General features: G+C 40.2%; 57 protein-coding genes (1 of these 57 running past the window's edge). 10 read left to right on the top strand and 47 right to left on the bottom strand.

Annotation, left to right across the window (positions count from 1 at the left end; all coding sequences use genetic code 11):
- From VIHSUH07_RS00285 to VIHSUH07_RS00225, 13 genes are all read right to left on the bottom strand, one after another.
- Positions 1 to 91 carry the 5' end (the start) of a hypothetical protein gene (locus tag VIHSUH07_RS00285; RefSeq protein WP_105083480.1) on the bottom strand. 461 nt of this gene lie to the left of the window's left edge, so the window shows 91 of its 552 coding nt (coding positions 1-91); it begins with the start codon at positions 89 to 91; the stop codon falls past the left edge of the window.
- Positions 92 to 607: 516 nt separating this feature from the next.
- Positions 608 to 1,960, bottom strand: a complete 1,353-nt coding sequence (gene glmM, locus VIHSUH07_RS00280) for a phosphoglucosamine mutase (RefSeq protein WP_105083479.1) — start codon at positions 1,958 to 1,960, stop codon at positions 608 to 610.
- 135 nt (positions 1,961 to 2,095) lie between these two features.
- Positions 2,096 to 3,697 (bottom strand): NAD(P)/FAD-dependent oxidoreductase, encoded by a 1,602-nt coding sequence (locus VIHSUH07_RS00275; RefSeq protein ID WP_105083478.1) that lies wholly within the window; start codon positions 3,695 to 3,697, stop codon positions 2,096 to 2,098.
- A 2-nt stretch (positions 3,698 to 3,699) separates the two neighbouring features.
- On the bottom strand, positions 3,700 to 4,617 hold the full coding sequence (locus tag VIHSUH07_RS00270; protein ID WP_105083477.1) for a CdaR family protein: 918 nt from the start codon (positions 4,615 to 4,617) through the stop codon (positions 3,700 to 3,702).
- Positions 4,614 to 5,426 (bottom strand): diadenylate cyclase CdaA, encoded by an 813-nt coding sequence (cdaA, locus tag VIHSUH07_RS00265; protein ID WP_005375475.1) that lies wholly within the window; start codon positions 5,424 to 5,426, stop codon positions 4,614 to 4,616. The genes VIHSUH07_RS00270 and cdaA overlap by 4 nt, the downstream gene beginning before the upstream one ends.
- Positions 5,427 to 5,525: 99 nt before the next feature.
- A complete protein-coding gene (locus VIHSUH07_RS00260) occupies positions 5,526 to 5,840 on the bottom strand; it encodes an XdhC family protein (RefSeq protein WP_016476022.1) in 315 nt (104 codons plus the stop codon).
- Complete coding sequence (locus VIHSUH07_RS00255) at positions 5,830 to 6,561, bottom strand: XdhC family protein (RefSeq protein WP_105083476.1); 732 nt, start codon at positions 6,559 to 6,561, stop codon at positions 5,830 to 5,832. Before VIHSUH07_RS00255 ends, VIHSUH07_RS00260 begins: the two co-directional genes overlap by 11 nt.
- Positions 6,545 to 7,357 carry a selenium-dependent molybdenum cofactor biosynthesis protein YqeB gene (gene yqeB / locus VIHSUH07_RS00250; RefSeq protein ID WP_105083475.1) on the bottom strand — a complete coding sequence of 271 codons (813 nt, stop codon included), beginning with the start codon at positions 7,355 to 7,357 and terminating at the stop codon, positions 6,545 to 6,547. Before yqeB ends, VIHSUH07_RS00255 begins: the two co-directional genes overlap by 17 nt.
- Complete coding sequence (locus tag VIHSUH07_RS00245) at positions 7,354 to 8,070, bottom strand: nucleotidyltransferase family protein (RefSeq protein WP_105083494.1); 717 nt, start codon at positions 8,068 to 8,070, stop codon at positions 7,354 to 7,356. Before VIHSUH07_RS00245 ends, yqeB begins: the two co-directional genes overlap by 4 nt.
- 8 nt (positions 8,071 to 8,078) lie before the next feature.
- Positions 8,079 to 8,837: a selenium cofactor biosynthesis protein YqeC gene (gene yqeC, locus VIHSUH07_RS00240; RefSeq protein WP_105083474.1), complete on the bottom strand. Its 759-nt coding sequence runs from the start codon at positions 8,835 to 8,837 to the stop codon at positions 8,079 to 8,081.
- Positions 8,838 to 8,870: 33 nt separating this feature from the next.
- Positions 8,871 to 11,162 (bottom strand): xanthine dehydrogenase family protein molybdopterin-binding subunit, encoded by a 2,292-nt coding sequence (locus tag VIHSUH07_RS00235; RefSeq protein ID WP_105083473.1) that lies wholly within the window; start codon positions 11,160 to 11,162, stop codon positions 8,871 to 8,873.
- Entirely contained in the window at positions 11,162 to 11,614 is a 453-nt protein-coding gene (locus VIHSUH07_RS00230) for a (2Fe-2S)-binding protein (protein ID WP_105083472.1), read from the bottom strand. The genes VIHSUH07_RS00235 and VIHSUH07_RS00230 overlap by 1 nt, the downstream gene beginning before the upstream one ends.
- The gene (locus tag VIHSUH07_RS00225; RefSeq protein WP_105083471.1) at positions 11,614 to 12,396 is read right to left on the bottom strand and encodes an FAD binding domain-containing protein; all 783 of its coding nucleotides are present in this window, start codon (positions 12,394 to 12,396) and stop codon (positions 11,614 to 11,616) included. The genes VIHSUH07_RS00230 and VIHSUH07_RS00225 overlap by 1 nt, the downstream gene beginning before the upstream one ends.
- A 127-nt stretch (positions 12,397 to 12,523) precedes the next feature.
- Here VIHSUH07_RS00225 and VIHSUH07_RS00220 point away from each other — a divergent pair, with 127 nt between their 5' ends.
- Positions 12,524 to 13,402, top strand: coding sequence for an epoxyqueuosine reductase (locus VIHSUH07_RS00220; protein WP_105083470.1), 879 nt, complete (start codon positions 12,524 to 12,526; stop codon positions 13,400 to 13,402).
- 9 nt (positions 13,403 to 13,411) lie between these two features.
- Here VIHSUH07_RS00220 and yfbR read toward each other — a convergent pair whose 3' ends face one another.
- The 3 genes from yfbR to VIHSUH07_RS00205 all read right to left on the bottom strand — a co-directional run bounded on the left by yfbR (position 13,412) and on the right by VIHSUH07_RS00205 (position 15,887).
- A complete protein-coding gene (yfbR, locus tag VIHSUH07_RS00215) occupies positions 13,412 to 13,999 on the bottom strand; it encodes a 5'-deoxynucleotidase (RefSeq protein WP_105083469.1) in 588 nt (195 codons plus the stop codon).
- A gap of 76 nt (positions 14,000 to 14,075) precedes the next feature.
- Complete coding sequence (locus tag VIHSUH07_RS00210) at positions 14,076 to 14,930, bottom strand: D-alanyl-D-alanine carboxypeptidase family protein (protein WP_105083468.1); 855 nt, start codon at positions 14,928 to 14,930, stop codon at positions 14,076 to 14,078.
- A 45-nt stretch (positions 14,931 to 14,975) separates the two neighbouring features.
- Positions 14,976 to 15,887: a mechanosensitive ion channel family protein gene (locus VIHSUH07_RS00205; protein ID WP_105083467.1), complete on the bottom strand. Its 912-nt coding sequence runs from the start codon at positions 15,885 to 15,887 to the stop codon at positions 14,976 to 14,978.
- Between the two features lie 172 nt (positions 15,888 to 16,059).
- Between VIHSUH07_RS00205 and VIHSUH07_RS00200 the strand changes: the two genes are divergently transcribed.
- Positions 16,060 to 16,836 carry an adenosylcobinamide amidohydrolase gene (locus VIHSUH07_RS00200; protein ID WP_105083466.1) on the top strand — a complete coding sequence of 259 codons (777 nt, stop codon included), beginning with the start codon at positions 16,060 to 16,062 and terminating at the stop codon, positions 16,834 to 16,836.
- Between the two features lie 84 nt (positions 16,837 to 16,920).
- On the opposite strand, the gene VIHSUH07_RS00195 is transcribed toward VIHSUH07_RS00200, so the two are convergent.
- The 3 genes from VIHSUH07_RS00195 to VIHSUH07_RS00185 are packed head-to-tail and all read right to left on the bottom strand — an operon-like array spanning position 16,921 to position 20,147.
- Positions 16,921 to 17,898, bottom strand: a complete 978-nt coding sequence (locus VIHSUH07_RS00195) for an asparaginase (RefSeq protein WP_105083465.1) — start codon at positions 17,896 to 17,898, stop codon at positions 16,921 to 16,923.
- Between the two features lie 18 nt (positions 17,899 to 17,916).
- Positions 17,917 to 18,687 carry an NAD(+) synthase gene (gene nadE, locus VIHSUH07_RS00190; protein WP_105083464.1) on the bottom strand — a complete coding sequence of 257 codons (771 nt, stop codon included), beginning with the start codon at positions 18,685 to 18,687 and terminating at the stop codon, positions 17,917 to 17,919.
- 8 nt (positions 18,688 to 18,695) lie between these two features.
- Positions 18,696 to 20,147, bottom strand: a complete 1,452-nt coding sequence (locus VIHSUH07_RS00185) for a nicotinate phosphoribosyltransferase (RefSeq protein ID WP_105083463.1) — start codon at positions 20,145 to 20,147, stop codon at positions 18,696 to 18,698.
- A 219-nt stretch (positions 20,148 to 20,366) separates the two neighbouring features.
- Between VIHSUH07_RS00185 and VIHSUH07_RS00180 the strand changes: the two genes are divergently transcribed.
- The 4 genes from VIHSUH07_RS00180 (at position 20,367) to VIHSUH07_RS00165 (ending at position 25,354) form a co-directional block, all read left to right on the top strand.
- The gene (locus tag VIHSUH07_RS00180; RefSeq protein ID WP_105083462.1) at positions 20,367 to 21,815 is read left to right on the top strand and encodes an aminoacyl-histidine dipeptidase; all 1,449 of its coding nucleotides are present in this window, start codon (positions 20,367 to 20,369) and stop codon (positions 21,813 to 21,815) included.
- Positions 21,816 to 22,079: 264 nt separating this feature from the next.
- Positions 22,080 to 23,045, top strand: a complete 966-nt coding sequence (locus VIHSUH07_RS00175; protein ID WP_105083461.1) for a CobW family GTP-binding protein — start codon at positions 22,080 to 22,082, stop codon at positions 23,043 to 23,045.
- Entirely contained in the window at positions 23,042 to 24,568 is a 1,527-nt protein-coding gene (locus VIHSUH07_RS00170; protein WP_105083460.1) for a permease, read from the top strand. Before VIHSUH07_RS00175 ends, VIHSUH07_RS00170 begins: the two co-directional genes overlap by 4 nt.
- 12 nt (positions 24,569 to 24,580) lie before the next feature.
- Positions 24,581 to 25,354 (top strand): TIGR03943 family putative permease subunit, encoded by a 774-nt coding sequence (locus VIHSUH07_RS00165; protein ID WP_105083459.1) that lies wholly within the window; start codon positions 24,581 to 24,583, stop codon positions 25,352 to 25,354.
- Between the two features lie 55 nt (positions 25,355 to 25,409).
- Here VIHSUH07_RS00165 and VIHSUH07_RS00160 read toward each other — a convergent pair whose 3' ends face one another.
- Positions 25,410 to 25,967, bottom strand: a complete 558-nt coding sequence (locus VIHSUH07_RS00160; protein ID WP_005375383.1) for a biotin transporter BioY — start codon at positions 25,965 to 25,967, stop codon at positions 25,410 to 25,412.
- Between the two features lie 317 nt (positions 25,968 to 26,284).
- On the opposite strand from VIHSUH07_RS00160, the gene VIHSUH07_RS00155 reads away from it, so the two are divergent.
- Positions 26,285 to 26,878: a PepSY domain-containing protein gene (locus VIHSUH07_RS00155; protein ID WP_005375308.1), complete on the top strand. Its 594-nt coding sequence runs from the start codon at positions 26,285 to 26,287 to the stop codon at positions 26,876 to 26,878.
- A 309-nt stretch (positions 26,879 to 27,187) separates the two neighbouring features.
- On the opposite strand, the gene VIHSUH07_RS00150 is transcribed toward VIHSUH07_RS00155, so the two are convergent.
- The 15 genes from VIHSUH07_RS00150 to relB all read right to left on the bottom strand — a co-directional run bounded on the left by VIHSUH07_RS00150 (position 27,188) and on the right by relB (position 42,843).
- Entirely contained in the window at positions 27,188 to 28,459 is a 1,272-nt protein-coding gene (locus VIHSUH07_RS00150) for an O-acetylhomoserine aminocarboxypropyltransferase/cysteine synthase family protein (RefSeq protein WP_038148077.1), read from the bottom strand.
- Between the two features lie 275 nt (positions 28,460 to 28,734).
- Positions 28,735 to 29,694: a homoserine O-acetyltransferase MetA gene (gene metA, locus VIHSUH07_RS00145; RefSeq protein WP_105083458.1), complete on the bottom strand. Its 960-nt coding sequence runs from the start codon at positions 29,692 to 29,694 to the stop codon at positions 28,735 to 28,737.
- Positions 29,695 to 29,705: 11 nt separating this feature from the next.
- Entirely contained in the window at positions 29,706 to 30,890 is a 1,185-nt protein-coding gene (locus VIHSUH07_RS00140) for a MalY/PatB family protein (protein WP_105083457.1), read from the bottom strand.
- 12 nt (positions 30,891 to 30,902) lie between these two features.
- A complete protein-coding gene (locus VIHSUH07_RS00135) occupies positions 30,903 to 32,036 on the bottom strand; it encodes a trans-sulfuration enzyme family protein (protein WP_005382050.1) in 1,134 nt (377 codons plus the stop codon).
- Positions 32,037 to 32,355: 319 nt separating this feature from the next.
- The gene (locus VIHSUH07_RS00130; RefSeq protein WP_105083456.1) at positions 32,356 to 32,982 is read right to left on the bottom strand and encodes a DUF805 domain-containing protein; all 627 of its coding nucleotides are present in this window, start codon (positions 32,980 to 32,982) and stop codon (positions 32,356 to 32,358) included.
- Between the two features lie 177 nt (positions 32,983 to 33,159).
- Positions 33,160 to 33,735 (bottom strand): DUF805 domain-containing protein, encoded by a 576-nt coding sequence (locus tag VIHSUH07_RS00125; protein WP_105083455.1) that lies wholly within the window; start codon positions 33,733 to 33,735, stop codon positions 33,160 to 33,162.
- Positions 33,736 to 33,744: 9 nt separating this feature from the next.
- The gene (locus VIHSUH07_RS00120; RefSeq protein ID WP_105083454.1) at positions 33,745 to 34,728 is read right to left on the bottom strand and encodes a DUF805 domain-containing protein; all 984 of its coding nucleotides are present in this window, start codon (positions 34,726 to 34,728) and stop codon (positions 33,745 to 33,747) included.
- Positions 34,729 to 34,935: 207 nt separating this feature from the next.
- Positions 34,936 to 35,727, bottom strand: coding sequence for a tryptophan synthase subunit alpha (gene trpA, locus VIHSUH07_RS00115; RefSeq protein WP_005382019.1), 792 nt, complete (start codon positions 35,725 to 35,727; stop codon positions 34,936 to 34,938).
- Positions 35,720 to 36,913 carry a tryptophan synthase subunit beta gene (trpB, locus tag VIHSUH07_RS00110; protein ID WP_005382017.1) on the bottom strand — a complete coding sequence of 398 codons (1,194 nt, stop codon included), beginning with the start codon at positions 36,911 to 36,913 and terminating at the stop codon, positions 35,720 to 35,722. The genes trpA and trpB overlap by 8 nt, the downstream gene beginning before the upstream one ends.
- A 5-nt stretch (positions 36,914 to 36,918) precedes the next feature.
- Positions 36,919 to 38,370: a bifunctional indole-3-glycerol-phosphate synthase TrpC/phosphoribosylanthranilate isomerase TrpF gene (gene trpCF / locus VIHSUH07_RS00105; protein WP_105083453.1), complete on the bottom strand. Its 1,452-nt coding sequence runs from the start codon at positions 38,368 to 38,370 to the stop codon at positions 36,919 to 36,921.
- 3 nt (positions 38,371 to 38,373) lie between these two features.
- Entirely contained in the window at positions 38,374 to 39,384 is a 1,011-nt protein-coding gene (trpD, locus tag VIHSUH07_RS00100) for an anthranilate phosphoribosyltransferase (RefSeq protein ID WP_105083452.1), read from the bottom strand.
- Between the two features lie 507 nt (positions 39,385 to 39,891).
- A complete protein-coding gene (locus VIHSUH07_RS00095) occupies positions 39,892 to 40,458 on the bottom strand; it encodes an anthranilate synthase component II (RefSeq protein WP_105083451.1) in 567 nt (188 codons plus the stop codon).
- Positions 40,458 to 41,927 carry an anthranilate synthase component I family protein gene (locus VIHSUH07_RS00090; protein ID WP_105083450.1) on the bottom strand — a complete coding sequence of 490 codons (1,470 nt, stop codon included), beginning with the start codon at positions 41,925 to 41,927 and terminating at the stop codon, positions 40,458 to 40,460. Before VIHSUH07_RS00090 ends, VIHSUH07_RS00095 begins: the two co-directional genes overlap by 1 nt.
- A gap of 424 nt (positions 41,928 to 42,351) precedes the next feature.
- The gene (locus VIHSUH07_RS00085) at positions 42,352 to 42,615 is read right to left on the bottom strand and encodes a type II toxin-antitoxin system RelE family toxin (RefSeq protein ID WP_005375480.1); all 264 of its coding nucleotides are present in this window, start codon (positions 42,613 to 42,615) and stop codon (positions 42,352 to 42,354) included.
- Positions 42,616 to 42,618: 3 nt separating this feature from the next.
- The gene (relB, locus tag VIHSUH07_RS00080) at positions 42,619 to 42,843 is read right to left on the bottom strand and encodes a type II toxin-antitoxin system RelB family antitoxin (protein WP_005375493.1); all 225 of its coding nucleotides are present in this window, start codon (positions 42,841 to 42,843) and stop codon (positions 42,619 to 42,621) included.
- A gap of 182 nt (positions 42,844 to 43,025) precedes the next feature.
- Between relB and VIHSUH07_RS00075 the strand changes: the two genes are divergently transcribed.
- On the top strand, positions 43,026 to 44,204 hold the full coding sequence (locus tag VIHSUH07_RS00075) for an MFS transporter (RefSeq protein ID WP_105083449.1): 1,179 nt from the start codon (positions 43,026 to 43,028) through the stop codon (positions 44,202 to 44,204).
- Between the two features lie 78 nt (positions 44,205 to 44,282).
- Here VIHSUH07_RS00075 and VIHSUH07_RS00070 read toward each other — a convergent pair whose 3' ends face one another.
- Complete coding sequence (locus VIHSUH07_RS00070; RefSeq protein ID WP_105083448.1) at positions 44,283 to 45,527, bottom strand: M20 family metallo-hydrolase; 1,245 nt, start codon at positions 45,525 to 45,527, stop codon at positions 44,283 to 44,285.
- Positions 45,528 to 45,683: 156 nt separating this feature from the next.
- Here VIHSUH07_RS00070 and VIHSUH07_RS00065 point away from each other — a divergent pair, with 156 nt between their 5' ends.
- On the top strand, positions 45,684 to 45,872 hold the full coding sequence (locus tag VIHSUH07_RS00065; protein WP_005375321.1) for a hypothetical protein: 189 nt from the start codon (positions 45,684 to 45,686) through the stop codon (positions 45,870 to 45,872).
- Positions 45,865 to 46,476 (top strand): Fic/DOC family protein, encoded by a 612-nt coding sequence (locus VIHSUH07_RS00060; protein WP_105083447.1) that lies wholly within the window; start codon positions 45,865 to 45,867, stop codon positions 46,474 to 46,476. The genes VIHSUH07_RS00065 and VIHSUH07_RS00060 overlap by 8 nt, the downstream gene beginning before the upstream one ends.
- 72 nt (positions 46,477 to 46,548) lie before the next feature.
- Here VIHSUH07_RS00060 and VIHSUH07_RS00055 read toward each other — a convergent pair whose 3' ends face one another.
- From VIHSUH07_RS00055 to tnpA, 11 genes are all read right to left on the bottom strand, one after another.
- Positions 46,549 to 47,490: a DMT family transporter gene (locus VIHSUH07_RS00055; RefSeq protein ID WP_105083446.1), complete on the bottom strand. Its 942-nt coding sequence runs from the start codon at positions 47,488 to 47,490 to the stop codon at positions 46,549 to 46,551.
- 45 nt (positions 47,491 to 47,535) lie between these two features.
- Positions 47,536 to 48,441, bottom strand: a complete 906-nt coding sequence (locus VIHSUH07_RS00050) for a DMT family transporter (protein ID WP_105083445.1) — start codon at positions 48,439 to 48,441, stop codon at positions 47,536 to 47,538.
- A 1-nt stretch (position 48,442) separates the two neighbouring features.
- Positions 48,443 to 48,919: a YhcH/YjgK/YiaL family protein gene (locus tag VIHSUH07_RS00045; RefSeq protein WP_105083444.1), complete on the bottom strand. Its 477-nt coding sequence runs from the start codon at positions 48,917 to 48,919 to the stop codon at positions 48,443 to 48,445.
- A 291-nt stretch (positions 48,920 to 49,210) separates the two neighbouring features.
- Positions 49,211 to 51,277 carry an elongation factor G gene (fusA, locus tag VIHSUH07_RS00040; RefSeq protein ID WP_005375430.1) on the bottom strand — a complete coding sequence of 689 codons (2,067 nt, stop codon included), beginning with the start codon at positions 51,275 to 51,277 and terminating at the stop codon, positions 49,211 to 49,213.
- Between the two features lie 123 nt (positions 51,278 to 51,400).
- Positions 51,401 to 52,066: a hypothetical protein gene (locus VIHSUH07_RS00035; protein WP_105083443.1), complete on the bottom strand. Its 666-nt coding sequence runs from the start codon at positions 52,064 to 52,066 to the stop codon at positions 51,401 to 51,403.
- 121 nt (positions 52,067 to 52,187) lie between these two features.
- A complete protein-coding gene (gene hydE / locus VIHSUH07_RS00030; RefSeq protein ID WP_233187782.1) occupies positions 52,188 to 53,324 on the bottom strand; it encodes a [FeFe] hydrogenase H-cluster radical SAM maturase HydE in 1,137 nt (378 codons plus the stop codon).
- Positions 53,311 to 54,036, bottom strand: a complete 726-nt coding sequence (locus VIHSUH07_RS00025) for a YaaA family protein (protein ID WP_105083442.1) — start codon at positions 54,034 to 54,036, stop codon at positions 53,311 to 53,313. The genes hydE and VIHSUH07_RS00025 overlap by 14 nt, the downstream gene beginning before the upstream one ends.
- Entirely contained in the window at positions 54,014 to 54,625 is a 612-nt protein-coding gene (locus VIHSUH07_RS00020) for a hypothetical protein (protein WP_105083441.1), read from the bottom strand. The genes VIHSUH07_RS00025 and VIHSUH07_RS00020 overlap by 23 nt, the downstream gene beginning before the upstream one ends.
- A 187-nt stretch (positions 54,626 to 54,812) precedes the next feature.
- A complete protein-coding gene (locus VIHSUH07_RS00015) occupies positions 54,813 to 56,072 on the bottom strand; it encodes an Nramp family divalent metal transporter (RefSeq protein WP_105083440.1) in 1,260 nt (419 codons plus the stop codon).
- 18 nt (positions 56,073 to 56,090) lie between these two features.
- Positions 56,091 to 56,825 (bottom strand): hypothetical protein, encoded by a 735-nt coding sequence (locus tag VIHSUH07_RS00010; protein WP_038124634.1) that lies wholly within the window; start codon positions 56,823 to 56,825, stop codon positions 56,091 to 56,093.
- A 238-nt stretch (positions 56,826 to 57,063) separates the two neighbouring features.
- Positions 57,064 to 57,528, bottom strand: a complete 465-nt coding sequence (gene tnpA / locus VIHSUH07_RS00005; RefSeq protein ID WP_005375295.1) for an IS200/IS605 family transposase — start codon at positions 57,526 to 57,528, stop codon at positions 57,064 to 57,066.
- Positions 57,529 to 57,671: the final 143 nt, after the last annotated feature.

Genomic DNA, 57,671 nt, shown 5'->3' with positions numbered 1-57,671 from the left:
CTGTAGCCTCATTAATAACATTTTCCACAGTTTTAAGCGCATCTTGACTTTGAAATTTCATCTTATTTTTATCAGTAATGTATTCACCCATTTTATATGCTCCTCACTTCGACTATACGTTTATATAGCATAATAAATTCTATATCTAAACTAAGTAGTATTTAATAATTGTAGCATTACCACCCTTTTCAATTAGCGTATCAACAAATACTTGTAATTGTTCCTCAGGCATTTTGGCCATAAATTCAAGTTCCGATCCATGAGAGCTCCTTTTACTTTAACAATCTGTTCTCTCTTAACAATTCATGAATAATTCATGATTGCCTCATGAGTAAATTATAATTTACATTAATATCTTAGTCAATGTCCACCTATTTAAACGAGTCAATTCTTCCATATGCTCAAAAATTAGATTCATTCTTATAAGCTCTGTATTGTACATAAAAAATTCCCCTATGTATGCCAATTAACAACTCAGTAAAAGAGCTGTAAAAAGCCATATATAGGGGGACTCCTTTAATATGAAATTATAGAATAGATTTACTGCTCATAAGAACAGTAAGTTCAATCTAGGTAAAGATGGTTTCTCTCTGTGAGTTTTCTACTTTTATTCAGCTAACCCTTGTTCTCTACCGATAATATCAGCAATTTCTTGGCATAAGGCTTGTAGTGCTTCTTGGTCTGGACCTTCTGCCATTACGCGGATGAGTGGTTCTGTACCAGATGCACGTACCAGTACGCGACCTTCATCACCAAGTTCACCTTCAGCTGTTACGATAGCAGCTTTGATGATATCGTTTTCTTCCCAACCAGTCTTTGTAGCAACGCGTACGTTTATAAGAACTTGTGGGTATTTTGTCATGATGCCAGCCAATTCAGAAAGTGGTTGGCCTTTTTCTTTTACAAGAGCCGCCACTTGAACAGCAGTCAACATGCCATCACCAGTTGTGTTATGATCGAGGAAAATGACGTGACCAGATTGTTCACCGCCAATGGAAAGATCGTGTTCACGCATATATTCCAATACATAGCGGTCACCAACAGCAGTAGAAACGGTTTTCATACCAAGTTCTTCAGCTGCTTTGTGGAAGCCGATATTACTCATAACGGTACCAACTACAGTATCGCCTTTTAGTTTACCTTCTTCTTTCAATTTAAGAGCGCATAATAGCATGATTTGGTCGCCATCGAGGACTTGACCTTTTTCGTCTACTAACAAGCAACGGTCTGCATCACCATCATTGGCAATACCAAGGTCTGCATTATGTTGTTGAACAGCTACTTGCAAGCCTTCGATATGGGTAGAACCACAATGATGATTGATATTTAAACCATCTGGATTGACATTGATATTGATAACCTTTGCTCCAAGGCCAGACAAGATTTCTGGACCTACACTAGAAGCGGCACCATTAGCACCATCATAAACGATAGTCATACCTTCAAGAGATGTATCGATTGTATGACGAACAAAGTGAGCATAGTGATGTGCAAGATTTGCATTATACTCTACACGACCAATGCCAGCGCCTGTAGGGCGAGGTAACTCATTATCTGCACTTTGACGTACATATACTTCTAATTGATCTTCTACTTCATCTGGTAATTTAAAACCACTACCATCAAAAAATTTAATACCATTATCTGGGAATGGGTTATGAGATGCAGAAATAACAGCGCCCGCATCAAAACCTTGTTGCTTTACAAGGTATGCTACAGCAGGTGTAGGAATGACTCCCGCCATAACTACATTACCGCCTACAGAACAGATGCCAGATGCCAATGCGCATTCCAACATGGAACCAGAGATACGCGTATCTCTACCAATTAAAAATGTAGGATGTTCTTTTTCTTTACCAAAATGTGTTGCCGCTGCACGCCCCAAATGGTATGCCAATTCAGGTGTTAAAAATTCATTAACAACGCCACGTACACCATCAGTACCAAATAATCGAGCCATATTCTCCTCCGTCTACAAACGAATGTATTTCAATCTATGTTGTGTGTATTATATCACACGAGTTTGTACAATTTATAAAATCCAGGTTGAACTTTCACCATAGCACGTAAATGTATAAATCTATTCGTGAAAGTATCATTCATTAGGTTTTGCATACATGCTCATGCACGCAATCGCCGTTTCTGCACCATCCAAGGCGGCACTCATGATGCCACCCGCATAGCCTGCACCTTCCCCCATCGGGTAAAAGCCACCGACTGTAGTGGATACGCGATTTTCATCACGACCCATACGAAGAGGAGAAGATGTGCGCGTTTCAACGCCGGTCATACAGATTTCAGGGTTATCAAAGCCTTTGATACGGCGTCCCCAATACGGTAAGGCCCGTTCTAAAACAGACGATACATAATCAGGTAAACACTGGTGCAAATCGCAATCTACGATATGAGGTTCATAACTATGTATACTGCTTTCAACAGACGGCGCATCAGCCTGGCCTAAGAAAGAACCTACCGTTTGAGCCGGTGCATTAAAGTTTGAACCACCCAATTTATAAGCCTTGCGTTCCCATTCTCGTTGAAATGCTACGCCATCTAAAGGATGGGTACCAAAATCATCAGGGCCTACGTTTACGACGATAGCACTATTTGCCACGCCACTATCACGAGCATACAAGCTCATACCATTGGTTACAACACCGCCCGGTTCGGACGCAGATGCGACCACTTGCCCACCAGGACACATACAGAAGCTATAGGCCGTACGCCCCGATTCTTTATCATGATATACCAAGGAATACTCAGCAGCACCTAAACCTAGGCTTCTTGGATCCACACCGTACTGAGATTGATCGATGACATCTTGAGGATGCTCAATGCGAACACCGATAGCAAATGGTTTAGCCACCATATCGATACCGCGTTTAAATAACATTTCATAGGTATCTCGTGCACTATGACCTACACCAGATAAAACTAAAGTCGTATCAATACGTTCCGCACCATTCACCTCGATACCGACCACATGGTCCAGATTAACGAATACATCGGTTACCTTAGCTCCAAAGCGGACTTCGCCGCCCCATTCGATAATGCGCTCACGCATGGCTTTTACCATATGACGCAATTTATCTGTTCCTACATGAGGTTTATGCTTGTATAGAATTTCTTCCGGCGCCCCAAATTCTACAAAGTATTTTGAAATTTCATGCAACCGCGGATGTGTGACGCGCGTAGTCAATTTACCATCAGAAAATGTACCGGCCCCACCTTCACCGAATTGAACATTCGATTCAGGTTTAAAGGATCCCGTTTTCCAAAATGTTTCCACATCCTTCGCACGAGTATCTACATCCTGTCCCCGTTCTAACACGATAGGGCGATAGCCTTCACGGGCTAAGTAAAAGGCCGCCATCATACCTGCGGGACCAAAGCCCATCACAACAGGCCTATGTGCTAAAGGTCTATCACCAATTACAATCGGTTCTGGATCCTCAGGTGTAAATAAGGTAACATCCTTTTGCTTACCTAGTTTCTTGATGATTTTTTCTTCATGTTGAGCCTCTACAAAAAGGGTGTACACAAATACAATATTAGGTTTCTTACGAGCATCAACGGCACGTCTCACCACATGAATTTTCTGTATATGCCCCTTTAGTTGAGGGTATTTCTTTTCTACTATTTCCTCAATCGTAGCCTTTACGGTAACGGCTACGCGAAGATTTATTATTCTTATCATATCTATGCTTTTCTTTGTATATCCACTGTTACATGAACCGTAGTCATCTTACTAGTAAGGCCATCAGGAATTACTATATTATAGGTACCATCAATAGGTGCCGTAGCATTACTTATATCAATAGATTCCGTCTTAAGCTCCGAAACAGAATCCACCATTTCTTCACGGCCTGTAATTGTTACTTGTACAGGCTTAATCGTAATACCTTTGACTTCATAACCATCCGCTACTTGACCTACGGTTATTGCCGAAATAGGTACGGCTTTATCTTTTCTAAGTAAATTTAATTCATACTGTGCTTGGCCTTGTGTTGGGCTAATATTTACATCGAGCACATTGCCCGCATTATCCCAAGCTTCCAAATCAGCAACAGCGCTAAAGTTTTTAGTTTGACCAGCCACATTAACCTTCATGACAACCCGTGTGGCAGCCATTACTTGTTGTTTACGACCGGATACAGTGACTTCCTTCGGAATCACAGTAACCGATTTCATGGCCACATTATCCGGAATTTGTCCGATTGGCACAATTTCAACAGGTAATTTCTTTGATGCATATTCATCAACATTAATCGTTACCGTATCAGGTTTAATCTCAACTATGTTCATTCCCGATGGAGGATTGAAATGGATAGTCACATTATTTTGACCCGTTGAAATCCCTGATGCATCTATATAGGCCTTAAGGTTATCAGACTTCAAATTAATAATCGTATCGCGAGGCCCACTAAGCGTAACGCGTACATATTGAGGTGCATCCTCTATGATGTAATTAGCTGCCAAATTTTGCACCTGTACAGGCACCGTATAGGAAACCTCCATCACAGGATTTTGGTCGCGCATAATAAAAAACCACATGACGATGGCTGCCAATAATGAAAGTATTTTTGCAGGCCAGTTGCGTTTCAAATGAATCATCATTTCTTGCCACCCCATTTCCACATGCTCGTAATATTTTGACGAGGTCTTTCCATAAATGTACGAAGGGCCTCTTTAATTTGATCTTCTGGTAAGTGACGATAAATATGTCCGCCATAGGTATAAGAAATGACACCCGTTTCTTCGCTGACAACAACGACAACTGCATCTGTTTGTTCAGACAGACCGATAGCCGCGCGATGGCGTGTACCAAGTTCGGTACTCAATGTACGGTCCTCGGTAAGCGGCAATAAACAACCTGCAGCCTGAATGCGGCCATTACGGATAATCATAGCCCCATCATGAAGAGGTGTACTAGGAACGAAAATATTTTTAATCAATTCCCGACTAAGTACAGCATCAACAATAATGCCTGTATCAATAAAGTCGTTTAAACCTACCTCGCGTTCAAATACGATGAGGGCCCCTGTATGTTCACGAGACATAACGCGTGCAGCAGCCATCACTTCATTGATAGCCATGTCCATTTCTTCTTCGTTTACATTCTGTGCTTTACTAAAAATACGGCCACGCCCAAGTTGCTCTAGGGCACGACGTAATTCCGGTTGGAACACGACAGGTAACGCAAAGAGGATAACGGTCATCCCTTGTTGGAGAATCCAGTTAATAACATACAGATTCATTACATGGCTTAAAACATTCAAAATAGCCAAAAATAATAACCCTTTTAGCAAGGCTACAGCGCGTGTATCCTTTAAGAGTTTATACATATAGTAAATACCGATAGCAACCGTCAAGATATCGATGAGATCAAGGATTCTAAAGGTATGTATGAGGGCTTCAAAATGCATATGTGCAACTCCTTATACAAAATAATAAGGTACAGCCATTACATTAGCTGTACCTTATATTTTATCGCATTTTATGAGCACTGTAAATTTAAAACAGGGTTATACATTTTGCGTTTTAATCCACACATCCATGCATCCACCGCAGACCATGCCTTCTTTTACGGCTACATCATCATTTAATTTTACTTCAATACGTCGATGTTGCTCCTTCTTCTTCATGGAATCAATAGCACTGAGGCGTATTTCATTTTCTGCGCGGCCACCGCCAATAGTGCCAAAAATAGATCCATCAGGGAATACAACCATCGAGGTACCTGCTTTACGAGGCGTAGAACCAGCCGTATGAAGAATTGTTGCCACTGCTAGTGTTTCATCTGTGCGTTGACTCAAATATTCTACAAACTCACGATTCATGACTTACAACTCTCTTTCTGCGTAAAAACTGACCTTGTTTACCTCGTACAACAGCAAGGTACTCACTGACGATAGATAAAGCAATTTCCTCTGGTGTTTGAGCACCTAAATCCAGGCCAATAGGAGCATAGATCATATCGAGTTCCTCTTGCGTCCAACCTTTGGCTTTCAAATTTTCTAATGCATAATGAATGCGTTGTTGACTGCCCATAACACCCATATAAGTAGGCAGTTGATCTCTCAATTGTTCAAGGCATGTGTTATCGAATTCATGGGCTCTCGTAACGATAATAAATCCATTATATTCATCAAGAGGTAACTTGTCTCTAAAAGCATCCAAAGGCAAACATTTTCTTGTTACACGCTCATCAAAGAATTCAGGCACCACATATTCAGGTCGATCATCAACAACCGTAGCACGACATCCGATAAATAATAATAAATCCGTAATGGCACGGCTTACATGGCCAGCCCCAAGGACAAGTACAGATGGATCCTTTTCAACAGGTTCAACAAAACATTCAGTGCTACCAAATACACATAAAGCATTCGGCTTGACTCTATTTAGTGTAAAGCCTTCTATAGCGTCACCATATAATATATCCCCATCCTGATTATAGATAGTTCTATCCCCTTGGCGAGGCCCCGATAGGATGGTCACCAAAAATGTTGGCTCCATCACCTGTAATCGGTCTTTCATAATATCATAAATGCTTTCCATCTTTATTCCTTTCATAGTCCCATGCTGTAACAGCCTCTAAGACACCGCCGCCGACAGCGAGGGATTTGTCAGAAATACTATAACAATGCGATTCCTCACAACGAGCATCCACATCAGCCAATTTAAAATGGTCAGATACGATAAGTCCCGTTTTTAAAATACCTCGTAATGTACCGGTAATCTTAGCCCGCACCGGTTCTTCATCGACATAACCAATCACTTCATTAGCTTGCACCTCATCGCCAATATGGCGTTTGGCTGTAAATAGACCAGCCTTTGGAGAATGAATCACCCGTTCATGCGTATAGCCACCCACATTGCCAGGAATACCCGTATTAGGTTCCGCTTCACCATCATAGATACAGCGTCCCAAATTATGACCACGCATAGTTTCGATGACTACATTCACATCGCGACCTGCACTAAATCCAGGACCTACACCAATAACAAAGGGTGCATCTAGCCTTGTAGTCCCCAAGTTCTTTTTAGCTAAAATGGCATCGACAACAACATCTGGATGCAGTTGTTCTAATAACTCTTCATAGGACGATGTAACAACAGGAATCACACCTTGTGCTAACGTATCCTGAATTTCATCGATACATACATGACGGGCGACTAACCTTTCAAGAATCATTTCACCGCAATGAACCGCATTTCCATAACTAACCTCTCTGCGAATCATAGTAGGTATAGCAATTTCATTAACCACTACAGGGTACCCTGCACGTCTCAATCTATAAATTGCACCGGAAGCGATATCGCCGCCTCCACGCACAAGTATTAAAGGCTTCATACACCCTCACTTTCACGATGTTGTAAATCGTTATAATCCTCTGGCGTATCTATATCAAATCCCCATTCAGGAATAATACTTACATATTCTACAAAATTATGCCCCACACCGCGAATAATCGTGCGTCCACCTTGATCACCCTCGATGTGTTGCAACGCCTCAAACCAATGGGCACCAAACAAAACTGGATTGCCAGGGTGTTGAGTTGTTCCATATTTAGGTACTACGATTGTTCTATTTGTTTCATCCCTATGCTGTTGAAAGCTAGTGATGAGCTGTTCGACAACCATTGGTTTCAGTAACGGTTGATCAGACACAGAGCAAATAATACCATCTAAAGCTCGTGTACCAAATTCATTCATCAAGTATTTCACGCCTAATGCGATGGATGTGCCTTGACCTAAATCAGAACATTCGTTATGAATAATGGAAAATCCATAACTGCTCGCAATATGGTCAATATCATGGTCCCCACCTGTAACGGCAACCATTGGGTAGGTTTTTAAATTCCATAAAGGATTAGTTTGTTCCCATCCAATTTGTAATCCATGACATACAGCATCAAGAATCGTCTTTCCGCGCCACGGAAGTAATTGCTTATTTGTTCCCATTCGTCGAGACTGACCTGCTGCTAACAAAACAAGGCCAATACGAGGTATTTCTCGTGAAAGGGCGCCCCCAAAGGGAGCGCTTTCACCTGTCTTATATTCCATTTTGTTACCTAGCGACATTGAATAATGCGACGAATTTCACAACTAGCCTTATACCCATCAGCCAATACAATAGCCGTGATATCACTATCTACCACATGACTTATGAAATCATCAATGATACGATGTTGTACCGTGTCATAACCCGTGCAGAACAAGATTTTCTTACCCTTACTATATTGGAATAGCCCTTGTTTATGAAGCACGATTTGAGCAAGCATATGAGGTGTTACAATGGAACCTTCTTCGCGATGTACAATGGATTGAACTAATTCCAAATTATGAACATGATCTTCATCAAGGGATGCACCTAGCATTTGAAGGTTCACCACCCCTATAGTCGTCTTTGTTTGACTTGGGATAACAGGTTCCGTATGTTTTGGTGCCTTAAGCCATTTCTCTTTGGCCCCATCCGCTTCAACAACGATTTGCCAGTTTGGATGTAACGCACTAAGGCCATCTATGCTTTCACAATCTACAGCATCAACCTTAGTTCGTGTAATACCATTAAACCAGGCGCCACAATAACCTTGTTGAATACGTTTTGTACAATATTCATCAACATCGTTGATATCTTTTGTGTAAATAGGTTCATATTGAGCCACTTGTGATTCATACAACTGTGTCGTAGTCGTCACTACGATAGGTTGTCCTTGCAACCGACCATACTCGACTAGCTTAGATAAGACCGTTGTTTTGCCGCCAGCCCCAACCAATGCGACAATGCCAGGTTGGATAAGACGATTCCAGTACTGCGTTTGTGATGTCATAGCACGAGGCCCCCTTTAGGAATGTAGAAATGGTTATACTTTATATTTCTCGTCCATCCCCATAAATACCTTCTCTGGTGTCATAGGTAATGTACGAATATCCGCACCAACTGCATTTTTTACAGCATGTTGTATTGCGGGACAAGCTGTATTAATAACAATTTCACCGATGGATTTAACACCATATGCACCACTTTCCTCATATGATTCAACAAAGGCTGTATGTAATTCACCAATATCTTGACGTGTAGGAATCTTATAGGTCATGAAATTATTGGTTTCTAAACGACCATTACTAGAGTATCTAACGTCTTCATACAAAGCCATACCAATGGCTTGTACTGCGCCGCCTTCAACCTGTACGCGCGCTAGTTTAGGATTCACAACGGTACCACAGTCTACACAATTATACATATGTAACGGTATAATTTGCCCCGTTTGTTTATCTACCTTAACTTCAGCGATAGAAGCCATGAATGGTGGTGGAGATGTATGACTACCCCATGTTGCAAAGCCCGTTAGTTGTTCGGATGTAGTTCCGACTAATAGTTTAGGCGCTAATTCTTGAACGGACATTTTCTTTGTACCGTCCTTAGTCGTACCTACTAAGCCATCAAAATCAATATCTTCTGGTTTAACATCCATAAATTGCGCTAATTTATGGATTATCTTTTCTCTCAGTTCTTCAGCCGCCATCTTCGCAGCTGTACCCGTTACATAGGTCGTACTCGATGCGTATGAACCTGGATCAAATGGTACGATATCCGTATCAGATTCGACAACCGTCATAGATTCCATCGGACAACCAAGAGCTTCACAAGCCATTTGTGTAAGAATTGTATTAGCCCCCATCCCCATATCGGAAGAGCCCGTATACAATGTGTAGTTACCATCATCGCCAAGACGAATTTCTACGGATGCTACATCGATATTAGCAACACCGGACCCTTGTAAAGCAAGAGCCATCCCCAAACCGCCGCGATAGCGCTCATCAATATCCCAACTATGAGGACGTTCATCCCAACGAGCCATTTCCTTAACCTTATTTACAGTTTCTTGGAATAGGCCAGAATCCATGATTTCATCAGGATCATACACTAAGCTACGTTCACCGGCAGCAATTAGATTCTTTTGACGAAGTTCCGCTGGGTCGATTCCCATTTCGTCCGCCAAACGGTTTACTGCACATTCTAAAGGCCACAAAGCCTCTGTAGCGCCATAACCACGGAAGGCTCCGCCCGGCGTATGGTTCATGTAAACCCCTTCGGTGCCATAGTGTACTGCTTTTGCCTTGTTATACAATGGAACAGACTTATGTTCCCCTGCTGTGGTTGTCGTAAAGCAGTGTGTTGCATGAGCGCCTGCATCGGTAATGGAGTCCATATCGATAACTTGGATAATGCCATCCTTGGTAGCCCCTACGCGGATATACCATTCACGAGCATGACGTGTAGTAGAACAAGTTTGTGCTTCCGTTCTATCATATAGTAAATAACATGGCTTTTGTAATTTCCATGTTACAAATGCTGTCATCAATTCGGTACAAGCCGTTTGTTTCGAGCCAAAACCACCGCCAATGCGAGGTTTAATAACGCGGATTTTAGATGCAGGAATTCCTAGTGCTCGTGCAATATGACGGCGCACATGGAACACGATTTGCGTGGAGCTGACGATAACAATGCGCCCTAAATGATCGATATAGCCAAAGCTTTGGAATGGTTCCATTGCAGATTGACGCGTAGCTTGGTCGAAATATGTGCCTTCTACTACGTAATCGCATTTAGCGAGTTCCCCTTCAATATCGCCAACGCGCTTATGGTAGGATACACAAATATTGCGTTTATAGTCTTGTCCTACCGGAATATGATTGAGAATATCATCTTCCGGATGGACTACTGTTTCATGGTCCATAGCCGTACGCAAATCGAGTACTGGTTTTTGAACCTCGTATTCAACCTTAATAAGAGGCATAGCCTTTAATGCAGTAGCTTCATCTTTAGCCACTACGAGAGCCACTTCATCGCCTACATAGCGGACTACAGGATCGAGAATCAACGCATCATAAGCAGATGGTTCAGGATAGGTTTGACCAGCTAAGGTAAAACGCGTATTCGGCACATCTTCATAAGTAAAAATAGCCTCTACACCGGGGATTAATTTCGCTTTAGATGTATCAATAGATTTAATTCGCGCTTGCGCATGAGGGCTACGTAACACCTTAATAATAAGGGCGTCTTTTGGTACAAAATCCCCTGTATAGGAAGGTTTACCACTGAGTATGCCCTTGGCATCGACTTTATCATAAGACTTACCAATGTGCTTCATTATAAACCTCCTTGTAGATATTTACGGACGCCGCGAAGCTGTGATTCATAACCAGTACAGCGACAGAGATTACCAATCAAATATTCTCGGATTTCATCATCACTGGCATTTGGATTTCTACGTTTCAATGCGATAGCACTCATCATCATACCGGTGGTACAGAAACCACATTGGTCAGCCCCTTCAGAAGCAAGACAATCTGCTAATAAAGATGCATCCTCTTCAAGACCTTCGAGGGTCGTGATGGAATGGCCTGGCGCACGGAATGTAGGATATGCACAGGATAGTGTGATTTCATCATCTACCCAAACAGTACATAGACCACAGTTTGTCGTATCACAGCCACAGCGTACGCTATAATAACCTAAGTTGCGCAACGTAGTTAATAACATTTCGTCTGCTGGCACATTAACGGTTACGTTCTTATTATTAATCTTCAATACTAATTCCATTATTGTGCCACCTCCTTAACTAACCGGCGAACCATGGCTTTAGCCATTTCTATACGATATTCCTTCGATGCATGAGAATTCTTTTGATATACTAATTCCTCTGATGCAACCCGTGCTGCCTCGTCCAATGCATCCAATCCTTTTTCTGAAAGCAAAGCACTCGCTTTCTCCGCCAGTTGTGGTGAACCTGGACGAGTCCCAATATAAACTTCATAGGCTGTATCATCACGGCGAATAGAACCGGTTAAATACGGAAAGTCACCACGAGAAATGCGCAACGCCTCAACCGCAACAGGCACTTCCCGTTTAGGGATGCGAATTTCAACTAAAATATCGCGTTCCCGATAATTCATATAATCCTTCATGGACATACGACCACCCTTATAGGTTACGATGTCTGCATGAACCGCTAGCAGAGCTGGAATGATATCGGAAAAGCCAAATTTGCTAGCCACGGATCCGCCCATGGTAGCCATATTTCTAAATTGGACGCCTAGAATTTCTTTGACGCCACGTACTACAGCGCCGCCACAAAAGCGTTGTAATGGTTCAAATCGTTCTACATCGCCTTGTGTCGCCATGGCACCTATAACAAATTCGTTATCTTCTTCACGAACATATCGTAAATCTAATCCTGCCATATCGATTACTGCAGGCCATGTACGGCGACCTAAGCGCAGCCAACACCCACCGGCAAGCATCGGTGCCGTCTTATTTTTTACGGCCATTTCATAGGCCTCTTCCACCGTCTTCGGTTGTAATACTTTCAAAAAGGCTAACATAATCTATCCTCACAATGGTATACTAAAAACAATCATTATCTTAAGCCATTTATATTAGCAATGTTGCCATAAAACCTTTTATTTTTGCTTATATATATAATTGTAACAACTATTACATCGTAAATCTATGACAAACAATATAAAATTACAAGAAGTTTGCAAACAATTACATATACCGGTAGTAGGTACCACATCGTGGCCACTTCCTCGAGAAGCGCGCGAAATCTTACGGGAATCCAATCCATGTCCCTTTACAGCCGCTGACCTAGAGGAACGATTGACTGGCACATCTGAGTTTATGCCACGCAGTGCCATCGTCTGTCTATTTCCCTATCATGTAGCACATGAAGGGCCTACAAACCTATCTCGTTACACCTGGGCCACAGATTACCATCTGGTAGTGACAGACTATTTGCAACGCCTCGTAGATGAACTAAAAACGAACACCCCAGATGCATTGTTCTCTATCCATTGCGATACGAGCCCCTTGGCTGATCGTTACATGGCCTATTTAGCAGGCCTTGGGTTCTATGGGAAAAATAAATGCTTTATCAATCCAACTTGGGGTTCTTATATCGTCATCGGTACTGTGCTCACCACATTAGAATTCGAGCCCAATACGCCTATGACCGATACGTGTGTGGGCTGTAATCGGTGCATTACATCCTGTTTAGGGCAATGTCTAGATGGCAATGCATTTAATTACGCCACCTGTAAAAGCTATTTAACGCAAAAAAAAGGTAATCTCACTGATGACGAACAGTCCATCATCAAGAAATCACCCTTAGTATTTGGTTGTGATGTGTGCCAAGAGATTTGCCCTCATAATAAAGACTTGCCTACAACACCTATTATTGAATTTCAATCTGTCGAACCCTATGTGGATATTACCGAATTAGAATCGATGACAAATAAGGAATTTAAAGCCAAATATGGCCATCGAGCCTTCTCATGGCGCGGCAAAAAAATATTGATACGCAATCAGGAATATATCAACAAACCTTAATACCACATACTATATTTTGTAGTAATTTAGTTTATCCAAGGATTCACTCAAGGCCGGTACATATTCTTTGATGAACATATCTACCTCTGGCATATTAAGAGCTTTCAATTTAGCCAAAATCGTATCGTGAGCTTCCTTGAATTCATCATTGCCCGCATGTAATTCATTGACACATTTCATATAAGCGGACAAGGTATCGGCAGCTTTCACAATCGGCCATTCAGGCAATGTTTCAGCATCCACAATATATGGTTTATAAACGGATTGCAATCGTTCCGGCAATGTACTAAGCATTTTTTCTTGCGCTAAGGTTTCCACCTCGCCATACAAGGAACGAAGTTTTGGATCAAAGTATTTAATAGGCGTCGGCATGTCCCCTGTAAAGATTTCACTCACCTCATGGTACATGGCAATGACGGCAACCTTGTTAATATCTAGGTTACCACCAAAATATTCATTTTTAAGAGCCGCTAAATTATGGGCTACCATAGCCACCTCAAGGCTATGCTCTTGAATATTTTCCGTTTCCGTATTGCGCATTAAGCTCCAACGATTAATAAAGCGCATCCGTTTTAAAAAAGCAAAAAATGAACTCATACATATCCCCCTTACAATGAAGGTCCCACCAGAAGGTAGGACCTTTTATAGTTTGTATAACCAAATAGTTATCTTATTAAATGACACCGCGTAATTTAAAACCATAGTCTAAGAACTGAACAGCCTCATTCCAACGGTTGTCATCATTGAGCATCACCACAATCATAGTGTGCCCATTTCGCGTAGCCGATGCGATCAAACATTCACCAGCCGCATTTGTAAAGCCTGTCTTTAAACCATTAGCACCAGGGTATTTATTGCGGATGAAATGATTGGTAGTGCGAATCGTTTCAGGTGCACGATTTTGATATGGCACCTTATAGTAATCATTTGCCACCTTATCGCGGAACATTTGATACTTCATACCATACGCTGCAATCAAAGCCAAATCGCGTGCCGTCGAATGATGTCCCATTTGGGTCAGCCCATGAGGATTGAGGAATACGCTATTTTTAGCCCCTGCCTTAGCTGCTATGCGATTCATATCCTTAGCAAAATTTTCTACAGAACCGCTTACATTCTCTGCCACAACTACGGCCGCATCATTACCAGATGCTACCATCATGCCTTCTAGAACACCTTCCAAGGTGATTTGGTCACCTACTTGCACGCCAAGATTGGACTCTTCCATGCTCGTCGCATACGGACTAATCGTAGCCAACTCATCTAATTGTGTTCCTTTTAACTCAAGCGCTGTTAATAAGGTTACCATTTTCGTAGTACTCGCCGGATGCATCCATTTATCAGGATTCTTAGCAAATAAAATTTCTTTTGTATCTGCATCAATGAGCACCACTGCTTCACCAATGGTAGATGGTGGCGTAGGTGCATCAGCACGAGCGACCGTGCCAATACACATGGCACTGATGAAAGCTAGCGTCAGTACAAAATATTGCCATACTGAACGCTTATTCATTATTAAATCTGTCATAAATCTCTCTTTCTAGTTCTAACAATCAATTATTGTTCGCTTGCACTATATATCCATATTCGTTGCAGTAGCTTTTTTCTTTGTTCCTTTTAGTTCACCCGTAGAAGTATCTACATTTTGTACATATACTACACGTTGCGGATATGGAATATCGATACCATATTTATCAAAGGCATCCTTTACATCAGACATGATACTGTATTGTACAGTTAAATAATCATTGGTCTTAACGCGGGCAAAAGCTGAAATTTTTACAGAGTTATCTCCAAACTCAGAAATACCGATTTCCAAGTTTTTAACATCAAGAATGCGCTTATCATTAGCAAAGACATTCTTTAAGATCTTTATCGCCTCATGATGGTCGTTATTATACCCAATATCAAACACAAAAGGAATGACACGTACCTTTGTATTGGTAATATTCGTAACGTTTTGTGATGTAAGCAATGAGTTTGGTATATAGATTTGTTTTTGATCCTTTGTAATGATGATGGTATACATAAATTGAATTGCCGTAACACTACCTACCACATCACCTACTTGGATAACGTGGCCTGCGCGGAATGGCTTAAATATTAAAATCAATAATCCGGATGCTAAGTTTGACATATTATTTTGTAATGCCAAGCCGATACCTAAACCAAAGGCACCAAAAGCAGCCACAAAGGATGTAGTGGGAACACCAATTTGGTTAAGGCAGATCAAAACCAAACCAATGAGCAATAGGTAGTTGATAATTTGGGTTACAAAACTCATCGCTGCAGAATCATAATTGGCACGTGTCATCACACGAACAGCAAAATTTTTAACCCACCGAATAAGATAGCGGCCTATTACAAATATAATGAGTGCTAGCAGAATATTACCCGCTTGGCTCAGAAACCATTCTCTCAATTTTAACAAGACATTGGCATCTTTAAACAACAGCTCTGATGCGGCTGCTAAGAATTCGTACATGTATACCTCCACAATTCTCAAGGTGACTTACTCAAATCTATGGTAAACATATGATATAATTTCACATATAAATATTACGTATTATAAATAACTTATATGAAGATAATAAAATATTACCTTTTATTATAGCTTTATATTCTATATCTAACAATGATAAACTAGGGAGTCCTATATGTCTAATAATCCATATACAGCGCCAGATGAACTAATATCCGGTGGTCATGTCACTAAAGAATGTAACTCTGTAACCGTACTCTTTGACGACATTCACTATTCCTTGAGCAGTGGTCAATTAAACGGAGGCTTTCACCATACATTAGGTGTACGCAATCAACAATTAACCTACCATATTGAAACAGAAAAAGATTTACCTGGTGGCTCTGTGGCAAACTATTTAGCTCAAGAATTTGAGCACATCGATGTGCCTGTACATTTCAGCACTGCACTGCTAACCTCGGCTACACCATCCCTTCATGCGTATACAATGGTACAAGAAAGCGATACAATCGTTGAAACCATTGTTACTGGGGGGTATAAGCAAACGGCCCATCGTGCAGGAACAGGTTATTGTTATGAAGAAAAAGATGGTGAATTCCACACTCCTGGCACGATAAATATCCTCGTATTCACCAACAAGGCCTTAACAGATAGTGCGATGGTGAAAGCTATCATGACGATTACCGAGGCTAAAACGGCAGCATTACAAGATTGGAAGGTAGAAAGTACCAAAGCCATTCCTAAATACAATACACAAATAGATCACAGTTTAGCAAAAGAAATGAACACCTCCGCTACAGGAACGGCAACAGATGGCATCATCTTAACTATCAATACAAATGGCGATGTATTGACGGATGCCGGATCCTATTCCCTATTTGGTGACACATTAGCCAAAGCTGTATACCTAGGTGTGCAACGAGCATTAGAAAATGCCATCGGCACTGAATAATCGATGCAAGCAAAAGACCCTTTGTGAATAATCGCAAAGGGTCTTTTTATGTCTATCTTATTTGCATACCATTACTTGTAATGCTTAGTATTCTCCGAATATGCGTTCTAAATCCTTACAAGTTCGTTCCTTTTGTAACGCTAACATCAACAAGATACGAGCCTTTTGAGGTGACAAGCTATCACACACAAAATAGCCTGCGTCCGCATCTTGAGGAACCTTAGATACTATGCCACTACCTGTACGCGATGCGCGTACAACAGGTATTGGTAAATTAGATGTTACCTTGCGGATAGGTTGTGGTATCGTACCATGTCCTAACCCAGCTAGAATCAAACCAGATGGGTTCGTTGCTACTATAGCAAGCCCCATAATTTCTTCAATACCTGCATAACATGTTAAGATTTCAACACGTGGCAAATCATCATCGTCTGGCAAGCCAAATTCAGATTCCATAGTATGTTTACGCAAAGGGCTCATATAGTAACGGGCTGCACCATCCTGCACAATGCCAAGATGACCTGCATTAGGACTACCAAAGGTCGCCACGTTAGTTGTATTCATTTTAGTTACATCCCGTGCACCATCAATATAGCCATTCATAACGACTAGTACACCCTTATTATAAGACTCTGGTGTTCGAGCCACTTGTATAGCCTGTAACAAATTAATAGGGCCATCAGCACTGACAGCACCTGCAGGACGCATCGAACCGGTTATAACGATAGGCTTATCAGTATGAACAGTAAGATGTAAGAAATACGCTGTTTCCTCCATACTATCCGTGCCATGTGTAATAACAACACCTGCAACATCATCATTATCTACACATTTTTGTACTAATTTCGATAGGCGGACCCATTGAAATAGCGTTATATCTGAGCTTTCAATATTACAAAATTGATTGCACACAAAAGGTCCATACTCTCTAACGCCAGGGACAGAGGATATAATTTCTTCTAAGGGCAATACACCTGCCGTATAACCCGTCAAATCAGTGTCCGAAGCTCCTTGGCCCGCAATGGTACCGCCTGTACCAATGATTGCAATTTTCTTAGTCATCATATCCTCCTATAAATATCATAATGTAGACGGTTTAAAAGAAGGCATTAATTCAAGTTTATGGCGATTGATGCGTTGTAGATAATCAATGCGCTCCTTCGTTTTTATATCTTCAATTTCACCGGTTCGAATATACCGGTCGAGAATGGCATAGGTAAATCCTAGTTTATCCTCATCGGATTGACCACTGAGGCCATCACTCGGCGTTTTATCTACTAAATGACGTGGAATATCCAAAAGGCGTCCAATCTGACGCACCTCTTCAACCACGAGATTAGCCAATGGACTAAAATCACCTGCTGCATCGCCAAACTTTGTAGAATAACCCACATAGTCTTCAGATCCATTACATGTATTAGCCACACGTGCACCATGTGGTAAATTTTGACCTACCGCATATAATGTGGCCATCCGCAAACGAGGTGGTGTATTAATTTCTGCATCTCGTGCTAACTCTGTACGGCCTGTTACACGGGAAAAGCCTTCGCCTTGTACAATGGCCTCTGTCAATGCACGATAGGCATTACCAATATTCACAATCATATAGGGAATGCCAAGATGCGTAACCACCTCTTTTGCATCATCTATATCGGATTGTACATCATTTGGCATAAGGACGCCTACAACGCGTTCTGCACCAAGCGCCTCCTTACAAATAGCGGCTACCACGGTTGAATCCTTACCGCCCGAAATGCCGACTACAGCGGAACAGGTAGGTCCATTTTGTTCAAAATAGTCCCGAATCCACGCTACTAATTCCTCTTTTGTTCGTTCTGGATGTGTAAGCATAGATCCTCCTATTTTTTACGACCAATACGATTTAATAAGTCCATCTTCATATGGTAATAATCAGGGCTCATATCTAGATAGTGACGATGTGGATTTTCAAAGCGTTGTTCTTCCGGCCAAATTTCATGAGCTAATTGGTCTTGTACATAGGATCGTATCGATTCCAATGTTGGGGATGGTACGATTTGTTCGCCCCCTTTAATCATGAGTTCCTGCATATTTTTAAATGTACAGTTTTCATAGTACAATTCTCGCCATGGCTTTTCTGGATCAATATAGCGATATGGTTTGTCTGTAGATGGCACTTCACCAGGTAATGTCAATAGCTCCGCAATGGCGCGACCATCCTCATTATAAACGCGATATACCTGTTTCAAACCAGGATTGGTAATCTTTTCTACAGATTCAGAAATCTTAATGCGCGGTTCCCATACGCCGCGTTTCTCAACGCCTGCAATCTTATACACAGCACCGAATACAGGATCCGTTTTCGACGTAATCAACCGTTCCCCTACGCCAAAGATATCAATAGGCCCACCTTGATTTAACAAGGATGAAATCGTATATTCATCAAGGCTGTTAGACGCCATGATTTTACAATCATTCATGCCTGCATCATCGAGCATGTGGCGCGCTTGCTTAGCTAGATACGCCAAGTCACCAGAATCGAGGCGAATGCCTTTCAAACGATGCCCCATTGGCTCTAATACCTCGCGGGCCACCTTAATAGCATTCGGTACACCAGATTCTAAAACATTATAAGTATCAACCAAGAACACAGCGCTGTCCGGATACACTTCAGCATAGGCTTTGAATGCTTCGTATTCAGAATCGTGGTACATGACCCAACTATGTGCCATGGTACCATTCACAGGAATACCAAATTGTTGTCCTGCTAGAACTGTGGCAGTCCCATTGACACCGCCTATGAAAGCCGCCCGTGCGCCATATACTGCAGCATCAACATTGTGAGCGCGACGCGCACCAAAATCGGATACAATGCGCCCATCAGCAGCGCGTACAATGCGGTTCGCCTTTGTAGCGATAAGCGATTGATGATTGATCATAGTCAGTACTGCCGTTTCCACGATTTGTGCATCGATAAGAGGAGCCACGATAGTCATAATCGGTTCATTCGGATATATGATGGTGCCTTCTTTGAAAGCATATACATCACCGGTAAATTTGAAATTGCGCAAATACTCTAAAAATTCATCACTAAACAAATGTAATGATTTAAAATACGCTATATCCTCCTCATCGAAATGAAGATTCATAATGTATTCTAAAACTTGTTCCAATCCGCCAAAGATAGCAAAGCCACCCTTGTCTGGATTGCGACGGTAAAATACGTCGAAGGCAACGCGGTCTGTATTGTCTTGTTTCGTAAAGTACCCATGAGCCATGGTCATCTCATAGAGATCCATTAGCATACTAATGTTGCGACGTTCATGTTGCATACTTTCACCATCCTACATAAATAAAAGGTATATAATACAGCGCGTTCGTTATTCATTACGCATGATACTATTATAAACTATATACATCGTCTTTTCTATTCATAGTACATGTGATATAACTATATTATAGATAATAATTACTTATTAACTAATGAATAAACATGAATCGTCCTATTTTACTAAAATGTATAGGATATATTTCAGAATGAGAGGTACCCTATGGACACAATCGTTCAAGCAAAACGTGTATTAGAAATATTTAAAGAAATGAGCCAAATTCCACGTGGTTCTGGCAATGAAAAGGGCATTAGCGATTATATCGTCAATTTTGCTCATAACCTCGGACTCGAAGCCACACAAGATAGTGAGTGGAATGTAGTCATCAAAAAACCGGCTACACCAGGCTATGAAAATCGTCCATCCGTTATCCTTCAAGGTCACATCGATATGGTATGCGTAAAAGGTCATGATTCCAACCATGATTTTACTAAAGACCCTATTGCCAACATCATTGAAGGTGAATGGATGCATGCCGATGATACTACATTAGGTGCCGATAATGGTATGGGCGGCGCTATGATTTTAGCAGTTCTAGAAGATAAGAGCCAACAACATGGTCCCCTACAAGTATTGTTCACAACTAACGAAGAAACAGGTATGGATGGTGCTGCAGCAGTAAAAGAAGGCCAAGTAACAGGCGATTATCTAATCAACTTAGACACAGAAGTGGAACATGAATTCTGTGTAAGTTGCGCTGGCGGTTGCCACGTTAATGTATCCATTCCACTATTGCGTGAAAACAATCTACCTGGTTATGATGCAGGTCTTTCATTAACTGTTAAAGGTTTAAAAGGCGGTCATTCCGGTATTGAAATCATCGAACAACGAGCTAATGCAAACCAAGTACTTGCTCGCGTTCTTTATGATTTAGAAAAACAATATTCCTTTAATCTAGCTTCTTTTGTAGGTGGCGTTAAACATAATGCCATTCCATCTAAAGCCGTTGCAACCATGTCTGTACGCAACGAAGATATGGAAGCGATTAAGACCCTTATCAAATTCTACGAAAAAGAATACAAACACGAATTTGCTATCAAGGATCCTGATTTAACATTCGTAGTAGAAGAAATTCCTACACCGGAAACCGTGTATGCTGATGATACATCAGAAGCCTTAATTTCCTATCTCTATCTTGCAGAAGATGGGGTTCACTCTATGAGCCAAACCATCGAAGGTCTTGTAGAAACATCGGATAATCTCGCTATCGTTTCTGAGGGCACACATACGATAGACATCCTCGTATCTGTACGTAGTTCCAATAAAAATAGCTTGGAATACTTATCTAAAAAATTGTTACTCCTTGCCGATACATTAGGCGTTTCTGCTACTCGCAGCGGCGGCTATCCTGCATGGGAATACGATAAAGGCTCTAAGCTAGAGGAACAAGTTATCGCACTTTACAATACCATGTCCGATACCCCTGCTCGTGTAAACGCTGTTCATGCAGGCCTAGAATGTGGCTTATTAAAGAATGTTTTACCAAATACTGAAATGATCAGCTTTGGTCCAACAATCATTAGCCCACATACAAATATGGAACGCGTACATCTACCTTCTGTAGAACATGTATACGTATTCCTTAAAGCATTACTAGAAAAATTACAATAATTTTTCAAAGTTTTACATAATAATATTTATTCAAATAAGCGTATGTACTCATATATATCCTATGAGGCATACGCTTTTTTATAAAATCAATGACATAAATATATAAACACATTCACATATACTCATATTAGTATAATATTATCAATTTTTCTTATAAATCGCTTATTACTTAACTTTGTAAACTATTGTTCATACCCTTACGGGTATTTTTATATGTTATGTAAGAGTAGTATACTATGTTTACATTTACAAGGGAGGCGTATTATGATACCAATTACGATCATATCCGGATTCTTAGGCTCTGGAAAAACAACGTATTTACAACATATATTAAACTGTCGTAACACCAATGAACGTATATTAATTATAGAAAATGATTTTGGTGAAACCAGTCTCGATGCAAAGCAATTATCCGCATCGGGCGCAACTGTACGTGAAGTAACCTCCGGTTGTATATGCTGCAGTCTGCAAGGCAACTTTAAAAATGCCTTAATCGATATTCTATCGACGCAAGATATCGATCAAATCTATATAGAGCCATCTGGAGTGAGCAAATTAAGTGAAATTTTATATACTTGTGATGATGACGATATCACCAGTAAAGCCTATGTCAGCATGATTATAACGGTCGTAGATGCCATGCAGGCACCTATGGCAATTAAGAACTTTGGCCCCTTCTTTAAGGACCAAATAAAACACTGTTATGCTATTCTACTTACTCATGTAGAGGACGAAAAACAGGTTGAAAAAACAAAACAACTCATCGTTGAATTAGCACCACATACACCAATTTATACTGATGTAGATGCACTTCAACAGGATATAAACCAACTAAAATCTAATACTCATAAGGCACACGAACATGATTCCGAAACCTGCAGTTGCCATACATGTAACGACAGTGAGGATTACAACGGCGCTCACCATGATAATCACAGTCATCATGACCATGACTGCCACCACCATGAGCACCAACCATTTGTGACCCATACATTCCATAATCTACAATCCCTCGATGATACACAATGGATTGATTTTTGTAATAATTTACCATCTACAATACTACGGGTTAAAGGTATTATTCCTACCGCATCAGGCCCTATGGAATTACAATACACACCGCAATCCTGTGCTATAACAGCTACACACTTAAATGACTATCACCTAGTTGTTATTGGCACCGAAATAGACATTCCATCTATAAACGAGAAAGTGTGCAGTGCATCATGATTCCTGTATATGTCGTAACAGGCTTATTAGGGTCTGGCAAAACTACCCTAATCAATCTAGAGCTACGAGAACGAAAGAAACTTGGCTCTACAGAAATTATCAGCTTTGAAACAGGTAATACAAAGTTTATAAAAAAGCCTTTATCGATTGAGCCAGATGATATAGAAGAAAATCTACATCATGTAATACAACAGATACAGGATTATCTTTCTACGACAACGCCGAAAGAAATATGGGTTGAATGGAATGGCATGTTTTCATTTCAACAGTTAGAACTCATCTTCTTCAATTCAATTCTAAAACAATTCTGTCATCTAGAACGCGTCATCTACACAGCAAACAGCAACAGTATAACATCTATGATACAGGCACTAGGGGATAGAATTGTATCTCAACTATACAGTGCTGATTATATTATGTTATATGCGAGTGATACGGCACAAACTAAAACGGTAAAAAAACTCTTACAATCCTATAATCCCGAATGTTCCATATTAGTCAATCCTACAGAAAAAGACATTCACAATAGACTCTCTCAACCGATATGGCCATGGTCATTGTACGGCATTGTAGCTATATTGACGTTATATATATTACTGGTCACCGTATTCCGTCATAGTATCTCCTATTCCATCCATCAAGTTTTGGCCATTGCATCAGGCATCATTTTTGAAGGAATACCGTTTTTATTGTTAGGAACCATCATTTCTTCTGCTATCACACTATTGGTACCGGATCGTTGGCTAATGCGTTATCTGAAAGCAGACTCTATTAAAAGCTATGGCATCGCCATTGGTAGCGGTCTTGTATTACCTATCTGCGATTGTGCTACTATTCCTATGTTTAATGCATTATTAAAGCGTGGTATCCCTCAACATATAGGATTATTATTTATGCTCGCAAGTCCTATTATGAACCCCATCGCATTATTAGCAACCTATTATGCATTTCCAGATACGCCACAAATAATACTAGCTCGCATAATTGGTGGTATAGTAATCGCATGTATGGTGGCCCTCACATTTAAATGGAAACCACACAAATTATCTACTATCACTAACAATTTACCTCAGCCAAAAGATTATCAGTATGGTTCATCAAATCAAGAAGGCAATAAAAAGAAAATCTTTCTATTGCACGTAGAACGTGAATTCAGTCAATTACTTATTTACTTCTCTGCAGCAGCTTTCACATTAGCACTATTCCAAGTATGGATAAAACCAACCTTCTTCTCTGGTTCACTCGATGTAGCCACACCTATTGCTAATGCATTATTACTAGCTTTAGCGTTCCTCTTCTCCCTATGTTCTACATCAGATGCCATTATAGGCCGTTCGTTAAGCAATTTATTTCCTATATCAGCAGTTCTTGGTTTCCTATGGTTAGGTCCTATGATTGACATCAAAAACGTATACATGTTACGTCAGTATATCTCAACATCATTTATACTTCGCTTAGTTATTACTATAAGTATTATTACGTATATCATGACATTGCTATTTCAATTTTTATTTAATGTATAAGGAGAACAGACTATGTTATCAGAACTACGAAACAAAGATATACTCAGTGTCATCAAGGGTCTGCTATATACGGCATTAGGTATTAGTTTTTTATATCTCCTCATTACGGGCCAATATAAATTATATGTGGCCCCTCGATATGAATTATTTTTACTCTTAGCAGGTATAGCACTGTTATTGGGAGGTATTGTTTCAATCCTTTGGTCCCCTAATAAACAATACAAACACAATTGGCGCTCTATTACACCCATCATAATTCCTCTTGTATTATTTGTGGTGCCACCGATTTTATCTCCTAATTCTGTACAAGTAACAGGAAATACGGCTGCCACAGAAGATCGCAATGATTTTAATTTCTCTCAAGACGATATTGGCGAAGTGATTACTATCAATAATGAGGCTAAAGATCCTGGTATTTCCAAATCCAAGAAGGAAATCGTATTAAACTCAGACAATTATTATCGCACCATCGTTGCACTCGGTTCTAAACCAGAGGAATATGTAGGGTACAAAATCTACATGACAGGCTATGTTAACCGAGACGACAATACATTAAAATCTAATGAGTTTACACTTTCACGTATGGCCATGGCCTGCTGTATCGCAGACGTATCCCCTATCGGATTAACCATGCATAAGAATGATGGAGATTCTTATAGCAATAAACAATGGGTAACCGTAGAAGGCACCGTATCCACACGAGACTTTCACGGACGTAAGCAACCATACATAGAAATCAACAAAACAAAAGATGCACAAGAAATCTTAGGATATGTATATCCATAGCATAATAAAAGGGCTACCACAAATGTGATAGCCCTCTATTAATATTGTGCATATTTTATCGCAAATGACCTATAATGCGTTTCCCCATCACGGCAGCCACAGCACATAAAAATACATCAGGCCCAACAGGAATCAAGAAACAAGACCAGATAACAGCCCACCAACCAATAGGTGTCCCTAAATATACATTCATTATCATATATAAATAGATCATGCCAAAACCATATACAATGAGCAGATTGATAATAGCACCAATGAGCAATGTTTTAACAGAATGTGTTGGTGAAAGCTCACTGAAGCGCCCCACCACATAGGCGCCAACCATGAATCCAATCAAATAACCAAATGTAGGCTGTAATACATAGCCAGGCCCGCCGCCAGATGTAAACACAGGTACACCGATAAGTCCCAATATAATATAAATACCTACACTAATGGCACCGAGACGGCTGCCTAATATAATACCAGCCAATGTAGTAAATAAAATCTGCAGTGTAAATGGACAGTTTGGAAGTGGCACACGAATAAATGCACCGGCTGTAATTAATGTTACAAATAAGGCCGTCATCGTCAACTCTCTTGTGCTGAGACGTCGATTGGAAATGGAACTCATGGTATACCTCCATTAATAGAATAAAAGAAACCTATCTAAACAAACTACATATCTATTCAAGGTTATTAAACCATTCCATTTTATTTATGTCAACCATATATACTTATATTGAGTTTACATTATGCAAAATATGCAAATAAAAAAAAGGATATACATAATGTATGTCGAATATATTATGTATATACCTAAAAATAAGTATATAGTTTTAATTTTCATCTTATATTCATTTTATGATATTAAATTATGTATAAGTAGATTGAGTAAAATCTACTTGCGCAATTGCTTTTGAGCAAAATCCTTTTATGGAGGTAATTAACATGAAAAAAGTAAATAATTTGTCTAAAGTATTATGTGCTCTTGGCGTAAGTACTGTATTGATTGCAGGCGTAGCATCTGCAGCTCCTACTTACCCAGCTCCTAGTTCCTGGAATGGTGTTGGTAGCGTAGCATCTCCAATGCAAAGTAGCGAAATCGACTACGTAGGCGCTGTTACTACATTACATCGCTACTATCCAGATGCAATGGTAACTTCTATCTCCTATGATGCAAAACATCATCCAACTTACGAAGTAGAAGCATATACTAAGACACAAAAAGTGGAAATGAAAATCGATGAAGCAACAGGTCAAGTTGTTTCCAATCAAGCAAAATCCATTAGTGCATGGAACAAATTAAAGAAATCTCACAGCTTTAATCCACAAAACTCCATCACACCAGAATCTGCTGAAACAAGAGCTATCGAACGCGTAGGCAGCGATTTCCAAACAATGGAATGGGAATTGGAAATGGACGGCAACAAACTTGTCTACAAACTAGACATGACTAACGGCGGCGACAAAAAAGCAGACGTTAAGATCGATGCTATTTCCGGTAAAGTTCTCAGTGCTAAAGTAAAAACTACAAAATACTAAGCATAACCCATATATTATATAGATACACCTAACCACTATATAATATATCTCTCCAATTTCTTAACACACTCATAAAACTAAACACTCATAAAAACTATACACACATAAAACAAACCCTTTTAAACACACATATACACATATTAAAAGACCTTGAATCGTTGAATTCAAGGTCTTTTTTTTTGGGTTATAGGACAAAAAGGCTGTACCAAATTATGTTACGACATCTTGGTACAGCCTCTTATTACAAGGTTTTCTTTTTATGTTCTATAGGTTTTTGGAGTTATGCTTTAAGGAGTTTAGAAGTTAAGATTAAGCTTTATCCAATGCTTGAGAAAGATCATCGATAATATCATCAATATTTTCAAGACCAACAGACAAGCGGATCATATCTGGTGTTACGCCAGCAGATTTTTGTTGTTCTTCGTTAAGTTGTGCATGTGTTGTGGATGCAGGGTGAATAACAAGAGATTTAGCATCCGCCACATTAGCAAGGTTAGAGAAGATTTGCAATGCATCAACCAATTTAATGCCTGCTTCTTTGCCGCCTTTTACGCCGAATGTGAATACTGCACCAACCCCTTTAGGGAAGTATTTATCAGCTAATGGTTTATATTTACTATCTGCAAGTTCTGGATAGTTAACCCAAGCAACTTTAGGATGTTTGCTCAAGAAATCAACTACTTTACGAGCATTTTCTACGTGACGTTCTACACGCAATGACAATGTTTCGATACCTTGCAAGATTTGCCATGCTGCTAAAGGCGTAATGCATGCGCCTGTATCGCGAAGCAATTGAGCACGAATTTTTACGGTGAAAGGAATTGGTAAGTCACCATATACTAGACCGTTGTAGTGTTCGTCCCCTTCAGCAAAGCTAGGATATTTACCAGATGCTTTATAGTCGAATTTACCAGATTCTACAACTACACCAGCCAATGTTGTACCATGACCACCAAGATATTTAGTAGCAGAGTGAACGACTACGTCTGCACCATGTTCTAATGGACGGAACAAGTATGGGGATGCGAATGTATTATCTACGATTAATATAATATTATGTTTATGGGCAATATCAGCTACTGCTTGAACATCGATAAGGTTGATGCCAGGGTTACCGATAGTTTCGATATATACAGCTTTTGTGTTGTCATCAATAGCTGCTTCAAACTCTTCCAAATTGTCAGGATTAACAAATTTAGTTTCGATACCCAAACGAGGCAATGTAGCAGTGAATAAGTTATATGTACCACCATACAATGTAGATGCAGCAACGATATTATCACCTGCGCTTGCTACATTCAAAATGGAGTATGTAATCGCTGCAGAACCAGATGCTACAGCAATACCACCAGCACCACCTTCAAGTTGAGCTACACGAGCATCCAATACGTCAGTAGTAGGATTGCCAAGACGAGAATAAATACCACCAGGATTAGTCAAGGCAAAACGGCCAGCTGCTTCCTCTGCATCTTTAAATACGAAAGATGTTGTTTGATAAATAGGTACTGCACGGGAACCTGTTGGATCCACCGTATGACCTGCATGTAATTGTAATGTTTCAAATTTATATTGTTTGCTCATTAAATTCAACTCCCATTCATCTAAAGGAATAAACTTCATTTCTTATGCCTATTATATTACTATGTATTAAAAAATATGTCTACCACTTTTTATAATACATTCTCCATAACTATAAGCTATAGCAAAAATTTTGGCGTATCTTAAAACAAATGGATATGGAAAGAACCGAATGCGTTCCCAAAGACGACTTTGGCCCTGCGTAGGCCGTAGGCCGGAGTCAGACCCGGCCGGTGGAGTCTTTGGGAACACATTCGGTTCACTTACATACTCTGTATTTAAATATAAGCACCAAAATTTTTATCTCGTTCAAACTTCATTTTCTGAATTTGTTCAATAATATATGGTGTTTCTTGGTATACGTAATAGTTCAACCAATTCGTAAAGAGCAATGTACTAACAGATCGCCATCTTACAATTGGTTTTTGTTTTGGATCATCATCAGGGAAATAGTTTTCTGGTACCGCAATGTCTTCACCTTTAGCAAGGTCTCGTACATATTCGCGATTGAGTGTATCCCAATCGTACTCGGAGTGACCAAAAACAAAGATGTGTTTGTTATCTAAGCTTCGTACGATGGCAGCCCCAGTTGGTTCAGAACCAGCTAACAATTCTAATTCCCTATGTGCTTTAATTTGCTCTAATGAAACTGTAGTATGGCGGGAGTGTGGCATCCAGAACTTTTCATCAAAACCTCGTAAGAGAACCGGTTGGTCGTTATAGATATCATGTTCATAAACGCCGAACAATTTAGTATCCATAATTTGTTTATTAATGCCGAAATGATGGTACAGGCCAGCCTGTGCGCCCCAACAAATATAGAACGTGGAGCATACGTGTTCTTCACTCCAATCCATAATTTCTACAAGCTCATCCCAATAGTCAACCTCTTCAAAAGGCATCAACTCTACAGGAGCACCGGTAATAATCAAGCCATCAAAACACTCATCTTTAACTTCGTCAAAGGTACGGTAAAAAGTATCTAAATATTCTGCATCTACATTCTTAGATTTTCGAGATGCGGTATGCAATAAAGTTAAGTTTACTTGCAACGGGCTATTACTAAGAGCGCGAAGGATTTGTGTTTCCGTAACCTCTTTTGTAGGCATCAAATTGATAAGCAAAATATGAAGCGGACGAATTTGTTGTGTTTCCGCTCGTTCCGTATCCATTACAAAGATATTCTCTTGTGCTAACTTTGTTATGGCCGGTAAATTCTTAATAACTTTAATCGGCATTGTGAAACCTCCTAAAACCCTTTAGCAACATAAGCGCGACGCAATGCCTCTAAACCTTCTGTCAATGTTGCACGAGGACAGGCAACATTGATGCGTTCAAACTTTTCACCATCTTTACCAAACATGGAGCCACTATCTAGCCATAGCTTTGCATCATTAAGTAGCCATTGTTCACGTTCTTCTGGAGTCAATGGCAGTTCAGAGCAATCAAACCACATGAGATACGTCCCTTCAGGTCGATACATATGAAGCTTCGGCAAATGTTCCTCAAAATAATCAAGAGTATATTGAATATTCCCTTGAATGTATTCCTTTAATTCATCAAGCCATGGTCCACCCACTTCATAAGCGCCTTGGCAACCTACAAGGCCCATCGTGTTCAATTGACTATAGCCTGCACGATCGATTTCTTTGACAAATCTACGACGCAAAGAATCATTAGGGATGAAAATATTAGACACTTGTAAGCCCGCAATATTAAAGGACTTACTAGGCGCTGTACAAACGATGCAATGCTCAGCATAGCTTTCACCTAGATTAGCAAAAACAGTATGCTTGTGCCCATCCCATACGAAATCCGCATGAATTTCATCGCTAATAATAATGACATTATGTTTGATACAAATATCACCAAGACGTTTTAACTCATCTTCGGTCCACACGCGGCCCACAGGGTTATGAGGATTACAGAGCAAAAATAATGTTACATTGTGCTCAATAATAGCCCGTTCCACACCTTCAAAATCGATTGTATATCTATCTTCACCTTGAATCAAAGGCACATTAATCAAATTACGATCATTATCATCGATGACCATGCTGAATGGATAATATACAGGTTGATTAATGAGTACGCCTTCCCCTTCCTTTGTGAAAGCACGCACTGCCATAGCAAGCGCAAATACAACGCCCGGAGTTTTTACGAGCCATTTTTTATCTATATTCCAATTAAAACGGCTAGCGAACCATTCTTTTAGTACATTGAAATAAGCATCATCAGATTCCGTATATCCGAAAATACCATGATTAACGCGATCTAACAAGACTTGCTTTAATTCACTAGGAATTTCAAAATCCATATCCGCTACCCAAAATGGTAATACATCAGCAGGTTTACCACGTTGTACAGCAAAATCATATTTTAGAGACTTTGTATGCTTGCGATCTACGATTTTGTCAAAATTATATCGGCCCATAATAGCCTCCTTTTATTTATTGAAAGCTTGTGCTAAATCAGCAATCAAATCATCTGTATCTTCAATGCCAACGGACAAGCGCAACAATCGACGTGTAATCCCTTTGCGTTCCGCATCTTCAGGTTTTAAATCTGGATGTGTTTGTGTAACAGGATATGTTAACAAGGATTCGGTGCCGCCTAAACTTTCAGCAAATTGAATCAATTGAATACCTTCTAACACTTGTTTAGCGGTCTCTTCACTATCTACTTCAAAGGACAACATACCACCAAAGCCAGTAGTTTGAGATTTGTTCACTTCATAGCCTGGATGTTCTGGAAGTCCAGGGAATAATACCTTTGTTACCTTCGGTTCTTGTTTCAACCATTCTGCAAGAGCGATGGCATTCTTTTGATGTTGTTCCATACGGAGCGCCAAAGTTTTGATGCCACGAATGACAAGCCAGCTATCAAAGGCAGATAAACACGCCCCTACTGTCTTATAAATAAGGCGCAATTGAGCTGCCAATTCATCATCTTTTACAATGGTAAATCCAGAAATTACATCATGATGACCACCGATAAATTTAGTCCCACTATGGACAACAATATCTGCACCAAGATGTAATGGTTTTTGGAAATAAGGGCTTAAAAATGTATTATCTACAATAACAAGTGCATTACGGTCATGTGCCATTTTACTCAACGCACGTACATCGGTAATTTCCATCATCGGATTTGTAGGCGTTTCAATGTACACCGCTTTAGTGTTTGGTTTAAAAGCTGCTTGCACTGCATCAAGATCAGATGTACCTACATAGGTAAATTCGACACCATTCTTTTCGTAGATATTAGTAAATAATCGAATAGATCCACCATACAAATCATCCCCTAAAATAACATGGTCTCCAGGGGAAAACAAATGGAATACTGCATCAACAGCAGCCATCCCCGAAGAAAAAGCGATTGCATCAGTACCTTCTTCAAGGCCTGCAATTAATGTTTCAAGGCGATCACGAGTTGGGTTAGACTCACGTGTATATTGAAATCCTGTTGTTTCACCTAAACCAGGATGTGTAAATGTACTGGACATATAAATGGCTGGAGAGATTGCCCCTGTACTATCTGGTTTACCACTACCGTGGACGCATTTTGTATTAAACTTCATCGTATTGTCTCCTTATATATCTGATAAGATATGTTTCTATCTGCAAACTACAACCGTAGATAATATAATTCCTGTATTTAACTAGGAAATAATAATCCCACTTCGAAACTATAGTATAATAATATATCTATTATAAAAAGTACGCTGTGCTTAGTCAATTAAAAAGGCTTGTCATATAGCTGAATACGTCTATTAAGTCATATGTATTTTGAATGACTTGTCATAACTTTTAGTTTACATACAATAAAGGTCTGTGAAAATGCAATTTTGCTCATTTTCACAGACCTTCTACTTTAATCCTGATTCTCTATACATATATTCAATTTGCTAACATCCAATCCACTAGTAACCATAATACAACTAATACCACTATAAGTACTATAGTCAATGGTGTAGATGGCGTAGCATCAATAAATCCATATTTATGTGCCATTTGTTTTGTAATGACTTCCACCCCTGTTGGATTGCCAAAACGATTAGTCACTGTCTTTCCTGGCAATGCCATCAATATGAGTACTGCAGGAATCCCTACAAACGGGATAAGTGCTAATAGGACAGGCCATCCGGACCAACCAAGATCATGTAAACGTCGAACAGCAACGGCTACACCTGGTATGATAAATCCAATGGACAAAATAAAAAGGACTACCAAGCCTAGTCCAACGCCCGTTGTACCCGATACGGGGGTTACACAGCTAATAGCAGCACATATAAATAATATAATGGCTATAATTAATTGGTACACAAGCATAAAATGCCAGTATTCACTGCGACTAGCACGGCCCTCAAAATCCGCATATTTATGAACTACACAGTATTTAAAATTCTCTATAAAACCCAATTCATAGGCATCAAGTGGCAATGGAATATTTTTCATATGCCCACAATAAGGACAATATCGCTCTGAACTAGGTATTCTTTGTCCACACTTTGGACAAGCACGCATGCCGAACCTCTTTCTACAATATGATTTACATAATATTAGTATCTAATTCGAATTATTTAGTTTCATCTATTATTCATTTTACAATATTTTTCAATATAGTCAATAAAACCACATTTAAACTTTCATAAATTTTTCATATAAAAAACCTCGTCTTACTAATAGTAAAACGAGGTTATATTAGAACATGCCTCTAGCATTAAAGGATACCCATGCACTTTCAACAAACTGCTGAGTAAAAATCCAAACGTATAAAATAATAGCCACCGCACCCATCAAAATATCTTCTCTTACAGTAGGCGTATGCTCTAGGCCTAACTGTCGCTCCATAACAGGCGTAACAGCCGTATACCCTGTTTTTTCCCCATACGCATTCATGGATACATCCCCTTTTTTCACAAGATTAGATAAGAGCACAAAGATACCAACAATAGGAATAAATACTAAAAGAAATGTTAATCCACTCTTTCCAACATCATGCAATCGACGACAGGTAATAGCAAGACTAGGTAGAAAAAATACGAGCTGTAGTATGACGAGTAGCACCATTGCATAATCACTGCCAGCTGAGGTATTACCGAGCACCATATCTACGATAAGACCGAAACCAGCTAGCCCGTCTAAAATGATTTCGCGGCACACCATAAAGCGCCAAAATTCACTGCGACTAGTACGGTCAGAGAAGGTGACATATTGTTTAAAGCCACGTTTGAGAGCATCCATATAACTAACATCATATATCATATTCTGATTCATAGGCCCTCCTTATCTATCTTCATATTTTTGATCGTATGGCACAATCGCCTCAATTCGCCACGTATCATGCTCATATATCATCTTGACGAACATTTGATTAGGATAGGCTTTATCTGTGAAAGTCAGCTCAAAGGAAATATGATCTACATCGTCATCATCTCTCAACACGCCTTGTAAGTGGAGCGAAGATATTTGACGATTATGAGTAGCTTTAACAGATTTAATCCATTGATCATAGGTGCCATATTTTTCACGTTCTCGATGAGCCAACAAACGATATGCCTCTTGATATTGTTCCTTATTAAGATATGTATAATAATTTATTACAACCTGTTTAGCAGATTCAACAGCTGTACTACTACCTAAGGTCTTTTGTGCCATAATCATAAACGCACCAGGTTGCATCTGTAAATACGCATCGATTTCCTTATCTGCAGCAGAGGAAAAACTATATATCCCAATCCCCCAGCTAACAATAGTAAGGAAAACAGCAGCAATAATACTTATTTTCCCATATGATGTATGAGATGCATTGCTTAATATACCTAGGTTTTGCGGATTATCCACCGCGTTATCGCTAAATAAATCTATTTCTTCAAAGGATTCAACTGAGCTTTCAATAATAGGGTGTTTCTTTGTACCTCGCAGAAATAATACGATAACAATTAGAATGCCTATATAGGGAATAAACCCTAATAGCAAAAGCCATTCGCTATTATTTGTATCATGTAAGCGACGTACCATAGCACCCAAATTAGGCAATGTAAGGGCCATAATCGAAATAAACCACAGCGCAAAAACTATGCCTATTGTATATATAAATAGGGCACTATGAAGAGACAGTAAACCTAGCACGGCTAAGCAAACACCAACAATCAAATGTTCAACGAGCATAAATCGCCAAAATGCGCCCCGAGAAATGGTGCCAGAAAAATCACAATACCGATCTATAATATTATCTTTTATTGTATCAATTACTAATTGTCGTATCATTAAACATCCTTTTTCTCAAACGATATATCTGAATTCATGATACCAAATATCATATGTATTCTACAATGAGCAAAAAATCTCACATAAAAATAAGACCTATCAACAGAGCTTGACTCTACTATATTATATCAACATAGATGTAATATGGTACATTCGCCCTAGATAGGTCTTATTTCTATATTGCCTATATATTATATAACAACTATATTATGCACCAGCCTTTAAAACGGCTTGTTTCATAGATTGTACGTAATCAAACAATGCTTGATCTGCATTTTCCCCATGTTCAGCAATGATTTTAACAATAGCGGAACCTACGATAGCACCATCGGATACACGCGCCATAGCTTCTGCTTGTTCAGGTTTGGAAATACCGAAGCCAACGGCTACAGGAATATCTGTGTATTTACGAATGGTTTCAACGATGGATTTAATATCCGTCTTGATTTCGCTACGCATACCGGTAACGCCCAAGGACGATACACAATACACGAAACCTTCCGCTTCTTTTGCGATCATTTCGATACGATTTTCAGATGTTGGGGCAATCAAGGATACTACTTCAACACCATGTTTATGAGCAATTGTTCCAAGTTCACCTTTTTCTTCAAACGGCATATCCGGCACAATAACGCCAGAGATACCCACCTCTTCGCAGAGGGTAAAGAATTTTTCACGACCGAATACATAGATAGGATTCAAATAGGTCATGAATACGAGTGGCACTGTCACCGCATCATCACCAGTACGCAAACGGCGTACCATATCGAAGATATCGTGAATTTTTACACCTGTAGACAATGCACGCGTGCTTGCCTCTTGGATAACTGGGCCTTCCGCTGTCGGGTCCGAGAACGGAATACCGATTTCTACCATATCAGCGCCAGCTTTCACCATGATGCGAATATACCGTTCCGTGTTCTCAATACCATGATCACCAGCACTAATAAATGGGATGAATGCCTTGCCCTTTGTGAAAGCGTCTTTAATTTTACTCATGAAGATCCACCCCTCTGTATTTCGCCATAGCCGCAACGTCCTTATCGCCACGACCAGATAAACAAATAATAATGATATCGTCCTTACTCATTGTAGGAGCAATTTTACGCGCATGTGCCACCGCATGAGCACTTTCAATAGCAGGAATAATTCCTTCTAAGCGGGATAGGTATTCAAACGCATCTACTGCTTCATCATCTGTAACAGGTACGTATTCAGCACGACCACTGTCGCGCAAGTACGCATGTTCAGGTCCGATACCAGGATAATCAAGGCCTGCAGAAATGGAATATACCGGTGCAATTTGACCATCTTCATCTTGGCAGAAGTAGGATTTCATGCCGTGGAAGATACCTACTGTACCATTTGCCATCGTAGCAGCATTCATATCCGTATCTACGCCATGGCCAGCTGCTTCACAACCAATGAGGCGTACACCTTCATCAGGAATGAAGTTATAGAACATCCCCATCGCATTGGATCCGCCACCAACACAGGCCATAACAGCTGTTGGCAATTTACCTTCCGCTTCGAGAATTTGTTCACGCGCTTCACGGCTGATGATGGATTGGAAATCGCGAACAATCATAGGGAATGGATGCGCGCCCATAACGGAGCCCAACACATAGTGTGTATCGGACATACGATTTGTCCATTCGCGCATAGCTTCGGATACAGCATCTTTCAATGTACTAGTACCTGTTGTTACAGGATGTACCTTTGCGCCCAACAATTCCATGCGATATACGTTGAGCGCTTGGCGTTCACAATCCTCAGCACCCATGAATACTTCACATTCCATGCCCATCAATGCGGCTACCGTAGCTGTTGCTACACCATGTTGACCAGCCCCAGTTTCAGCAATTACACGTGTTTTGCCCATCCGTTTTGCCAATAGCATTTGACCGATTACGTTATTCAATTTGTGAGAACCAGTATGGTTTAAATCTTCCCGTTTCAGATAAATTTTGGCACCACCAAGATCTTTTGTCATGCGGTCTGCATAATACAAAAGGGATGGGCGACCTGTATATTTTTTATGTAAATCCTCAAGTTCGCGCACGAACTCTGGATCATCTTTGTACTTATTGTACGCTTCTTCCAATTCGATGACTGCATTCATCAATGTTTCTGGCATAAATTGACCACCGAAGGCGCCAAAATAGCCATGTCTTTGTTCACTCATATAACTTACCTTCCTATACTCTTCACAATCTTGGTGAAAGCTGTAATCTTCTCATCGTCCTTCACACCATTTGTTTCAATGCCACTGCTAATATCAATACCATATGGGCGAACGGTGCGAATCGCACGCGCCACATTCGTAGAATCGATACCACCAGCCAACATGAATGGACGTTCAAAAGCATCTAAAGAGGACCAGTCGAATACTTCTCCTGTACCGCCCCTCTCGTCTTTATGATATGCATCAAAGAGAAGCATATCTGCACTGCTATCGATCCACTTCTCTACATCTGCCGCACTTCGGATTTGGACCGCCTTCCAAACCTCTACATTAGTACGTTCTTTTAAGGATTGGATGAAAGCTTCATCTTCATCGCCATGCAATTGCACAGCATCAAGATTGGCTTCATTAGCAATGGTAACGAGGTTGTCTACTGTTTCATTTACGAAAACACCGACAGTTTTTATTGTATCATTCTTATCATGTTCTGTATCTGAGCCATATTTTTTGGCATATCCTCTGTGTAGTTCTTCAACTAATATTTTAGCTTGGTCAACAGTAACTTGTCGTTTGCTCGGTGCAAATACCAACCCCATATAATCTGGCTTTGCCTCCACTACAGCAGGAATTGTTTCAACCTTGGAGATGCCACACATCTTAACCTTTGGCGTATAGTAGGTCGGACCATAGAGATATGCCAACTTTTCCACTTTGTTAGGAGAACGCATAAAGGTTTCCCCCATCAAGGCGACGCCGATATTGTTATCCCGCAATACTTGTATATCCTCTGGCGTTTCAAGACCACTTTCAGATACGAAGATTACATCATCTTGAACGAGATTACGCAAGCGCACACTATTTTGTACGTCTACCGTAAAGTCTTTCAAATTACGGTTATTAACACCAATAATGCGTGCCCCACAATCGATGGCCATTTGTACTTCTTTTTCGTCATGAGCCTCTACCAAGGAAGACAAGCCAAGAGAGTCCGCTAACTCACGGAACTTAGTCAATGTTGGTACATCGAGGCATGCACAGATTAATAGGATTGCACTAGCTCCCCATACCTTTGCTTGGTAGATTTGGTACTCATCGATGATGAAGTCCTTACGAAGTACAGGGATTTTAACAGTACTTGCAATTTCTTGCAAATATTTTTTATCACCTTTAAAGAAGTCTGGCTCCGTCAAAACAGAGATAGCCGCAGCACCAGCCACTTCATATTCTTTGGCGATGTCTAAATAGGGAAAGTGCTCAGCAATAATTCCCTTAGACGGAGATGCCTTCTTTACTTCGCAAATGAAGTTAAAGTCTTGTTGACGAAGAGCTGCTTCAAAAGGAAATCCTGTATCAGATGGTAACGCCAACGCCGTTGCTTTTACAGCCTCAGGTGATTCCACATGTTTTTCTTGGGCTACCCGAATTTTGGTAGCCTCTACAATCGTGTCTACAATCAATGGTTATACCTCTTGTGTGGCTTTCACAAACTGTTCCAGTGTAGCAAGAGCCTTGCCAGAGTCGATCATATGTTTTGCCTCTTCAATGCCCTCTGCTAATGTAATACCATCTTTTGCAAGATAAATCGCCATACCAGCGTTGAGAAGAACGGCTGTGCGTTTGCCACCTTGCTCACCACCGAGAACGCGGCGTGTAATCTCAGCGTTTACAGTAGTATCGCCACCTTCGAGTTCAGTTTTATTAGCGTATTCGAAACCATATTCTTTAGGATCGAATTCGTAGCTTGTGAAAGTACCATTATTAATTTCGCATACGTACGTTTTGTTAGTAGCTGTAATTTCATCAAGGCCGTCAAAGCCGTGTACTACAGCACCACGTTTAACGCCAAGGTTAGCCAATACGCGAGCCAATGGTTCTACTAAAGATTTGTCGTAAACACCCATCAGTTCCACAGTAGCACCTGCTGGGTTCGCTAAAGGGCCTAGGATGTTGAACACAGTACGAACACCTAACGCTTTACGTACAGGGCCTGCATATTTCATAGCTTGGTGATATACAGGAGCAAACATGAAGCACATATTGGCTTTATTGAGAACTGCCTCGTTTTGTTCACCATTAAGCTCTAATTTAGCGCCTAATGCTTCAATTAAATCAGCAGCACCACATTTACTGGATACACTGCGGTTACCATGTTTTGCTACAGGAATACCTGCGGCAGAAATGATAAAACCAGATGTAGTAGAAATGTTGAACGTATTCGCTTCGTCGCCACCAGTACCTACAATTTCAACTACTGTTTGCTCGTGCGGAACAGAACCAGCCTTTTCACGCATAACCTCAGCAAAAGCTGTAACCTCATCTACAGTAGGGCCTTTTGCTGCTAGAGCACATAAAAAACCAGCCATAGGGACTTCGGCTACATCTCCGCTCATAATCTTGTTCATTGTATCTTTTGCAAGGTCGTAGGATAAATCTTGACCATGGGTTACTTTATATAATGCTTCTTGGATCATTTATAACTCCTTACTTGTTGTTCATTTTGCTTCTGTTCAACGGTAATAGGGCATAGACTCTCATTCATATCGCTTGTGGATTCACAGGGACCTATTCCCTCCACCGGCCGGGTCTGACTTTGGCCTGCGGCCTTCGCAGGGCCAAAGTCGGGACTAGAACCCTGTGAATCCACAATAACACTACGACATTTAGTCCTCTATATGCCCTACTACCTGCTTACACTGCCATCAAAATGAACAACAATTAAATATTTAAAAATGTTTCTGCGGCGCTGGGAAGGAAAACGGCGATGCCGTTTTCTTACTTTTGCGTTTAAGGAAACAAATGATTCGCAATTTTTATTAAAAGTGGTCATAGGACCGGATTTGGATTTAAATAAAGATGAAGTCGAGATGGTGGTCCTAAAACGACTTTGGCCCTGTCCCGCAGGGACAGATCTGGCCGGTGGAGGCTTTAGGGCCTCCATCTCGACTACAAATGTATATAAGACAATACCGGTCCTGGTACTACTTAGATAAGAAATTGCGAATCATTTGTTCCCCATTTGGTGTCATGATGGATTCCGGATGGAATTGCACGCCGTAGATTGGGTAGTCTTTGTGTTCTACGCTCATTACTTCGCCGTCGTCTGTAATGGATGTAACGATGAGTTCGCTTGGCATGGTTTCGTCAATGATCGCCAAGGAATGGTAACGTGCTACTTCGAATTGTTCAGGTACATCTTTCAGGATTTTGGATGGGTGTACTTGTTTGGCTACGCTTTGTTTGCCGTGCATAACTTTTTTTGCGTAGGAAACGGTGCCGCCGAATACTTCGCCGATGGCTTGGTGACCAAGGCATACGCCGAGGATTGGGAATTCGCCTTTGCATTCACGCAATAGGTCTTCGTATACGCCCGCATCAGCTGGTCTACCAGGTCCTGGTGAAAGTATCACATAGTCTGGTTTCAACGCGCGGATTTCTTCAACGGTTAATTCATCGCTGCGGATGACTTTAATGTCTGGATCGATAGAGCCTACTAATTGGTATAAATTGAAGGAAAAGCTATCGTAATTATCTATAAGGAGTACCATTATTCTACCTCCTGTGCGTCTGTAATTGCGGAAATCATGGATTGGCCTTTGATCAAGGTTTCGTTATATTCACTAGCAGGAACGCTATCGCGAACGATACCTGCGCCGGCGCGAACATAGACCTTACCGCCTTTATTCATAGCCATACGGATGCCGATACATACGTCCATGTTACCGGAGAAATCGATGTAACCTACAGCGCCGCCGTATACACCGCGCGGGCTTTTTTCAAGTTCGTGTAAAATCTCGATAGCACGAATTTTAGGAGCCCCGGACAATGTACCTGCTGGCAATGTAGCACCGATGGCATCGAGAGCATCTTTACCGTCTTGAATATCACCGCTTACAGTAGATGTAATGTGAATTACGTGGGAGAAACGTTGCAACATGTGTAACGCCTCTACTTGTACGGAACCGAATTTAGCAATTTTACCTAAGTCGTTACGGCCAAGGTCAACGAGCATGTTATGTTCAGCCAACTCTTTTTCGTCATTAATGAGTTTTTCCTCAATAGCGAGGTCCTCTGCTTCGGTTTTACCGCGGCGCATAGTACCTGCAATTGGGAAGGTGTACATTTTACCATCCGTCAATTTTACCAATGTTTCTGGAGAAGCACCTGTAAGCTCTACATCGCCACCAGATAGGTAGAACATATATGGAGATGGATTCAACGTACGCAATACGCGGTACGCATTTAACAAGCTACCATCGAACTCAGCTTCACGGCGGTTAGATACAACGCATTGGAAGATATCCCCTTCCTTAATGTAATGCTGTGTCTTTTTAACAACTGCTTCAAACTCATCCTTTGTAAACTCAGAGGTAAACTCTGTTTTAAGAATACCTTTTGGAACATCTGCCTCTTTACCGTTTACTACGAGATCAGCTAATGCTTTTAACTCAAGCTCAGCCTTGTTGTAGTTGCGTTCCAAATCGTTTGTACTGATATTAGCAATCAAGTAGATTTTATTTTTGTAATGGTCAAAGGCGATTACCTTATCAAATAGCATAAGGTCTACATCGTTGACCATGGCGGAGTCATCGTCTGGTGTTGGAAAATCCAATGTTGGCTCGATGTAGCGAATGTATTCGCAAGCAAAGTACCCTACAAAGCCACCTGTAAAGGTTGGTAGCTCTTCTAAGCGAGGGCTTTTATATTGGCTCAAAATATTGCGAATTTCTGCAGCTGGGTCAGAGCATTCAAAAGTACGTGTTGTACCGTCTTTGATAGTCATTTTATGGTTTTTGCAAAAGAGCTCAATCTTAGGATCGTAGCCTAAGAAGGAGTAACGGCCCCAATGATTACTATTATCCGCACTTTCAAGCAAGTACGTATGACTACTCACTTGTTTTAACGCTTTCAACACACTAATCGGTGTGCGTACGTCGGATAAAATTTCCATATATACAGGCACGATATCGTAGCCCGGTGCGATAGCTTTCACACGGTCAAGACTAGGGAAAATCATGAGAACCTCCATCTGGCATTTTCCAATAAAAAAACTCGCCCATGACAATATAACGTCAAGGACGAGTCTATAGTTCTATTATTACAATATGATTGTATGTGCTATAAATCGCGGTACCACCTTGTTTGAATGCAGTGCATTCCCCTTTCGCAGGATACTAACATATCCCTCACGACTAACGCTCGTGTGACGTCGCACCATACTAGGAATGAAAATTCATTCTGTTCCATGCGCCCTCGGTGGTCCATTTAATAAGCTGCGTACTACGGGTTCTCAGCTAATCCCGCTCTCTGTGAGTGCATTTCCTATTTTTATCTCCACCTCATCGGTTTCTTTCAGGCGAGTATAAAATTATAATCTGATTATAATGTTTCTATAGAATGAAAGTCAAGAAAAATCTCAACTAACATTATAATTTCTAAACTTATTTGTAGATTTCTTTCCTATGTGCTACTTCAAATAAAAAGATAACAAGTTTATCATCTTGAATATCTGCAAAAAGCCGATAATCCCCTACACGATAGCGCCAAACACCTTTAAGATTGCCTTTTAATGGTTTTCCATGTATTCTCGGATCAACACAATCAACAAGGTTCTTAACAACCCAGTTTTTTATAACTCGTACTACCGGTTTATCTAACTTCTTCAATTCTTTTAATGCCGAATCAGTAAATATAACCTCGTACATGTTCTATACCCCCAGTTCTTTCCAAACTTCCTCATGGGAGTAGTGTTTTTCTTTATTAATCCGATTACGAGCCCTCAAAATACGCTTTTCATCTAGTGCTAAGTCATCTTCAATTTTATCAAACACGACTTGTCTAATGAACGATGAAATATTTAAGTTATGTGCGGCTAAATAGGTTTGTAATAGTTTTTCTTCATCTGAACTAATACGTAATGAAATCGTTGCCATATGCTCACCTCCAAAATCATAGTATTAAATTAATTCTATCCACTCTCTTTAATCCGTATTACTTGTATTACAATTATATCTGATTATATATTATTTTTCTAATATTTATAATGCATAACAACCTATATCACGTTATACTATAAATTACATACTAGTATTCATTTATCGATTTAGGAGATTTTATGGAAACGTGGAAACGAACGGTATACATCAGTTTAGTCTGTGTATTCTGTACATCCTTTGGGGTTAGCCAATTAGGTCCAATTCTTCCCCTCTATTTTCATGATCTAGGTGTCAACACGCCAGAAGGGATGTCCTTATGGTCTGGCTTAGCTACAGGGATTACATTTCTTATTGTTTGCTTGGCTGCACCATTTTGGGGCCGTCTTGCCGATAGAAAAGGGCGCAAAATTACATTAATTCGTTCTAGCTTTGGTATGGCTCTCTGTAATGTATTAATCGCCTTTCAAACAACGCCAGAAGGGGTTGTTTTAATTCGATTAATCCAAGGTTTAGTCAGTGGTTTTTACTCGGCAAGCATTACATTAATTGCCTCAGAATCACCAATTGAACGGACTGGCTGGGCTTTAGGTCTATTGGCATCGGCCAATCTAGCAGGATCGCTCACTGGACCGTTATTAGGCGGATACATTGCAGATACTGTAGGTATTCGCAATGATTTTATCATCGTCGGCATCCTCATGGGCTTAGCAGGTGTATTAGCCACGGCATTCATCCATGAAAACTATGTACCAAAGCCTAATATAGAAAAACTTTCTATTAGTAAATTAAAGGAACAAATTCCTGAATTTAGTAGTATCGTAGCACTATGTGTGGCCTCCTTTATCTATGCTATCTGCATCATGTCCTTACAACCTGTTATCTCCGTATATATTAAGGGCATTGTACCGAGCAACACCGAGAATTTAGCATTTATTGCAGGCGCTGTGTTCTCTGCTATGGGGATTGCTCAACTTATGAGTAGTTCACCTCTTGGGAAACTCGTCGATAAGGTAGGACCACGTAAGGTACTCGTAGTATCGCTTATCTATGTAGGTTTATTCAATATTCCTCAAGCATATGTTACAGACGTTTACCAACTAGCGCTCATTAGATTCCTACAAGGCTTTGGTTTAGGTGGTATGCTTCCTGCATTGAATACATATCTATCCTCCAAAACACCTAGAGAATTTACGGGACAGGTTTTCTCCTACAATCAATCTTGTTTATTCTTTGGCTACTTCCTTGGTGCTATCGGTGGCTCTAGTCTTATGGCTCTACTAGGTTTCACTACACTATTCTGGGTAAGTGGTGGATTATTCATCCTCAGTGCCCTATGGATTGCCTTTAAACTAAAATAAAATACTATAATAAAAACCTTCAACCTATGGTAATAGATGTTATCCATACATCTAGCATCATTGTTGAAGGTTTTTATATTAATCTAAGGCATTGCCAACTAGACTTATATTCTTTATGACATTTTCTAATACTTCCGCTCCAGCTACTATATCATCCATAGCAGCGAACTCTGCTGAATTATGACTGATTCCATCACGACAAGGAATAAATATCATTCCGGTAGGCGCCACCTCAGCCCAATGCATCGCATCATGGCCGGCTCCGCTAGGCATAATCATATATTCTAACTGTAGAGATGTAACGGCTCTTTCAATCTCCTTAACCATAAGCGGATGCATAGATACTGGATGGTCCTTTGAAATAGGCTCAATAGTATAAGATAGACCTCTTTTTTCTGCAATAACATCGATTAATTCTTTAATAAGAAATACTACAGAATCTCGAGCTACCTTTGAAATACTTCGAATGTCTACACCTAGTTTTACAGCTCCAGGGATCACATTCATAGCACCAGGCACAACTTCGGCAATACCAACAGTACCTACCACAGGTGGTTCCTCTTGCATCGATGTTACCTCTTCAATACCGAGGATAATTTTTGAGGCCCCACACAATGCATCATGACGTAAATTCATCGGCGTAGCGCCACTATGATCTGCATTACCACGAATGGTTACATAAAACCGTTCCGGTCCGGCAATACCAGATACAATGCCAATCTGTTTCTGTTCATGTTCTAACACTTTACCTTGTTCAATATGTATTTCTATGAAAGCTTTCACAGGCCTTTTATATGCCATACTTTCAATAGCATCAGGATTCAAATTACGACCTTTCAATACATCGTATAAGGTTATACCTTGTGTATCGACTAATCGATGCAAATCATTTAATGTCAATTTGCCACGCATAGCCTTACTCCCCAAAGTAGCGGCGCCAAATCGACTAGACTCTTCACACATAAAATCTACTACTGCAATGGTATGTTCCTGTTCAAAACCATCGTCTATCATGCTACGCACTGCTTCAATGGCTGATAAAACGCCAACTACACCATCATAATTACCGCCATTAGGTACACTATCTGTATGAGATCCAACCATTACAACTGGCAAATCAGGATTTGTACCAACCTTATAACCGATAACATTACCAAATCCATCTATCTCTACATCAAGGCCCGCATCATTCATGCAATCTATAATATATTGACGCCCTTCCCAATCTGCATCGCTGAAAGCAAGGCGATTAACGCCTTCTCCAAGCCCAGTCAACTGTGCTATAGCATCAAAATCTTTTTGTAAACGTTCTTTTAGTATCATATATAACCTCATATACTAAATAACATCATATAACTTATTATTCCTCTCTATACATTAACTATAGGAATAGATATGTAAATAGTCAACCAAGCAGGGCTATGTATACAAAATCAAAAGCTTAACTATGGTATAATAATAGTATTAAAGGAGGTTCCTATGACGTTAAATGTAAGCAAAGAAAAACTCACTATTTTAGATGTACAATTTGATAACTTCGAAGACTTTGATGCAGTTTGGTATGCCATAGGTTCATCTATGATTGAGGACTTTAAACCTACTACTGAATCAGTTCTAGAATTAAAAAACTACGTTGTAAATAGAAGGAAGGAACTACAAATTGGCTAAAAACCAATACGAGGGTTACCAATATATAGATTTAGATAATTTCTATACCTATAAAAACTCAACGGTTTTAATAAATAAACAAAATATTCTAGACCCTAAATCAGCCAAAAATAACGAACATCTACACGTATCAAAGCGGCTTGCAGATTTATACATACAGCCTATTTTAGTATATTCCACTGATGATATACAAAAAATTCATAAATATCTTTTCCAAGACGTTTATTCTTGGGCAGGACAATATAGAAGAGTTAATATATCTAAAAGTGGAAATCCTTTTATGTCGATTCAATCATTTAACTCTGCCGCGGAATATATAAACGATTTGCTCAATACATATCATCAAAAGGCCAACACAAAAGAATGTATTATTCGCTCACTGGCTAAAATTTTAGATTCGCTAAACTTCTTTCACCCCTTCAGAGAAGGGAATGGTCGAACACAACGCGAAGTAATTCGAACGCTTGCCATATCGAAAGGGTATCGAGCACAAATCCGTGTTGCCGATAATGACATCATATATAATACCTACATGAACGGTACGGTATATGGAGACTTACAAAAACTAGAGAATTTATTTGAATTAATATTAGAAAAAATATAATATATTATAGCAATAACAATAAAACACATATGTCACGATGATTAACTATCGAGCATATGTGTTTTTCTATGTCTACATTATCTCTTTCTTATTCAATTTCTCTAACACTTCTCGTTTGATTTGTCGTTGTCTATCCCAGGCAATGATGAACACTGTGGCGATGATACAAATCATACCAAAGATGCCCACTAAAGTGAATTCATTGCCTAAAAGGGCCCATCCAAATAATGCGGCCGATATTGGTTCTAAAGATGAAAGAATCGATCCTTGTACGGCACCGATGCGACGTACACCTTCGATATACGCATTAAAGGATACAACTGTACCAAGTATAATGATTGTAAATAACCCAACCAAAGTCATGCCATCCCAAATGGCTTCTGATGCCACTTGACGGAATACGATACACACCAAAATGCCAGATATAAACATCCCAAAGCCAACGATGGATGATGTACTGTATTTTTTTAATAGTTCAACAGGTTCCAATGTGTAAACACAAATACTAGCCGCAGAAATGAGGCCCCAAAACAAAGCATCCCCATTAAATGCAGATAGATTTAGCCCCTTTTGCATGATAATACACACCGTACCAATCATAGCGAGGGCCACACAGTATAATTCTGGTAAGGATGGCTTTTTAAAATATCGTATAAACAGATAAATAATCAACATCGTAGGAGCCACATATTGAAGAACAGTAGCCACACCTACACCCGAAATAGCGATAGCTTTAAAGTACGAGTACTGTGCCAACGCAATGCCCAATAAACCGAATATGAGGAGTTTACCAAAGTCTTTTGGATTTTTAAATATATCAAAAATGCGTATCCCATCCTTCATATAGGCGAGTAGAATTGTTAATAAACCTGCTACAAGTAACCGCACTTCTAAGAGCCACTCTACATTTAAATGCTTTGCATTTTCGAGGAACTGCACCGATGTACCTGAAAGCCCCCAAAATAGTGCCCCCATAATAGCAAGGCCCATGCCTATCCACTGTTTTTCTTCCATACAACCTCCGCATAAGGATTGATTACTATTACAAAGAGTTTATCATTAAGATGATTGACCTCGTTTTTCTAAGGCAATGATGATAACAGTTGCAATAATCATGGCCATCCCTAAGATACCAACCCAATTAAATTGATTACCTAACAAAGCCCATCCAAAGAAAGCTGCTGAAATCGGCTCAATCGATGACAAAATAGATCCTGAGACAGCACCAATACGTTTAACCCCTTCAAGGTACGCATTAAAGGACACGATGGTGCCAAGAAAGACTACATTAAAACAGCCTACCACAGTCCATACATCCCACGTCGCATACGAATGAGGTTGCTGGAAAAGGACCGCTGCCACGAGACCACTGAGGAGCATACCAAAGCCTACAATAGGAATTGTCCCGTAGGTAGCTAATAATCGCACTGGGGAAACACTATATACGGCTACGCCCACGGCAGATAATAAGCCCCAGAACAACACGTCACTACGAAAGCTTTCAAAAGAAAAACCATTATTCCCCATCAAGCAAATAGTGCCTGCTAAAGCTAGGATAACTGAAATGATTTCTCCTGTAGAAGGCCGTTTGCCATAACGCATCAGCAAATAAATGATAATCATAGACGGCGCCAAATATTGCAGCACCGTCGCAATGCCCGCACCGGCGATGACGATGGAACGGAAATAGGTATATTGGCACAGGGCCATACCAAATACGCCGAATATGACGAGTCCTAATGTATCTCGCCAATTACGGAATACATTAAAAATAGCACTGCCTTGACGAATCCATCCATATAGAACGGTTAAAAGGCCGGCCGTAATAAGACGCATCGTCAAAAGCCATTCTAGGTTCATATTGCGGAAATTACCTACGAATTGAACGGATGTGCCTGACACGCCCCATAAGGTGGCGCCTAATAATGTTAATATAATACCGATAATTTCATATCGTTTCATCATGTTACTCACCTAATAGAGACACATGCACCTTTACAACAACCTTGCGAATTTTTATAGGCTTATCGTCAACGGCTAAAAGAGGACGATGAATATCCGATGGGAAAAATACCGTATAATACCCTTCTGGACAGTGGATGTGTCCTTCATCGACAGATTCATTAGGATAGAAATAGCAATCTCGTTCAGGATAAGATTCAATCGGTTTTACACGACCACGATCTACAAAAAAGCCCATATTCTCTTCACCCTTTACCATAAACTGTATATCTATATAATTTTTATGAGATTCTGGTTTTGTAGTTTCAAACAATTTTGTTTCCACATCATCCACATTGGCATACATCATATCACCTTCGATAGCATGACGACCTCCTGGCAATGCTTGTAAATCAGTGTTTTTTAAGAAATCAAGAGCTCGAATGATGGCTGCGGGATAGCCCATTTTTGTATAATCTGCATGTATACTGGAGAAAAACATAACTATATCCTTTCTATAGGAACCATACTGCATAGACATACTATACTAAAATACAATAGTAATACGATCTTTATACCTCTATCGTAGCACATAAAAAGCTTAGCTTCCACATAGGATTATATAAACACAAACCCTCCATACGCTACATATATGGAGGGTCCGTAAAATACTATTCAGTTTTATGACTTACGTCAAGACTGTTATACATATGAAGTTGTCTATGAAATTGTATATGTAGTTGTTACTTACATGTTAATTCATATTAGAATTAACTACGTGGACAATTTTATATTACTCTTTTTCCTTAAAAGCAGCGATAATCTCATCGGCTTGCTTATGAGGAACCTCTTCATAACTATAGAACTGACGATTAAATACGCCTTGTCCTTGTGTCATAGAGCGCAAAACAGTAACATAATCTGACATTTCTGCCAACGGTACTTGCGCTTTAACAACAGATATACCAGTTCTTTCACTTTGTTCCATGCCTAATACACGACCTCGACGACTATTTAAATCGCCCATGATATCACCCATGAAAGCATCGGGTGCAAACACGTTAACTTCATAGATTGGTTCTAATAGGACTGGTTTCGCCTTTGGAATTACATCCTTGATAGCCTGTGACGTAGCTACTTTAAATGCTAACTCTGAGGAGTCTACACTATGGTAAGATCCATCCAAGAGTGTCACTTGCACGCCAATCATAGGATATCCCGCAATTAAGCCTTTTTCTAGGGTTTCTCTGGCACCCTTTTCCACTGCTGGTATATATTGTCTTGGTACAGCACCACCAAAAATCTTGTCTACAAAGGCAAATTCTTGACCATCATATAATGGATCAACTTGAATTTTAACATGTCCATATTGACCATGACCGCCACTTTGTTTTTTATATTTCGATTCTGTTTCTGCAGATCCTTTAATTGTTTCACGGTATGGAATATATGGTGTTACAAGTTTCGCTTGTACGCCGTATTTACGGTCCATCTTGTTAAGGATATGTTCTAAGTGCACTTCGCCCATGCAGTCAATTTGCAATTGGCGAGCTTCCGGATTTTTCACAACTACACAAGTTGGATCTTCTTCGGCTACTTTTAACACAGCACTAGCTAATTTTTCCTCTTCACCTTTTTTCACGGCTTCCATAGCTACGGTATATAAAGGTTGAGGGAAACGGATCGCATCGTACTTCACCTTAAAATCAGGAGCTGTTAAGGTATCGCCTGTTTTTGCATTAGCTAATTTCGGTATCACTACGATATCGCCAGCTTTTGCGGCAGTCACTGGAATTTGTTGCTTCCCGATAAGGGTAACCATCTTATTCCATTTTTCCTCAGTTCCTTGATTAACGTTGAACAGCTTATCACCTTCTTTGAGTTCACCAGAGAAGATGCGTACAAAGCTTTGTTTGCCTGCGAATGGGTCAAGCAAGGTTTTAAACACGAATGCGGTTAGGGGTTTATCCACATGCACTACAACTGGTTCACCAGTGTCTGCTGATTCAGCAGTCATCACTTTTTTTGCTGCATCTGGCATATACCGAATCATTCTGTCTAATACTTGATCTAAGCCAATACGGGATGTGGCGCTGCCACACATGATTGGACACACACGGCCTGTAATCATCCCTTCGCGTAGACCTTGGCGAATTTCTTCTAATGAAAGTTCTTCGCCTTCTAAATATTTTTCCAACAATTCATCGCTACCTTCAGCCGCGGCCTCTACGGTCATTTCCCGTATTTCTTGGGCCTTTTCGATAAGATGAGCCGGTACAGCAATCTCTGTTGGTTGGCCGTCTTTGTAAGTAAACGCAGTCATTTTGGCTACGTCTATAACGCCTTCAAAATTGGCACCTTCGCCAATTGGAATTTGGAGTGGCATAATTGCCTTGCCAAATAGTTCACGCATACGTTCAATAGTACCGAAGAAATCAGCACCATCAACGTCCATTTTATTGATAAATGCCATACGTGGCATTTGTAATTCAACAGCATAATCCCACGCGCGCACCGTATCTGTTTCAACGCCAGTCGTTGCAGATAATACCATTAACATGCCATCACAAGCACGCAATGCGGCACGAACTTCGCCATGGAATTCATTGTAACCCGGTGTATCGATAAAGTTAACCTTATGGTCATGCCATTCACAAGGGGCCATACCCAATTGAATCGTTACATTCCGTTTAATCTCTTCTGGCTCAAAGTCCATAATATGTTTGTTATCTTGACCACGGCCAACAAAATCAACAGCACCAGAGGTTAATAACAAGGATTCTACTAAAGCCGTTTTCCCCGCCCCATCGTGGGACACCACAGCTACATTACGAATCTGATCACTACTATATTCTTTCATCGGAATCGCCTCCTTATGTGAAACTTTGAGTTCTTGATATATGATTTCGACGTAATACTATAAAAATCCTCTTTTTCCGAAAAAATATTTATCGAAAAAAGAGGATTTTTTATAATAATGAAATTATCGGCCTACCAAGGCTGCACAGCCACCAAAAAGAGCCATGAAAATAAGCGAAATAATGACGAAGATAACAAATGTTACGATACCGGCAATGAATACTTGCATCTTAGTCAACGTAGTTTGTCTTGCCATCAATTCAAGGCCTACCCACACGGATAAGACAAAAATTGCTAGAGAGCCTAAATTAGAAATAAGCTTGGATAATGTAGAGCTACCAAATAGGCCACCGAAGATAGCCATGAGAATAAAAACAATTGTATACACACAAGTACATAATAATACTTCATAACCTTGTAGATACCATTGGACCTTCATAACAGACTGTACATCGTCAGTACCGCCCATTTTTACAGCCACCCAGTTAAATACATAGGACCCAACAGCCACCATGACAAAGGACCAAATGATACTAGCAATATAGGCTAGAATAAAGAAGAAGCCTACGCCAGCCCCAAGGAGCATGCCCATAGCAGAAAATTCGCTTCTAGGAAGTAATGGAAGCAACAAGGCTCCAAACAAGCCAATCAAGATATAAGGAATTGCCCATAAGAGTGCTGTCCCTAAGAAGCCCTTTTTCAACGTACCATACTGTACGACTTGATCGATACCGCCCTTAAATGGTTGAGTCAATAGATTCCAAAAATCAGAATACCATTTTGTTTCCATAAAATCACCTCATATAATAAAACAAAATAAACTATGTTCTTATTATATATGGATTTTATTTATCTTTCTACATAAATATAACAATTATAAACAATTTAATCGATAATTTATGTCAGTATGATTAAAACGACCCAGTCCGCTTACCGTAATGCTTGGAATCCCCATTTTGCTTCCACCCAACGGTATCACCAATGGACATAACGCGACGCGTCAAGCAATCTTTACATTTATCTGCATTATCATCCACGCATGGTTTATTATCATATAACAAATATTTGGCACGATGTTCTGGGATTGTAATGATAGGCATCAAAATATTGGCACCTGCAGCGAGCCCCTTTTCACGACCTAGTGGATCTAATGCTTGTAACGCTGTAGTAGCTGCAATATTTACGTCTTTCAAGAATAAACGTGCCAACGCAATCATCTTTAGGCCCAATTGAATGCGGCGCAATTTACCTACTTCGTCATCGATTCCCATCGCTAATGCTTCTTGGCCTAGCGGCGTATCGTGATGTACCACATATGGTCCCATGCCGATCATATCGATATCCATATCACGGTAGAACAAGATATCGTTCACAAGGTCTTCCTCTGTTTGCCCAGGCAGACCGATCATAACGCCTGTACCCACTTGAAATCCTACACGACGCAAACGGCGTAGACATTCAACTCGAGTTTCAAAAGAATGTAGTTCATCGCGAGGATGAATTTTGTGATATAATTCTTTATTCGTCGTTTCAATGCGCAATAGGTAACGGCTAGCACCGGCTTCACGCATACGACGGTACGCTTCTTCACTTTGCTCCCCTACGCACATCGTAATGCCAAGAGAACCATCGCCGATGGCTTTGATGTCGCGGATTAGATCTACCACATAATCAACGAATACGTCATCACAGCGTTCCCCAGATTGAAGCGTAATAGAACCATATTCATGGTCATAGGCCCACTGCGCCATTTTGATGATATCTTCACGATTCATATCAAAACGTTCCGTCTTATCATTTTCGCGGCGAATACCGCAGTAATTACAGTTTTTAATACATCGGTTCGAGAACTCGATGAGGCCACGATAGTATGCCACAGGTTGTACATATTTCGCCTTCACTTCGTAAGCCTTTTTATAGATTAACTGCAACTGTTCTTCATCAGTTACAGACATGAGAAATCTTAGCTCATCCTCTGTCAGCCATTCATCGCCAACAAGGTCTTTTGCGAGAATATCTTGCACTTGCAAACAATCACTTCCTTTCATAACGAACCGTCATCGATTCGCTTGGTATGGTAATGGACTCAATATCTGTAACGCACATAAATCCATTAATTTCGCGTGGTAAATCTCGCACATGCTTCACTTGGTTCGTTAAACATGCATGCGCCATCATACCACGACTCATTTTGGAGGACGTACTCATCTGTTTATATGTATCGCCTCGTAATTCCCAAAATTCAACGGTTACCACCTTTGGATGATTCACCATTTTTGCATATTCTTTAGACGCCAAATTTAGGATCCAATCTTCCTTGTGAAAGTATGCATCCACCGCTTCACGCCAAGTTTCATATAGATTAATGCCCACCTTATCGACCATATCCAGCCGATAATCTCTAACGCCCATCGTAGGCTCTACAACGCCGTATAACGCAGACATTATAACGAGGTGATTTTTGCCAAAGTTCTTAGCCTCATCAGATAGTCCTGTCCAATCCAAGTATTTAAAAGCAATACCATCGTAGCTTTCACAAGCAAAACCTACAGGATGAGACTCAAACTCTTGATAGAAATCAAAGAGCACCTGCGCCTTATCTTCCTTTAGTTTTAAGGCCTTGCCAAGTGCTGCTGCATCGAGAGATTGTACATGTTTTACAATTTCTTGAGTAATATGAGGCTGAAATTGACCATCACGGACCGCAATTTCAGTATCAGGAATCGTTTTTGTCTTACTAGGAGAGAGGACGATTTTCATGGGATAATTCCGCCTTGATACTTTCCTCTGTCAAATTGTCGATAAGATCCGGGTTCCACAACATGAGTGGGACTGCCACAACGTGACTTGCTTTCATCTCTTTACATAATTTAACGCATTCCGCCAAATAAGGAGATTCATTATCGTGAATATCACAAATGATAACTACATGGCGTCCCTTAAGATTAACCCCTTCGTAATCGATGCTTTCACCAGACACGGTAAGCAAACCGGTTTCCAAACGGCCTTCACTCATATCATTTACGCGAGACATTAAAATATGCTCAAGCATAGTGGATACCGGTGTTACAACAGGTCCTGTGCCTACGAGGGCCTCTGGTTGAGCATGAACGATAACGGTTTTCTTGCGTTTGTCCGTTCTAAACTCCATAAGTGCATGTTCTAATGCGGAGAAGAACACAAATAATTGCCAAGGGTCTAGAGATCCTGTTTGGAACATATCGATAATAGCGCCATCCTCTTCAATGTTAAGACGCGCTAATAATTCTTCTGCAATGTCGCGAACAACCTCTTTATAATCAGATTGTAATGGTGCATTTAATTCATTCATATCTTTTTCTGTTGCCATGAAATCCTCCCAAAAACATATATAAACTGCTATAGTAGCAAATTAAATTCTATTCTTTATTGTACCATATTTCACAGGCTTATACGTTACTACAACTACATTTCATAAATCTATTTGGTTCTAGTTCTAAACAAAATAAAATACCGCCTATTTCTGTGAAAGCTTTCACAAAAACAAGCGGTATATATTAGCCTATAACTAATAAGTAAATATTCATCAATGTTACGATAATACCAATGCCCCAAAGAATAATCCCCGTAAATCGGCGGTTCGTATAAACGCCCATAACACGACGACTACTCGTCATATATAGTTGTAAGAATATGGTAATCGGCAACTGTAAACTCAAGAACATTTGTGAAACGAGCAAGGCTTGAAAGGAATCCGTAATAAACAGGATCAATAATAGTGCAGGAATATATGTTAACCCTAATCCTAAACGACTATGAAAGTCCTTCATATCATAGAACTCGCCAAACATGCCGGCAAATATGCTCGCCCCAGCCATACCAGCTGTCGCCGATGATGCAAGGCCGGCAAACAGCAAGGCCAATGCAAAGATGGTACCTGCAGCAGGTCCAATTAAAGGTCTCAATAATTCCTCAGCCTGTTCTAATTCGGTAACAGCAATGCCATGACTAAAAAATACGGCCGCCGCTAGTATAATCATGGCGGAGTTAATCATCCAACCAATGCCCATAGATAATAATGTATCTACGAATTCATATCGCAACTGGCGATGCATAATCTCCTTATCTTGTCGATTAAACTGACGACTTTGGATGACCTCGGAGTGCAAAAACAAATTATGAGGCATAACAACAGCCCCTAAAATGCTCAAGATAACGAGCATCGATTCATTAGGTATGCTCGGATTGACCCAGCCAATACCCGCTGCAGCCCAATTAACATCGACCATATTGACCTCCACAAGGTAGGCCAATGCGATAAGGGATACAAACCCGGCTATGATACGTTCTAATTTACTATAGGAGTTTGTAATGAGCATAATTGTACATACGATAGCCGTCAACACGCTACCGATAACGAGAGGGATACCAAAGAGCATCTTTAATGCAATAGCAGCACCAATAAACTCCGCCAGCGCCGTGGCTACGGCCGCAATCCCTGCCGTACTAAGCACCGTACGAGACAACCATTTTGGTAAGAATTCATAAGCACATTCTGCTAAACATTGCCCCCGCACAATCCCCAAATGGGCCACATTATGCTGCAATAAGATGAGCATAAGCGTAGATAGTGTTACAACCCATAGCAATTCATACCCATAACTAGCACCTGCTGCTAAGTTGGCAGCCCAGTTGCCAGGATCGATAAATCCGACGGTTACAATAATACCGGGTCCGATATACTTAAATACTTCACTAACATGTTGTTTGCCATTCTGATGGACGGTAAACAACTTATTTTTAAAAAAATTAGTCATGTTGTTCCCTTACAGGGATTATAGAGTGAACGTCATTTCTGTTTGTACACGCGCATCTGCTTTAGATTTTCCATTCTTGGAACCTGTATAGCGAATACGAACATCACCGTTAGTCTTTACACGAGAGTCATCAATTTTGAATTTCTTCATTTTTTCCTTAATTTGTTCATCTGTTAAGGCCCGTTCTTTAGGTTTTGCTACTTCATCAGTGGCCGCATCGAGAGATTCCTGTTGTTTTTCGGATACCTTAACATCTTTACCAGATTTCTCAACTCGTTTTTTATCTAATTTTTGACGGCGTTCTTCGGTGATTTTCTTGTCTCGTTCAATGCGATAATCCATGACATCACGCATGTTTTCTTGGTAGATACGCAACGCAAATTGACGATCATTGTCGTTCATTTGTTCCCGTTTTTCCACAACTTCATCAAGTAACGGCATCAACTCATCCTTTGTATAGCTAGTGCTATCATCGAATGTAAATCCGTGTGTATCTGTAATGGCCCCATGTTTTACCAGCGTCTTTAACGCTTTGTATGTCCAATCATTTGGTGTAATAAGGCTAGCGCTACCAGGATGTGCAGCAGATACGACTTTTACATCATCAGTACTCATACCATCTACCACAGGACGGGCACTAGGAATTGCAAAGTCTTCCGCATGAGCCACACCGAAGAATGCCACGAAGCAAAGGGTCCCAATACTAAGGGCGCGACGAATCATCGACAAATGACGTGTATATTGTGTATTCATAAAAGTCTCCTTAAATTAAATTTTATACAATTCATTATAAGCAATCAGATATGAATACGTCAACTCTATCCCCATTCCTTACACTGTATGGTTAATCATAACCACCCGTAGAACGGGTGGTTTGCTCTGACCCTATAAGGGTCTTTCTCTAGTGGTGGCCCTCTAAAGAGGGCATTGAATGATCTGACAACCACTCTATTACCACTGGCTGCCCCCTACTCGGGGGCTTTTATTTTGCCTATTTTACTGGCTCACCCGTAAACGGGTCGGTGTATTCTTTAAAGTTTAATGTATCTTGCGCTATATCCTCTTGTAGTTGATTGCGAATATACTCTTTTATCGCTCCTTCATATCGTCCTACCGTATCCACATAATATCCTCTACACCAGAAATGTCTATTTCCATACTTATATTTTAAATTTGCGTGTTTATCGAATATCATGAGGCTACTTTTGCTTTTTAAATATCCCATAAAACTTGATACACTTAAATGTGGTGGAATAGTTACTAGCATATGAATATGATCCGGACAGCATTCTGCCTCTATAATCTCTACATTTTTTCTATTACATAAATCTCTTAAAATTTTACCTACATCAGCTTTTATCCGACCATAAATTATTTGTCTTCTATACTTTGGTGCAAAAACAATATGATATTTACATCTCCATTTACTATGTGATAAGCTTTTTACGTCATTCATTGACATTGAACCTCCTATGTTGAAATGTTGTGGTTGCCAGACCAACTTTATTTTACCACTAGGAGGTTCTTTCCTTTTCTCTAAGAATTTTTTACCGACCCCCAGTTTAACTGGGGGTTTAGTCATGCCTATTCGGCGCACAA

The organism is Veillonella sp. T34266-5 (assembly GCF_002959815.1).
GTDB classification, from domain to species: domain Bacteria; phylum Bacillota; class Negativicutes; order Veillonellales; family Veillonellaceae; genus Veillonella; species Veillonella atypica.
Note: the sequence above shows the minus strand (reverse complement) of the source record. Positions and strands in the feature narration are given on the sequence as shown.

What these genes read in the sequence shown, in the direction of transcription:
- VIHSUH07_RS00130 (WP_105083456.1), bottom strand. Translation starts at nt 32,982, where the DNA reads ATGCGTGCTTGTCCAAAGTGTGGACAAAGAATACCTAGTTCAGAGCGA.
- VIHSUH07_RS00245 (WP_105083494.1), bottom strand. Translation starts at nt 8,070, where the DNA reads ATGGAATATAAGACAGGTGAAAGCGCTCCCTTTGGGGGCGCCCTTTCA.
- VIHSUH07_RS00020 (WP_105083441.1), bottom strand. Translation starts at nt 54,625, where the DNA reads ATGGCAACAGAAAAAGATATGAATGAATTAAATGCACCATTACAATCT.
- VIHSUH07_RS00175 (WP_105083461.1), top strand. Translation starts at nt 22,080, where the DNA reads ATGATACCAATTACGATCATATCCGGATTCTTAGGCTCTGGAAAAACA.
- VIHSUH07_RS00090 (WP_105083450.1), bottom strand. Translation starts at nt 41,927, where the DNA reads ATGATTTTCCCTAGTCTTGACCGTGTGAAAGCTATCGCACCGGGCTAC.
- VIHSUH07_RS00065 (WP_005375321.1), top strand. Translation starts at nt 45,684, where the DNA reads ATGACGTTAAATGTAAGCAAAGAAAAACTCACTATTTTAGATGTACAA.
- VIHSUH07_RS00195 (WP_105083465.1), bottom strand. Translation starts at nt 17,898, where the DNA reads ATGACTAAGAAAATTGCAATCATTGGTACAGGCGGTACCATTGCGGGC.
- metA (WP_105083458.1), bottom strand. Translation starts at nt 29,694, where the DNA reads ATGCCGATTAAAGTTATTAAGAATTTACCGGCCATAACAAAGTTAGCA.
- VIHSUH07_RS00205 (WP_105083467.1), bottom strand. Translation starts at nt 15,887, where the DNA reads ATGTACGAATTCTTAGCAGCCGCATCAGAGCTGTTGTTTAAAGATGCC.
- VIHSUH07_RS00260 (WP_016476022.1), bottom strand. Translation starts at nt 5,840, where the DNA reads ATGAATCGTGAGTTTGTAGAATATTTGAGTCAACGCACAGATGAAACA.
- VIHSUH07_RS00120 (WP_105083454.1), bottom strand. Translation starts at nt 34,728, where the DNA reads ATGATACGACAATTAGTAATTGATACAATAAAAGATAATATTATAGAT.
- nadE (WP_105083464.1), bottom strand. Translation starts at nt 18,687, where the DNA reads ATGCTTACACATCCAGAACGAACAAAAGAGGAATTAGTAGCGTGGATT.
- VIHSUH07_RS00085 (WP_005375480.1), bottom strand. Translation starts at nt 42,615, where the DNA reads ATGTACGAGGTTATATTTACTGATTCGGCATTAAAAGAATTGAAGAAG.
- VIHSUH07_RS00225 (WP_105083471.1), bottom strand. Translation starts at nt 12,396, where the DNA reads ATGTTAGCCTTTTTGAAAGTATTACAACCGAAGACGGTGGAAGAGGCC.
- VIHSUH07_RS00235 (WP_105083473.1), bottom strand. Translation starts at nt 11,162, where the DNA reads ATGAAGCACATTGGTAAGTCTTATGATAAAGTCGATGCCAAGGGCATA.
- VIHSUH07_RS00035 (WP_105083443.1), bottom strand. Translation starts at nt 52,066, where the DNA reads ATGGAAACAAAATGGTATTCTGATTTTTGGAATCTATTGACTCAACCA.
- trpA (WP_005382019.1), bottom strand. Translation starts at nt 35,727, where the DNA reads ATGAGTAAAATTAAAGACGCTTTCACAAAGGGCAAGGCATTCATCCCA.
- VIHSUH07_RS00200 (WP_105083466.1), top strand. Translation starts at nt 16,060, where the DNA reads ATGTCTAATAATCCATATACAGCGCCAGATGAACTAATATCCGGTGGT.
- VIHSUH07_RS00125 (WP_105083455.1), bottom strand. Translation starts at nt 33,735, where the DNA reads ATGAATCAGAATATGATATATGATGTTAGTTATATGGATGCTCTCAAA.
- VIHSUH07_RS00075 (WP_105083449.1), top strand. Translation starts at nt 43,026, where the DNA reads ATGGAAACGTGGAAACGAACGGTATACATCAGTTTAGTCTGTGTATTC.
- yfbR (WP_105083469.1), bottom strand. Translation starts at nt 13,999, where the DNA reads ATGAGTTCATTTTTTGCTTTTTTAAAACGGATGCGCTTTATTAATCGT.
- trpB (WP_005382017.1), bottom strand. Translation starts at nt 36,913, where the DNA reads ATGAGTGAACAAAGACATGGCTATTTTGGCGCCTTCGGTGGTCAATTT.
- VIHSUH07_RS00220 (WP_105083470.1), top strand. Translation starts at nt 12,524, where the DNA reads ATGACAAACAATATAAAATTACAAGAAGTTTGCAAACAATTACATATA.
- yqeB (WP_105083475.1), bottom strand. Translation starts at nt 7,357, where the DNA reads ATGAAGCCTTTAATACTTGTGCGTGGAGGCGGCGATATCGCTTCCGGT.
- hydE (WP_233187782.1), bottom strand. Translation starts at nt 53,324, where the DNA reads ATGAAAGGAAGTGATTGTTTGCAAGTGCAAGATATTCTCGCAAAAGAC.
- trpD (WP_105083452.1), bottom strand. Translation starts at nt 39,384, where the DNA reads ATGATCCAAGAAGCATTATATAAAGTAACCCATGGTCAAGATTTATCC.
- cdaA (WP_005375475.1), bottom strand. Translation starts at nt 5,426, where the DNA reads ATGCATTTTGAAGCCCTCATACATACCTTTAGAATCCTTGATCTCATC.
- VIHSUH07_RS00015 (WP_105083440.1), bottom strand. Translation starts at nt 56,072, where the DNA reads ATGACTAATTTTTTTAAAAATAAGTTGTTTACCGTCCATCAGAATGGC.
- VIHSUH07_RS00160 (WP_005375383.1), bottom strand. Translation starts at nt 25,967, where the DNA reads ATGAGTTCCATTTCCAATCGACGTCTCAGCACAAGAGAGTTGACGATG.
- yqeC (WP_105083474.1), bottom strand. Translation starts at nt 8,837, where the DNA reads ATGACATCACAAACGCAGTACTGGAATCGTCTTATCCAACCTGGCATT.
- fusA (WP_005375430.1), bottom strand. Translation starts at nt 51,277, where the DNA reads ATGAAAGAATATAGTAGTGATCAGATTCGTAATGTAGCTGTGGTGTCC.
- glmM (WP_105083479.1), bottom strand. Translation starts at nt 1,960, where the DNA reads ATGGCTCGATTATTTGGTACTGATGGTGTACGTGGCGTTGTTAATGAA.
- VIHSUH07_RS00185 (WP_105083463.1), bottom strand. Translation starts at nt 20,147, where the DNA reads ATGCAACATGAACGTCGCAACATTAGTATGCTAATGGATCTCTATGAG.
- VIHSUH07_RS00045 (WP_105083444.1), bottom strand. Translation starts at nt 48,919, where the DNA reads ATGTTTTTCTCCAGTATACATGCAGATTATACAAAAATGGGCTATCCC.
- VIHSUH07_RS00230 (WP_105083472.1), bottom strand. Translation starts at nt 11,614, where the DNA reads ATGGAATTAGTATTGAAGATTAATAATAAGAACGTAACCGTTAATGTG.
- VIHSUH07_RS00270 (WP_105083477.1), bottom strand. Translation starts at nt 4,617, where the DNA reads ATGATGATTCATTTGAAACGCAACTGGCCTGCAAAAATACTTTCATTA.
- VIHSUH07_RS00140 (WP_105083457.1), bottom strand. Translation starts at nt 30,890, where the DNA reads ATGGGCCGATATAATTTTGACAAAATCGTAGATCGCAAGCATACAAAG.
- VIHSUH07_RS00150 (WP_038148077.1), bottom strand. Translation starts at nt 28,459, where the DNA reads ATGAGCAAACAATATAAATTTGAAACATTACAATTACATGCAGGTCAT.
- VIHSUH07_RS00025 (WP_105083442.1), bottom strand. Translation starts at nt 54,036, where the DNA reads ATGAAAATCGTCCTCTCTCCTAGTAAGACAAAAACGATTCCTGATACT.
- VIHSUH07_RS00255 (WP_105083476.1), bottom strand. Translation starts at nt 6,561, where the DNA reads ATGGAAAGCATTTATGATATTATGAAAGACCGATTACAGGTGATGGAG.
- VIHSUH07_RS00165 (WP_105083459.1), top strand. Translation starts at nt 24,581, where the DNA reads ATGTTATCAGAACTACGAAACAAAGATATACTCAGTGTCATCAAGGGT.
- VIHSUH07_RS00135 (WP_005382050.1), bottom strand. Translation starts at nt 32,036, where the DNA reads ATGAAGTTTAATACAAAATGCGTCCACGGTAGTGGTAAACCAGATAGT.
- tnpA (WP_005375295.1), bottom strand. Translation starts at nt 57,528, where the DNA reads ATGAATGACGTAAAAAGCTTATCACATAGTAAATGGAGATGTAAATAT.
- VIHSUH07_RS00070 (WP_105083448.1), bottom strand. Translation starts at nt 45,527, where the DNA reads ATGATACTAAAAGAACGTTTACAAAAAGATTTTGATGCTATAGCACAG.
- VIHSUH07_RS00095 (WP_105083451.1), bottom strand. Translation starts at nt 40,458, where the DNA reads ATGGTACTCCTTATAGATAATTACGATAGCTTTTCCTTCAATTTATAC.
- VIHSUH07_RS00055 (WP_105083446.1), bottom strand. Translation starts at nt 47,490, where the DNA reads ATGGAAGAAAAACAGTGGATAGGCATGGGCCTTGCTATTATGGGGGCA.
- VIHSUH07_RS00170 (WP_105083460.1), top strand. Translation starts at nt 23,042, where the DNA reads ATGATTCCTGTATATGTCGTAACAGGCTTATTAGGGTCTGGCAAAACT.
- VIHSUH07_RS00180 (WP_105083462.1), top strand. Translation starts at nt 20,367, where the DNA reads ATGGACACAATCGTTCAAGCAAAACGTGTATTAGAAATATTTAAAGAA.
- VIHSUH07_RS00010 (WP_038124634.1), bottom strand. Translation starts at nt 56,825, where the DNA reads ATGAATACACAATATACACGTCATTTGTCGATGATTCGTCGCGCCCTT.
- VIHSUH07_RS00275 (WP_105083478.1), bottom strand. Translation starts at nt 3,697, where the DNA reads ATGATAAGAATAATAAATCTTCGCGTAGCCGTTACCGTAAAGGCTACG.
- VIHSUH07_RS00210 (WP_105083468.1), bottom strand. Translation starts at nt 14,930, where the DNA reads ATGACAGATTTAATAATGAATAAGCGTTCAGTATGGCAATATTTTGTA.
- VIHSUH07_RS00050 (WP_105083445.1), bottom strand. Translation starts at nt 48,441, where the DNA reads ATGATGAAACGATATGAAATTATCGGTATTATATTAACATTATTAGGC.
- relB (WP_005375493.1), bottom strand. Translation starts at nt 42,843, where the DNA reads ATGGCAACGATTTCATTACGTATTAGTTCAGATGAAGAAAAACTATTA.
- VIHSUH07_RS00155 (WP_005375308.1), top strand. Translation starts at nt 26,285, where the DNA reads ATGAAAAAAGTAAATAATTTGTCTAAAGTATTATGTGCTCTTGGCGTA.